The organism is Pedobacter jamesrossensis, from assembly GCF_042650905.1.
Lineage (GTDB): Bacteria > Bacteroidota > Bacteroidia > Sphingobacteriales > Sphingobacteriaceae > Pedobacter > Pedobacter jamesrossensis.
This window is the reverse complement of the sequence record NZ_JBHSBY010000144.1, coordinates 1-57,671: the sequence shown is the minus strand read 5'-3', so window position 1 is coordinate 57,671 and position 57,671 is coordinate 1. Positions and strand designations below refer to the sequence as shown.

Sequence of the window (57,671 nt, the reverse complement as noted above, 5' to 3'; positions counted from 1 at the left end):
CTGAAACAGCTTCGCCAACAACTTCATTTACTTCGGCAGGTTTTCAAACTTCAATTGATAAAAAAGTTCAGGCCACGATGTTTGAAATCCCTTTATCATTAAAAATCAAATCAAATCGTTTAAATAATTTTAGGGCTTATTGGATAGGTGGTGCAAAATATTCGATGGACATCGCATCAAAAAAGAAAACTTTTGATGAAGGGCAAAGTCCGATTGATAAGTTACTAAAAAATAAAAGAAATTATCTTTCTTATGAAACCGGAATCGGTTTCGATTTATATTTCGAATACTTCAAAATGTCGCCAGAGATTAAAGTTTCTTATTCTATGAATGATATTTTGCAACACGATAATACTGTATTTGCAAATCCTTTAGATAAAACTAAGCTTCGTCATTTTACATTCAGCTTGTTTTTCGAGTAGCCTAACAAACCAAAAAAACTTACCTTTGTCTCCGTTGAGGAGCTTGTTTAAAGCAGGCTGCACCTTAAAATATTTATCAAATGTCTAAAATAGCTTTAATTACAGGCGCAACTTCGGGTATTGGAGAGGCGTGTGCACATATATTTGCACAAAATGGTTATAATTTAGTTTTAGTTGCCAGAAGAGCAGATCGTTTAGAAAAAACAGCGCATCATTTGGAAGCTAAATATGGAATTACTATAAAGCAGGTTTTGGCAGATGTACGCGATAAAGAGCGTTTATCAGCTGCTCTTGAAGCTTTACCGGAAGATTGGAAAAAAGTGAATGTTTTAGTTAATAATGCTGGTTTAAGCCAAGGTTTGGAGCCAATTAACGAAGGTAACACAGACGATTGGGATGCAATGATTGATACAAATGTTAAAGGTTTACTTTATGTAACTAAAATTGTTTCAAACTGGATGATTCCTAATAAATCGGGCCATATCGTTAATATTGGTTCTATCGCCGGAAAAGAGGTTTATCCAAACGGAAATGTATATTGTGCCAGTAAGCATGCGGTAGATGCGCTAAACAAATCAATGCGAATTGACCTTTTAAAGCATGAAATTAAGGTTACAGCCATTAATCCAGGTATGGTTGAAACCGAATTTTCAATCGTTCGTTTTAAAGGCGACGAAGAAAGAGCCAAAAAAGTATACGAAGGTTTTGAACCATTAATTGCAGATGATATTGCAGATGCAATTTGGTACGCAGTAAGCAGACCAAAACATGTAAATATAAACGATATGCTGATTATGCCAACCGTGCAGGCAACAGCAACGTTAATCAATAAAACCCTCTAACCCCCTTAAGGGAAATTAGAACTGGGTGATATATAACTATAATTTTAACTTTAGAAAGGAGGCCCCTTTAGGGGTTTTGAGTATATGATATCGAACACAATAGATCAGGAAATTAAAAAAGCCATGTTGGCTAAAAATAGTGCTCAACTAAGAGGTTTAAGAGCAATAAAAGCAGCTCTTCTTTTAGCTAAAACTGAAAAAGACGCATCTGAAGAAATTACAGAAGATACAGAGCTTAAAATTCTTCAGAAGTTAATAAAACAACGCAGAGAATCTGCTGATATTTATAAGCAACAAAATCGCGAAGATTTATATAAGGTAGAAGAAGAAGAAATTGAAGTAATCAATCAGTTTTTGCCAAAGCAATTAGATAGGGAAGAGATTGAAACAATTATTGCCGATGTTATCAAACAATCAGGCGCTACATCAGTTAAAGATATGGGCAAGGTTATGGGCATGGCTAATAAGGCACTTGTTGGTAAAGCAGATGGAAAACTGATTGCCGAAATTGTTAAAGAGAAATTGGCCTAACTCGTAAAGCTTAAAGATCAAAATGAATTTTGTATCTTGATAGCTGATTATAGGAAGCTTTATATTTGTTTCTCGATACTTAAATGTAAGTTTTTAGACCGTTTTCTGTTTTATTTCATAAAAAAGGCATATAAATGCCAAAATTTAATTTTACTCTACTAACTTAGTAACACAATACCACCTATTAATATATGGCATACCACGTAATAGAAGAAGACGGATTTAAATACATCGAAGCCGGAGAAGGCGAAACGCTGGTATTATTACATGGCCTAATGGGCGCTCTTAGTAACTGGGAGCCGGTTTTAGATCAATTTAAAGATAGATACCGAGTTATAGTTCCAATATTACCAATATATGAATTGCCTATTTTAACATTAGGCGTTAAAGCTTTATCAAGATACCTTCATCGATTTCTGAAATTTAAAAACCTTAATCAGGTTGTCCTTATCGGAAATTCTTTAGGCGGGCATGTTGGTTTAGTTTTTACGGTAGCACATCAAGAATTTGTTAAAGCTTTAGTTTTAACAGGTAGTTCTGGTCTTTACGAAAACGCATTTGGTGGCTCTTTCCCTCGTAGAGAAAGCTACGATTATATTAAAGAAAAGGTAGAATTTACATTTTACGACCCGGCAACGGCAACACCAGAGCTTGTAGAAGATGTATTTAAAACGGTTAATGATAGATCTAGGGTAATTCGAATTTTAACTATGGCTAAGTCTGCAATACGACATAACATGAGTAAAGAATTATCAAAAATTACCATCCCTGTTTCATTAATTTGGGGTAGAAATGATAAAGTTACGCCGCCAGAAGTTGCAGAAGAATTTCATCAATTACTACCAAATTCAGAGTTAAACTGGGTCGAAAAATGTGGCCATGCGCCAATGATGGAGCACCCGGAGGTGTTTAATAGTTATTTAGAGAAATTTTTAGATAGAATATTATTAAAATAAATGTTTGCCGAAGAAATCATATCGAACGCAATACCGCCAATTAAAACGGACGACACGGTGCAAAAAGCTTTAGATCGTATGAACGAATTTAAGCTTAAGCATATGCCTGTGGTTAATAATGCCCAATTTTTAGGTTTACTTGCTGAGGATGATTTGCTTGAAATTCGCGACCATGATGTTTTAGTAAAAGATGTTTCAGCCAATCTTTTGAATGCCTTTGTTTTTACAAATGCACATACTTACGATGTTATAAGGCTTTTGAGTACATTAAAGTTAACAGCCGTTCCGGTTTTAGATCAACAGAAGAATTATGCCGGCCTTATTTCTATTAATAACATTATAGATTCTGTTGCAGAGCTTTATGCTGTTAATGAACCTGGTGGGATTATTGTACTGGAAATTAGCAACCGCGATAATTCCTTGGCGCACATAGCACAAATTGTAGAAGCAGATAATGCTCAAATACTTTCATCTTATGTTAATTCTTTCGAGGATTCTACCCGACTAGAAGTAACACTGAAAATAAATAAAACTGAAATTACTTCCCTTGTTGCATCTTTAGAACGATACGATTATCAGGTTAAAGAAGTTTATAACAATACCCAAATCGACGATGGTTCTCAAGAACGTTATGATTCTTTTATGAACTATTTAAACGTTTAAATTTATTATGAGGATTGCGATTTATGGAAGAGACTTTAATGATACGGTCTTACCTTACGTTCAGGAAGTTTTTGATCATTTAAAGAGCCACAACGTTCAGCCTGTTCTTCATCATAAATTTAAGAACTCTTTACACGGAAAAATTAAAATCCCGGCAAATACCGTTATATTTCATAATCATAAAGAATTAAAAGAACATGCTGATGTTTTATTAAGCTTAGGCGGAGATGGAACATTATTAGATACACTTTCATTAATCAGAGATTCTGGTATCCCGGTTATTGGTATTAATTTTGGTCGTTTAGGTTTTTTAGCCAGTATAAATAAAGGCGAAATAGAATCTGCGTTAAAAGCACTAATTTATGGCGAATATACATTGGATGAGCGTTCACTTTTAAGCTTAGAGTCTGATAATCATCTTTTTGGAGAAGAAAATTTTGCCTTAAATGATATCACTATTCACCGTCGTGATAATTCTGCAATGATGATTATTCATGCATCTATGAATGGTGAATTTATAAATTCGTACTGGGCAGATGGTTTAATTATTGCCACACCAACGGGCTCTACTGCTTATTCATTAAGCTGTGGCGGACCAATTATATACCCCGATTCTGAAACTGTAGTAATTACGCCAATTGCGCCTCATAACTTAAATGTACGTCCGGTTATTATTCCGGATGATAATAGTTTGTCTTTTGAAGTAGAAGCCAGAGAGTCCAAATTTCTTGTATCCTGCGATAGCAGAACGGTTACTGTAGAGCGTTCGGTAAAAATTACCATTAAAAAAGCCGACTTTTGCATAAATCTTATTCGTCTCAACAATGAAACTTATTTAAACACGTTAAGGAATAAATTATTATGGGGCATCGATACCCGTAACTATTAAGTATGACGCTAAGCAAACGTATCTTTTTCATCCTCTTCTTATTACCCTTTTCGCAGCTAGGCAAAGCACAGTCTTTTCTTGGGGCCTGGGAAATTGGTGTTTCTGCTGGTGGAGCAGGTTACGTTGGCGATTTAAATCAGTACAATCTGGTTCAGGTAAGTGGCTTAAATGCAGGCGCTTTTGTGAAACGTAACTTTAATTCATACATCGGTGTTCGCTTAAATTATAATTACGGACAAATTAAGGCCGATGATGCAAATTCTAGTAATGAACAATTCAGGGAACGTAATTTACGTTTCAAAACTTCATTAAATGAAGGAAGTGCAATATTGGATTTTAACTTTTTTGATTATTCTATTAACGATGGAACCAGGAGATTTACACCTTATTTGTTTGCAGGTGTAGGTTTTATCAATTTTAAACCTACAGTAAAATACGAAGGTGAGACTTATAGATTAGATTACCTACGCACCGAAGGGCAAGAAAATGAATATAATAATACGGCATTAACAATTCCATTTGGAGGTGGCCTTCGATATAATTATAAAGATAACTGGAGTATATTTACAGAACTAGGCTATAGAACGGCTTTTACTGATTATTTAGATGATGTAAGTGGGGTTTATCCAGTAAAACCGGTATATGGTAACAATCCATCACTAAATTTATCCGATCCATCATTAAATAAACCAAACGGAATTGGTGTACCCGGAACGCAAAGAGGAGATTTTAGAAAAAGAGACACTTATCTATTTGTTAGTGTTGGCATATCTTTTACCTTTGTATCCTCAAAATGCTATTCCTTTTAAGCTGATTTTGAAATAATTAATGGGATTTAAAGAACAAATAGACTATAGCCGCCTACCAAAGCACATTGCCGTTATAATGGATGGTAATGGACGATGGGCTAAAGGCCAGGGCAAAATGCGAGTTTTTGGTCATGAACAAGGTGTACTTTCAGTAAAAGACATTGTAGAAGGTTGCGTAGAAGTTGGTATAGAGTACTTAACACTTTACGCTTTTTCTACAGAAAACTGGAACCGCCCGAAAGCAGAAGTAGATGCTTTAATGCAAATACTAATCTCGACCATAAATAAAGAAACCGAAACACTTAACAAAAACAATGTTAAGCTTAATGCCATAGGCAATATCGAATCTTTACCACAAGAATGTATAGATGATTTGAAAGAAGCAATGGATAAAACAGCGCATAATGTAAAATGTACATTAACGCTTGCTTTAAGCTACAGTGCCAAGTGGGAAATTGTAAATGCAGCAAAGAAAATTGCTGTTGCAGTAAAAGACAATACAATTGATATTAATGATATAGATGAAGAGTTGTTTTCGTCGAAATTAACTACTGTAAATATTCCTGATCCTGAATTGATGATCCGCACCAGTGGCGAACACCGTATTAGTAATTATTTGCTTTGGCAAATGGCTTATACAGAGTTTTATTTTACTGATGTTTTATGGCCAGATTTTAGAAGAGAAAATCTTTTTGAAGCCATTGTAGATTATCAAAAACGCGAACGCCGTTTTGGTAAAATTAGCGAACAATTAAACTAATTTTACTTTTAACACTTTTTAACAAGCGTTTAAATTAACTTAGCAGCACTTTTATACGATAAATGTAACCACTACACAGGTATGGAAAATAAAGCAATTTTGCTTTGTAAAACATTGTTACCTTCGTGGCCATTACTGAACAAATTATTTTAATGAAAAGAATATTTCAAGTTTTAATCCTATTAGTTTTAGCCGCTCCGGCCTTTGCTCAAATACGTCCACAAGGCCAGGCTCCGGCAACCCCCTCGTTAAAGGTTGGTGGCTTAGATCTCGATTATTTTAGTCCAAAAGAATACATCATAGGTGGAACCAAAATTACTGGTACAGAATACTTGGATAAAGAAGTATTGGTTACTTTATCAAAATTAGCAAAAGGTGATAAAGTTGTTTTACCAGGCGAAGCAACAGCTGAGGCTATTAAGACGCTATGGGCACAAGGATTGTTTGATGATGTTAAATTAAATATTGAAAAATTTGTTCAGGATACTGTTTATTTCGAAATTGAAGTAGTCGAGCGTCCTCGTTTAAGTTCTATCGATCTAAAAGGTGTTCGTAAATCAGAAAAAACAGCAATTCAAGAAAAACTTAATGATAAAACCGGTAAAATTGTTAATGATAATTTATACAATACAACTTCTGCCATTGTAAAAAAGTATTTATTAGATAAAGGTTATTTCTTTACAAAAATTAATTACACAACCCGTAAAGATCCAAACTCAGAAAACAGCGTTGTATTAGAAGCTAATATCGATAAAGGACATCGTGTTAAAGTTCAGCATATCGATTTTACAGGTAATAAAGATTTTAAAGCGGCCAAATTAAGAAAATACTTAAAAAATCCGAAGCAATTTGCATGGTGGCGTTTTTGGGGTTCTGGTAAATTTAGTAAAGAAAAATATGAAGAGAACAAAATTAAAATGATCTCTAAATTGCACGAAAAGGGATATCGTGATGCAGAACTTTTAAAAGATAGTATCTATCAATTTAACCGTAAAAAGGTTAACATTAAAATGGATCTTTATGAAGGTAAAAAATATTACTTCGGTAAAATTACCTGGGCTGGAAATGCAATTTACACTACCGAAATCTTAAATAAGGTACTAAGTATCGAAAAAGGTGATATTTTTAGTGAAGATAAGCTCGATAAAAAAATTAATGGTGGTGGTGAAAATGGTGGCGATATCAATAGCTTATATACTGATAACGGTTATTTAACTTTTAATATAGACCCAGTTCAAACTAAAATTTATAATGATACCGTTGATGTTGAGATGCGTATTTACGAAGGCCCGCAATACACCAATAATCGTATTACATTAAAAGGTAACACCATTACAAATGATAAGGTTGTATTGCGTGAGATTCGTACAAAACCAGGACAGAAATTTAATAAAAGTGATTTAATTCGTACGGTACGTGAAATTGGTGCATTGGGTAACTTTGATGAGTCGAAGACAGTTCCGACTCCTCGTCCTAACCCTTCGGATGGGACAGTAGATATTGAGTATGCTGTAGAAGAGAAACCCTCAGATCAAATTGAGCTATCTGGTGGTTTCGGTGGTGGCCGTATTATTGGTACATTAGGCTTAACCTTTAATAATTTCTCGTTAAGAAATTTATTTAATCTTAAAGCTTACAAGCCATTACCAAAAGGCGATGGACAGAAATTAAGCTTACGTGGACAAACGAATGGTAAATACTATCAATCTTATAGTTTCTCTTTCTCTCAACCTTGGTTTGGTGGTGAGAAACCGGTAAGTTTTGGTGTTAGTGCATTTACTTCATTGCAATCTAGCGGTATTGGCGATTCTAGTAATCCTAACTATTACAAAATACGTTTAAATGGGGTAACTGTTAGTTTAGGTAGAAGATTAAACTGGCCAGACAACTATTTTCAGTTAAGTCACGCGTTAAGTTTCCAACAGTATATTCTGCAGAATTATCCTGGTTTCAAATTCTCAACAGGTACATCTTATAACTTTAATTTATCACAAGAGATTAGTCGTGATTCGAGAGATTCGCCGATTTATCCGACTTCAGGTTCATTCTTACGTTTTACAGTTCAGGCAACACCTCCATATTCACTGTTTAATAAGGTTAATTATGCTACAGCATCTGATAAAACTAAATACAGATTTACAGAATACCATAAATGGAAATTTGATTCGCAATGGTATCAGCGTGTAGGTGGTCAGTTTGTAATTAAAGCACAGGCACAGTTTGGTTTCTTAGGTTCATACAATAGTGGTGTTGGTCAATCTCCATTCGAAAGATTTAAATTAGGTGGTGATGGTATGCAAGGATTTGATTTCTTGCAAGGCTCTGAGTTAATTGCGATGCGTGGTTACGCTAACAATACTGTAATTCCTGTTGGAGCTAATGCTTCTCAGGCACAAACATCAGGTAGTCCAATTTACACTAAATACGTTTTGGAAGCTCGTTATCCAGTAATTAAAAGCCAGCAAGCAACTGCATTTATTTTAGCATTTGCTGAAGGCGGTAACACATGGGATAGATTTAATGATTTTAATCCTTTCAATATTAGAAGATCTGTTGGTGTTGGTGCACGTATATTCTTACCTATATTTGGTTTATTGGGTATTGATTATGGTTACGGTTTCGATGCAATACCAGGTTTACCTGATGCTAACAAAGGTCAGTTCCATTTTAGTATCGCACAACAATTAGGAGGATTTTAATTGTTTATGATTAAAAAAATAATTAATTATGCAATAAAACAAACCAACTTGAGTTAATACAAAGCTTAGGTTGAACTAATCATTAAATGCACACACACAAATGAAACCATCAGGATTTTTTCATACTAAAAATGAGAAGTGTAAAAATTTCTGGTCGCTTCATCAATTAAAAAACAATTATTAACTGATGAAAAAGTACCTTTTTATAGCATTTTTACTTTGCACAACTTTCGGCGCTTTTGCCCAAAAGTTTGCTTATGTAGATACAGAATATATTCTGAAGCATATGCCTGAGTATAAGTCTGCTTTAAGTCAACTGGAAGTAGCCTCTAAACAATGGCAGCAGCAGGTTGATACAAACTTCGGTGAAATCGACAGGATGTACAAAGCTTATCAAGCCGATCAGGTTTTATTAACGGATGATATGCGTAAACGTCGTGAAAATGAAATTATCGAAAAAGAAAAAGCCGCTAAAGAATTTCAGCGTCAAAAATTTGGACCAGATGGCGATCTTTTTCAAAGTAGAATTAAGCTTATCAAGCCTATTCAAGAAAAAGTTGCAGATGTAATTAAGCAAATTGCAAAGGCAAAGTTTCTTGATTTTATCTTTGATAAAAGTAGTGAAGCCACAATGATGATTTATGCAAGCAGCAGTTACGATGTTAGTAATGATGTAATTGTAAAGTTAGGTTACAAACCGGGGACTGTAAATAATTAGTATATTCGCCCCTTTGAATTAGGAAAAACAATTAAAAAAATAAAAAGTAAAATAAAACATGAGAAAGTTAATTAACGTATTCTTTGTAGCAGCAGGTTTATTGTTTACAGCGAATATGGCAAATGCACAGCAAAAGATTGGTCACGTAAATTCAGAAGAGGTATTTGCAAACTTGCCTGAATCTAAAACAGCACAAACTACTTTAGAAAACTTAAGTAAAACTAAGCAGGCTGAAATAGATGTGATGATTAAAGAATATCAATCAAAATTAACAGCTGCTCAAGCTAAAGAGAAAACTCGTAGCGAAGCAAATAAAGAAACTGTTGATAAAGAATTACAAACAGCAGCTACAGAATTGCAAGATTTACAAAAACGTATTGGAGATGCACAAACTAAAGCTCAACAAGATTTAGGTACTAAACAAGGTGAGTTATTTCAGCCAATCCAAGGTAAAGTTGCAACAGCTATCTCTGCAATTGCAAAAGAAAAAGGTTTAGCATATGTTTTTGATGTCGCTAACGGACAAGGTGGTAATAACTTAGTTTTCTGGGAAGGTGGCGATGACATCACTGGTGCCGTAAAAACTAAATTAGGGATTACTGCAACTGCAACAAAAGCACCAGCACCTAAGAAATAATTTAAACTTTATAAAATCTGTTTCAAGAATAGATACTGCGGAATTAAGGTCAACTTAATTCCGCTTTTTTGTTCAAAAGATTTATCCTTGAAAATAAATTGCTAAATTGTTTGATTGCTACAATGCAGAAATAAATAATTTAGCAATTAAACGATGCAATATGCAACAATCATCTCCAATAGGTATTTTCGATTCTGGTTACGGAGGTTTAACGGTATTCCGTTCAATTGCCGAAAAGCTACCTCAATACGATTATATTTATCTTGGTGATAATGCACGATCCCCATATGGAGATCATTCTTTTGAAACCATTTATCGATATACTTTAGAATGTGTAGAATGGCTTTTTAGTAAAGGCTGTAAATTGGTTATTCTGGCTTGTAACACAGCATCGGCTAAAGCTTTGCGAACCATCCAGCAAAAGAATTTGCCTACTAAATATCCCGATAGGCGAGTACTGGGTGTAATCAGGCCTACTGCAGAAGTTATTGGTAGTTACACTACAAGTAAACAGGTAGGGGTAATGGGAACCAGAGGCACCGTTAATTCTAAATCTTACTTGTTGGAAATTAACAAGTTTTTTCCTGATATTAAAGTTCATCAACAAGCTTGCCCAATGTGGGTTCCATTAATCGAAAATAATGAACATCTTCAATCTGGTGCAGATTTTTTCGTTAATGAATATTGTAATGCATTGTTGGCACAGGCGGATGATATTGACTGTGTTTTATTGGCTTGTACTCATTACCCACTATTATTGCCCAAACTAAAGGCAAGTTTGCCCGATTATATAAATATTTTAACGCAGGGAGAAATTGTGGCTGCTAGTTTAGTCGATTATTTAGATAGGCATCCTGGAATTGATAGTCAGCTAGCCAAAACAGGTTTTAAATCATTTTATACCAGTGGCGATACGAATGCATTTGATGAGCATGCTTCTATATTTTTTGGCGAGAATTTAAAATCTGCTAAAATGTAATATTCTATGTATGCATAATATATGCCTTAACATGCACGTATCATGCCTTAGGTATGCCTTATGTATGCAATAGGCATGCGCTTCATCTAGCTTGCTTTATTTAACACATATACATTTCTATTTTTACATTGAGTTGCCAGATAATATGCTGTCTTGCCATAGTAATTACATTTTTGTTTGGTTTTTTTAAGGTTTTCATTATCGAGATGCTATTGTAATTTGCTATTGATTATTAACTGTTTTAACAATTTCTTCCATTTTAGTTTATTTCAAATTAACTCCATTGTGACAAAAGAAAACACTTTTGTTTAGGTAGCTATGGTTTAAAAGGATAACTTTGCGGCTTCAAACCCACACAATGAGTGATCAGATAAAACACGAATGCGGAATCGCTTTTATTCGCCTGTTAAAACCACTATCTTACTACCAGCAGAAATACGGTACTGCACTTTACGGCCTTAATAAATTATACCTTTTAATGGAAAAACAGCATAACCGGGGCCAGGATGGCGCAGGTATTGCAACCATTAAGCTGGATATGAAACCTGGCAGTAGGTACATTAGCCGATATCGGAGTATGGCTTCGAATGCGGTAGCAGATATCTTCGAGTATGTTCAAGGCAAATTCGTTGATATACAAGAAAATACGCCTGAATTAATGCAGGATACAGAATGGCTCAAAAACAACGTTAGCTTTATTGGCGAGGTGTTAATGGGTCATTTGCGTTATGGTACACACGGCAAAAACAGTATCGAAAATTGCCATCCATTTTTAAGGCAAAACAACTGGATGACCCGTAACCTGGTTATTGCAGGTAACTTCAATATGACTAATGTTGATGAATTATTAGAGCAGCTATACGAGTTAGGTCAGCATCCAAAAGAGAAAGCCGACACTGTAACTGTTCTTGAGAAAATTGGTCACTTCTTAGATGATGAAAATCAAGACCTTTTCGATCAGTATAAAAAAGAAGGCCATGATAATGTGGCTATAACCCACAAAATCTCTGATAATTTAGATATTGCAAATATTCTGCGTCGCTCGGCTAAAACCTGGGATGGTGGTTATTCTATCTGTGGTATGGTTGGTAATGGCGATTCGTTCATTATGCGTGATCCGGCGGGCATTCGTCCGGCATATTATTATTATGACGATGAAATTGTCGTAGCTGCTTCAGAAAGACCTGCTTTGCAAACTGCTTTTAATATTCAGTTTAAAGATGTAAAAGAAATCGATCCTGGTCATGCATTAATCATTAAGAAAAATGGTGAAGTAAGTATGGAGCAGTTTCGCGAACCTACTGAAAGATTATCTTGTTCTTTTGAGCGTATTTATTTTTCAAAAGGAAGTGATGTAGAAATTTATCGCGAGCGTAAGCAATTAGGTCGTTTATTATGTAACCAGGTGCTTAAAGCTGTTGGTCATGATTTAAAGAATACGGTATTCTCATTTATTCCGAACACAGCAGAAGTTGCTTTCTTTGGAATGGTTGATGGTGTACAACAATATGTTCGTAATCATCAAAAGGACACACTTTTACATAGAAAAGAGCAATTGAGCGATACAGAGCTTGATGAATTACTTTCTATGGCACCAAGGGTAGAGAAACTTGCGGTAAAGGATGTGAAACTTCGTACATTTATTACGCAGGATGCAGATCGTGGTGAAATGGTTGCACACGTTTATGATACGACTTACGGTATTATAAATAACCATCAGGACACTTTGGTAGCACTTGATGATTCGATTGTTCGTGGTACTACGCTAAAACAAAGTATTATTAAGATTGTAGATCGCCTGCATCCTAAGAAAATTATAATTGTTTCTTCTGCTCCTCAAATTCGTTATCCAGATTGTTACGGTATTGATATGAGTAGAATGGGGCAGTTTGTAGCTTTTGATGCAGCAATACAATTACTTACAGAAAGAGGAATGTGGCAAGTTATTGAAGATGTTTATACAAAATGTAAAGCTTCTTTATTGCTTCCAAAAGAGGAAATTGTAAATCATGTAAAAGATATATATAAGCCTTTTAGTCCAGAAGAAATTTCGGCAAAAATTGCTCAAATCATTACACCGAAAGGTACTGTTGCAGAAGTTGAAGTAATTTATCAAAGCTTAGAAAACTTACATATCGCTTGTCCGAAAAACAAAGGCGATTGGTATTTCTCTGGTAATTATCCAACTCCAGGTGGTAACAAGGTTGTAAACAAAGCTTTTGTTAATTGGAAAGAAGGAAATAACCAAAGAGCTTATTAATAAGTTCTAATTCTAAAACAACAAAAAAAGCTCATATTATGTATGAGCTTTTTTTGTTGAATTGATTCTACACTAATTGCAGAATCTTTTTGTATTAACCTTTAATGTTTCAAAAACTTCGTTAGCTAAGTCACTTTCAATTATTTTTGTAATAATTGCATACACTGGATTCACAATAACAGAAACTAAATTTTGGTTCTCAGATTCAATTTGCAAACATTTCTTATCAGAACTTACGTCTGCACTTACATGAAATAATTTGCTGGATAAATTTGCCATTTCTTCAATATAATTCTCATTAGAATTATTAAAAGGGATGTAGATGTATTCGCTTTTCATAGGGAGAATGATTAATTTATCAAAAATACATAAAATTGTATGATTAATAATATTTAATAAACACCCTATTGCTGTAATAGTTTTAAGATTTTTGCCTATATAATTTTGGCGGTTTTCTTATTGTCTCATTAGGCGTAAAACTGAACGTATGTTTTGTACATTAGCCAAATAGCAAAGAAAACAATGATAACGCCTGCTATTTTGTTTAATTTTTTTAACGAATCTTCTTTAATTTTATAACGAAGCTTACTCGAATAAAAGCTTTTTGCGCCATCTATAGAAAGTTGTGTTGCCATTGCAATGAAAAAGCAAACTAATTTTTCAGTTAACATATTGTTGAGTTTAACTGAAATTATTCCACTAACAATAATCCAAAACATTAAAGTAGAAGGCGTTAGGATGCACATCAGAAAGCCTTTTAACACGTAGCCACGCTTACTTACTTTTTTTAATGTAGAACTATCGTAATTAACGGTTATTTTGGAAAGAAGATAGTAGATGCCAACTGCCAGTAAGAATATACCACCAATCAATCCTACATACTTGTCAAAACTAGCTTTGTATTCGAAAAACTGGCTACCAAAAAGGACTAAAGCAATTAGAATAATATCACTAATAATTACACCAACAGCTAAAGAAAAACCAGCTTTGAAGCCCCTTTCGATACTTGTTTTTATCATTGCAAAAAAAACAGGCCCTGTTAAAAACGATGAAATAATCCCTGCCCCTATACCCAATAAAATGGCTTCAAACATGCATTGTGTTATTTATGAATATGCGAATATGCAATTTAAAGCTAAACATACCAAGTTTATTTTTGTTCTGCACTCCGGGTAAAATAGCCATTTATTAATTTTTTTTATTTATGTTTAGCCCCACTAAAACTATAATAATTAAAATGAGTCAAGAACAAGCACAAACCAAATGGGGACAGTTTATTCCCTTAGTGACAGTATTCTTTTTTTGGGGCTTTGTAGCCGCTAGTAACGATATTCTAATTCCAGTATTTAAAAAAGCTTTCGATTTATCACAGTCCGAAAGTCAGTTGGTTTCGCTCGCATTTTACATTGCTTATACTGTAGGTGCATTAATTTATAATGGGATTTCGGTTATCATTAAACAGGATATTGTAAATAAATTAGGTTATAAAAATTCGTTGGCACTTGGGTTGGTTATTTCTGCTCTTGGAACCTTGCTTTTTTATCCGGCAGCAAATCTTCATTCTTTTCCTTTAATGCTTTCAGGCTTATTTATTGTTGCACTGGGTTTTTCTTTACAACAAACCGTAGCAAATCCTTTAGCAATTGCTTTGGGGCCAATTAGAACAGGTTCTCAGCGTTTAACATTAGCTGGTGGTATTAATAATTTTGGAACAACTATCGGCCCGCTGGTTGTTAGTTTTGCAATTTTTGGTTCTGCGGCTAACGCAACTACAGATATTAGTGTTGAAAGTGTTAAAATTCCTTATCTAATTTTAGGCGTTGCTTTCATTGCAGTTGCCATTTTCTTAAAAATGTCTTCTTTGCCTGATAGACCTGCTTTGGTAGAAGCTTCTTTAGAAGATGATAAATCAGTTAAGGGTTCTGCACTAAGATATCCGCAATTGGTGTTAGGTATGATTGCAATTTTTGTTTATGTAGGCGTTGAGGTTTCTACAGCAAGTAACTTGCCTGCTTACATGGAAAAAGACCTTGGTTTTGAACTTAAGGACATCGCTCCATATATTTCACTGTATTGGGCAAGTATGATGATTGGTCGTTGGACTGGTGCTGTAGAAGCATTTACAGATAATGTTAGCACTCAAAAGGTTTTAAGATTTATAGCTCCATATTTAGCATTTGGCATCTTCTTAGCCGTAAATGCCATCGCAAAACATGATTTGGCACCATTTTACGTTTACGGGTTAATTATTCTAGTTTTAATTGCTGCAGATATGGCAAGTAAAGGTAATCCGGCTAAAATGTTATTAATATTTTCGGCAATTGGTATTACAGCATTATTAGTTGGTATGTTTACAACTGGAATGGTAAGCGTATATGCTATCACTAGTGTTGGTTTATTCTGTAGTACTTTATGGCCATGTATTTTTACTTTAGCAGTAAGTGGTTTAGGTAAGCATACCAGTCAGGGTAGTAGCTTCTTAATTATGATGATTATGGGTGGTGGTATTATTAGCTGGTTACAAGGTGTAGTGTCAGAATATACTGGTATCCAATATAGTTATGTTGTTGGTATTATCTGCTTTGCTTACTTAGCGTTTTATGCGTGGAGAGTTAGCGGAATATTAAGGTCTCAAGGGATTAGTTTCGATAAAAAACTTTCTGGCGGACACTAAGAAACTGTTTAAAAATGATTTTGTAAAGGTGCATGGGGACACGCACCTTGGCTATTTCCCTTGAACGTGTCTCCGCGTTCAATGAAGTATTAGAATTGAAATTTAAACAGTTTCTAAAATATAATAAACTAATTTTGCAGCCACAGAAAGATTCTATTTTTCTGTGGCTTTTTTAATTTAATACATGACTGACAAACCAAGTTTCGATTCTATATTTATGAATCTTGCCACCGAACTGGCTACACGTTCGCATTGTGTTCGTGCTCATGTTGGTGCAGTTTTAACCAAAGATACACGCATTATTTCAATCGGTTATAACGGGCCGCCAGCCGGAACGCACAATTGTGATGAAGAATGGCCAGATACCGGTTGTGCCCGCGATAGTAAAGGTAGTTGCTCATTGGCGTTGCATGCAGAAGAAAATGCAATTTTATACGCTTCTAAAAATGGTTCTAAAATAGAAGGTTGCACTTTGTATACAACTTTATCTCCCTGTATTGCTTGTGCAAGATTAATCTTATCATCGGGTATTAAATTGGTTTATTACTCAAAATCATATGCAGCTTACAAAGGTTTGCCAAGCGATGAGGGTGTAGATTTTTTAAGAAAATTTGGTGTTGAAGTTAAGTTGATGGAGTGTTAGATTAATTGTTTGAATGGCTAAATTGTTGAATTATTGAGCTTATCACTGACTACTGATAATGGATAACAGACAATAGGTAACTCACTATAAATTTGGTAATAAATAACCATAAAACAATTTAACAATTCCCTTTCTTTCTCTATCTTTGCGGATGCAAGAAAAAATCATTATCGTCGATTTTGGTTCGCAATTTACACAACTCATTGCCCGTAGAGTTCGCGAACTAAATATTTACTGTGAAATATATCCATTCAACAATCTTCCAGAAATTAATACACCCGATGTAAAAGGCGTTATCTTTTCAGGTAGTCCTTATTCTGTTCGTCAGGATGATGCACCTCAGGTAGATTTAACTAAGTTTCATTTCAAGTTTCCTTTATTGGCTGTTTGTTATGGCGCTCAATACATTGCTCAACAATCTGGCGGAGCTGTTCAGGCTTCATCAACTCGCGAATACGGTCGTGCTAATCTAAGCTTTGTAAATCAGGAAAATAAATTATTTAAAGGTATTAATATCGATTCTCAGGTTTGGATGAGCCATGGCGATACCATTACCGAAACGCCCGCAAATGCAGAATTAATTGCAAGTACCGAAAGTGTTAAAGTTGCAGCTTATCATATTAAAGATTCTGATACCTATGCAATTCAGTTTCATCCAGAGGTTACGCACAGTACAGATGGTAAAATTCTTTTAGAAAATTTCCTTGTAGATATTTGTGGTTGTAGCCAAGACTGGACTTCTGCTGCATTTATTGATACAACAATTGCAGAGTTAAAAGAAACTTTAGGCGATGATAAAGTTGTTTTAGGTTTATCAGGCGGTGTTGATAGTAGTGTTGCTGCAGTTTTATTGCACAAAGCAATTGGTACAAATTTACACTGTATTTTTGTTGATAACGGCCTTTTACGTAAAGATGAATACAATCAGGTGCTTGAGCAATACAAGCATATGGGTTTAAATATTAAAGGCATTGATGCTAAAGACCGTTTTTTAAGCCAGCTTGCAGGATTAAAAGATCCGGAATTAAAGCGCAAGGCTATTGGTCGCGTTTTTATCGAAGTATTTGACGATGCTGCGCATGAAGTAACTGGTGTAAACTGGTTGGGTCAGGGAACAATTTATCCAGATGTTATCGAATCTATTTCAGTTAACGGACCATCAGCTACAATTAAATCTCATCATAATGTTGGTGGTTTGCCAGATTTTATGAAATTGAAGGTTGTTGAACCATTAAAAACTTTATTTAAAGATGAGGTAAGACGTGTTGGTAAAGCTTTGGGTATTGATGATGTAATTTTAGGTCGCCATCCTTTCCCAGGTCCTGGTTTGGCCATTCGTATTTTAGGTGATGTAACTGCAGAGAAAGTTGAGATTTTACAACATGCAGATTCCATTTACATTAATGAATTAAAAGCGGCTGGTTTATACGACCAGGTTTGGCAAGCAGGTGCAATCTTTTTACCTGTACAATCTGTTGGTGTAATGGGCGATGAGCGTACATACGAGAATGTTATCTGTTTACGTGCTGTAGAATCTGTGGATGGTATGACAGCCGATTGGTGTCATTTACCTTACCCTGTTCTTGCTAAAATTTCTAACGAAATCATTAATAAAGTTAAAGGTATTAATAGGGTTGTTTACGATATCAGTTCTAAACCACCTGCAACAATTGAGTGGGAATAAGCGGTTAGGTGTTACCTGATAGGTGTTGCCTGTTTTAACCTCAATATTAACCTCGTTCTCAAACAAAAAATAAAGCCTATGCTAGCAAGGAGGAATAAACTTTGCTAGCATATTTTATTAAAGAATTAAGTATGAAATTGAATAAGAATTATAGTTTTTTGGTTTTAATTGCATTGATTTTAAGCGCTTGTTCGCCTAAGGTATTAACACCAAAAACAGAGACTAAGAAACCTGAAGAGCAAGAAAAAGTAGCCGAAAAGAAGGTTATCAAAAAATTCTCTCAAGCTAGTGTTTCGCTTCTTATTCCCTTCAAACTTAATGAAGTTAATTTAAAATCGATGAGTAAGGCTGATGTTGAAAAATATGCAATGCCAATCGACTTTTACCAGGGTTTTAAAATGGGCGTAGATTCTGTAGCTACATCAGGGTTAAATTTTAAGCTTAATGTTTTCGATACTCAAGATGATAATGCGCACATAGCTTCGCTATATAAGAATGACAATTTTAGAAAAAGTAATTTGATTGTTGGTCCGGTTTTTCCGGATGGAGTAAAATTCATTACCAACTATTCGAAATTAAATAATGTGCCAATTGTATCTCCTTTAGCAGCCTCAAATCCGTCTGATTTTGACAATCCTAATTTGATATCAGTTGTTAATAACATCAGTTTACATTCAAGAAAAATAGCAGCATATATTGCTAAAACTTACAGCCCTTCAAATGCGATTATTGTTATAATAAATCCTAAAAAAACTGAAGATGAGCAATTTGCTTCACCTTTACGTAGTTATTTTCAAGCGCAAACTAATAACAAATTTATTGTGCAAGAATATGCATCTGCCTTTACCTTCGAAACTAAAATGATTAAAGGCAAGCAATATGCTGTGGTAGTAACCTCATCCGACAGGGCTTTTGTATTGCCAACAATAGAAAAACTTTTCAAGTTAAAAAACCTTCCGGCAGGTGGTTATGCTATCAATTTATTTGGTCACCCGCTTTGGTCTAAGCAGAATTATCCAACCGATAAACTTCAGAATTTAAATACAATAATCAGTTCATCTTATAAGGTTGATTACAAAAACTCTAGTGTAGTAAATTTTATAAAAAGATATAGAAGTAAGTACGGCTTTGAGCCTGGCGAGTATGCCTTTAAAGGATTCGACGTTGGATACTATTTTGGTAAAATCATGGCTACTTATGGCGAAGATTATTTAGCGTATTTAACTAAGGAAAAGTATAAAGGCCTACAAAATAATTTTATTTTTATTCACGATGAACAATTTGGATACGTCAATACAAGCTTAATGCTTTTGCGTTATAAGAATTATGCATTAAATATTATTGAGTAAAAATTGTATAAATTGACCAAATGAGAGTTGAGCATCAGATAAGAGCTTTTGAACAGATTTTGCACAGTTACGATGGAAATTTACCATTGCATCGTTTTTTACCCACTTATTTTAAGCAGAATAAACAAATGGGCTCATCAGATAGAAGGTGGGCAACCAGACATTTGTATAGTTTCTTTAGGATGGGAAAAGCATTGCCTCTTTTGAGTAGTGAGGAACGAATGAGCGTTGCCGATTTTCTTTGTCATGCTACATTAAGTCTTATTGTTGAGAAAAACTTAACCGATTTAAAAGATAAAGTATCGGCATCTTTGGATGAAAAACTACAGCTAGTTTTATCAAAATATCCAGATTTTAAACTGGATGAAGTTTATTCTTTAAACAATCATTTATCAGACGATATCAATAAAGAAGAATTTTATAAATCATTTTTCATTCAGCCAGATTTATTTATAAGAGTTTCTACCGAAACCCGTTCTGAAGTTATTACTAAATTAAAAGCGGAGCATATCGCAGTAAAAGAAGTTTCAAATACCGCTTTAGCCTTATCAAACGGAACAAAACTCGAAACTATTTTGAGTGAAGGAAGCTATCAGGTTCAAGATTTGTCTTCTCAGCATACGGGTAGTTATTTTAAACCTAATAAGTGGGATAAATGGTGGGATTGCTGTGCTGCATCTGGGGGTAAATCTTTGCTGTTACATAGCTTAGAGCCTGTTATTGATTTATTGGTAACAGATTTACGTGAAAGTGTGCTGCTAAATCTTGATGAACGTTTTCGCTTGGCAGGTATAAAAAAATACCACAAAAAAGAACTTGATTTACTACAGAATAACGAGCAGATTTTACATCATTATCAGTTCGACGGGATTATTTTAGATGCACCTTGTACAGGTTCTGGCACATGGGGTAGAACACCTGAGATGCTAACTTTTTTCGAGGAAAGAAAAATTAATCAGTTTTCAGTAATTCAGAAAACCATTGTTCAAAATATTATTAAATATCTTAAGCCGGGTAAGCCATTAATTTACATCACTTGCTCTGCTTTTGCCGAAGAAAATGAAGAGGTGATTAAACATATCACAACCAATTTATCCCTTGAGTTAGAATCAATGGAATTAATAAAAGGTTACAAAAAAAACGCAGATACTATGTTTGTAGCCAGGTTAATCAAAACCTAAGAATGCTCAAACCAAGATTTGAAATTTTTTTTACAGTACTTTATTGCTTCAATTAAAACAGCAATAGCACCAATAATTACGGTATATTCTTCAAAGCTTTTCATAATACAGCTTTATTGTTTAGATAAATATAAGCAATTATTGTTACAGCGTTATTGATTTATAATCCGGTATTGTTTCTAAAAAGCTTAATCGCTATAGCTAATAAAATTACTCCGAAAGCCTTACGCAAAATATTTAATCCTGATTTTCCGAACAGTTTTTCAAGTCTGTTGGTGTTTTTTAGAACGAAGTAAACAAATAAAATATTCAGTAATATTCCAACCAATATGTTTTGGGTGTGGTATTCAGTTTTTAAGGATAGCAAGGTTGTCATAGTACCAGCACCTGCAATTAGAGGGAATGCAAGCGGTACAATCGAAACCGTTTCTGGTGCCTCTTCTTTAAATATAGTGAGGCCTAAAACCATTTCCATTGCAATAAAGAAAATTACAAAAGAGCCTGCAATTGCGAAAGATTCTACATCTAAACCAATTACTTTAAGTAGCGATTCGCCTAAGAAGAGAAATAAAATCATTAAGCCAGCTGCAACCAGCGAGGCCTTTCCTGATTCAATATGGCCAGCTTTTCTACGTAACTCAATTACAACCGGAATTGCACCTAAAATATCGATGATTGCAAATAGAACCATCGTTGTGGAAAGAATCTCACTAAGGTTGAATTTCATAAAATCGAGTTTCATAGGCTTACAATTTTATATAAAGGTAGAGCAATTTGTTTTAAAACCTTATATATTATTAGAAATAGAATTGCGTTCTTAAAGTGAATACATTGTCTTTCCTATCTGCAGTATAGTCAGATATTTGAGTGGATTCATTTTTTATAACATCATAATAAACAACTGCTTTAAAATGCGGGTTAAAATGGTGTAAAAAGCCAAATCCAAAAGTATCAAATCTTACATCAGCTGCAGATAAACCCCTTGATGCATTGATTTCTGCCCCTTTAACTTTTGAGTTCGGATCATAATAATCGTACTTTAAGATGATTTGATTATCACTACTATTCAGTGTTTGAACGAAAGTTAAATAAGCACCATTAAAATTTCGAGTATAATAGGGAAGTGGCACAGATTTATTATCAACAGGATAAGATCCAGGTGTAGTAGAGGTGGTTGATGTACCAGTTTGCAAACCTGAAATAATTTCGGCTCTAACTTCAGATTTCCAGCTTTTGGTAGTTGTGGCAAATTGTATATCGGCACCATAATACCTTCTGGGTGCAACCTTATTAATCGTTGTTGCAGATGAATCTTTAACCATTAGGTAGGTTCCATTGATATTATCCATTTTATAACTAACTGGCAAACGATGGTTTAAGCCGCCCTGAAGCGTGCTAATTCCGCCTGCAATAGAAAAACCTAATTTCTTAAATGTATAAGGTTTATGGCTTAGTCTAGCTATCACATCTTTACTGTTGTCAAATTCAGCCGGGCCTGCCAGGCCTTGTCCGTTGTAAGCACCCAGATCCAGCGAAATATTCTTAAGTTTAGCATCTTTCCATCTTGGGTTTAAGGTAAAAGTTGCACCTAAGTCACGTTCTGTTTTCATTAAAATCTGCGACATCCGGCCACGTTCTGGTGCTTCGCGAACAGATGATGATAATTGTAATTCATTTCCAAACGGACGGCCAGAAAGCCCAACTGTTACAGCCAGTATCTTCCATTTGTTTTCGTAATACCTGCCCCAAAAATCTCGTATCGCAACACCTTGTTCTGTACCATCAAATTGCAGAACAAAATAAGTAGATGGCGCACCATCATCAGTCAATAGCATATAATCGGCTCTTAATCTTCCTCTACGCAAGCGAAATCGGTTATTGGTAAATTCTCCAAAATTACCACCCTGGTATTCTGCCTGCGTTCCATTTGATTGTGCTACTTGAAATTGCGGCTGCATATAACCACTGAAAGATAACGAACCATATTTTTTCGAAATAATTAGTAAATGGTTTACCGTTGTAGAATCCATCACATCATTAATTGTTCTTTGCGAATATGCGCTTGCTGAAATAAATAAGACAATAATAATGGTAAAGAACTGCTTTCTTAATAATAATGGGTGGTTCATTCAGTTTTTTCTGCAAAGATATTTATTAACAATAACTTAATATAGAAAAAGCCCCGATTTTGTCGGGGCTTTTTAAAAATATATTTTGTTTAAAATTATAATTCTGGTTTCGGAGGATCAACTGGTTGAACAACTTTTCCTTTGTTTCTTAGAACAGAATTTCCTTTACCATAGAAGAAATAGATTGCTATGCCTAAAGCCATCCAGATGGCCAATCTAATCCATGCCTCAATAGGTAATGATGACATTAAGTAAACGCAAACAATTACACCCATAATTGGTACGAAAGGAACCCATGGAGTTCTGAAAGGACGATGTCTGTCTGGGTCTGTTCTACGTAACAACATTACACCAATACAAACTAAAGAGAATGCAAATAATGTACCTATTGATACCATGTGACCTAGATCTGTAACTGGAACAAATCCTGCAAAGATGCTCACAAAGAACATAAAGAATATGTTTGTTTTGAAAGGGGTTCTAAATTTAGAGTGGATGCTGCTAAAGAATTTTGGCAACAAACCATCTTTAGACATGGTATAAAAAACTCTAGACTGACCCATTAACATTACCAAAATAACAGAGGTATAACCTGCTAAAATTGCTATAATTAAACCCATTTGCAACCAGCCGTAACCTGTCACTTTAAATGCAGTTGCGGCAGGAGATGCATCGCCTTTAAATACGCTGAAAGGTACTAAACCAGTCATTACGTGAGCAAATAAAACGTATAATATGGTACATACAACTAAAGAACCTAATATGCCAATCGGCATGCCTTTTTGAGGGTTTTTAGCTTCCTGAGCTGCAGTTGAAACGGCGTCAAAGCCAATAAATGCAAAAAATACTAATGCTGCACCTGCTGCAATACCAGAAATACCAAACTCTCCTTTTACGCCTGTGTTTTCAGGTATATAAGGGGTGTGGTTAGCAGGATTAATGAATTTCCAGCCAAGGGTAATAAAAATAATAACAACAGCTACCTTAACAATTACTAGAACGTTATTAAGGCTTGCTGATTCTTTGGTTCCGCGTATTAACATTAGCGAAAGCAAGGAAACAATAACTACAGCCGGCAAGTTTATACCTCCACCATCAACTTCAGCAAATGATTTAGTTAAATAGAGCGGCATTTCCATTCCAAATTCGTGCAGTAATTTATTAAAATATCCAGACCAGGAAACACCTACTGTTGCGGCACCTAATGCGTATTCTAATACTAAGTCCCAGCCAATAACCCAAGCCATAAACTCACCCATTGTTGCGTAAGAATAAGTATAGGCACTACCTGCTACAGGAATCATAGATGCAAATTCTGCATAGCACAACCCTGCAAATGCACATCCTACTGCCGCTAAAACAAATGATAATGTTACAGCAGGTCCTGCATGGTCAGCTGCAGCAATACCAGTTAAAGAAAATAAACCTGCTCCAATAATAGCTCCAATACCCAGAGCAACAAGACTCGTACTGCTCAGCGTACGTTTGAGTGTGCCCTCACCACTTTCAGCAGATTCTGCTATCAGCACATCAATAGGCTTTTTAAGATTCATAAGTTGTTTAGTCTTTTATGTTTGTTGATTTTATGATAATAAGCGGTAAACCTAAATAAAAATTACGAAAAAGTAAAAGGGATTTTGCTAAAATCCCTCTTGTAATTCTTTTATATCTATGTTTTTACAACTAATGTTTCAAGGTGTCTGTCGTATTTGTTAAAGTATCGATAAATGTATTGCCTAAACTGTCGGTTTTTTGCTGAATTCTGATTTCTTTGCGAACTTCTAGCTTATGTTCGCCCGCAATAGCCTTAACTGCGATGTATGGAGCAATAACTAGTGAAACTATAGACATTAATTTAATTAAAATATTCATTGATGGGCCAGAAGTGTCTTTAAATGGATCGCCAACAGTATCTCCGGTTACCGACGCTTTGTGGGGTTCTGATTTTTTGTAAAACATTTCACCATTAATCATAACACCTTGCTCGAATGATTTTTTGGCATTATCCCATGCGCCACCTGCGTTACTCTGGAAAATTCCCATCAACACACCTGTAACCGTTACGCCAGCCAATAAACCGCCTAAAACTTCCGGTCCGAAAGTGAAGCCTATTATAATTGGAGTGATTAAGGCAATTGCCCCGGGCATCATCATTTCACGGATAGAAGCTTTAGTAGAAATCGCTACACATTTCTCATATTCTGGTTTTGCTTTGTACTCCATAATACCAGGGATTTCGCGAAACTGGCGTCGAACTTCCTGTACCATATCCATAGCGGCTTTACCCACTGCCTGAATACATAATGCAGAGAATATAAAAGGAATCATCCCGCCAACGAATAAACCAGCTAATACTGGCGCTTTATAAATATCGATTGCGGTTATTCCTGCAATACCAACAAAGGCGGCGAATAAGGCCAAAGAGGTTAAAGCTGCTGAAGCAATGGCAAAACCTTTACCAGTTGCAGCGGTTGTATTACCTACAGCATCTAAATTATCTGTACGTTCACGAACTTCTGGAGGTAACTGGCTCATCTCTGCAATACCACCTGCATTATCTGCAATAGGACCAAAAGCATCAATTGCCAACTGCATTGCCGTTGTTGCCATCATACCTGCAGCTGCGATAGCCACGCCATATAAACCTGCAAAATGGTATGAAGCCATGATTCCGCCAGCTAAGACTAAAATTGGAATAACCGTAGATTTCATGCCAACAGATAAACCAGCTATAATATTAGTTGCATGACCTGTTGAGGATTGTTGTATAATAGAATTAACTGGACCCTTGCCCATTGCAGTGAAATATTCAGTCACAACGCTCATAATGGTGCCTACAACTAAGCCAACTATAATTGCATAGAAAACATTAATGCTCGAAAATTCGTAACCCCGAAGACTTAATGTTTCAGGTAACATCCATTTAACAATAAAGAATGAAGCTATCGCTGTAATTACAATCGAAGACCAATTGCCTAAATTTAGTGCCGTTTGTACGTTAGATTTTTCATCTTTAATGGTTACAAACCAGGTTCCGATGATGGAGAAAATAATTCCCAAACCGCAAATAACCATTGGCAACAAGATAGGAGACATGCCTCCGAATTTATCTACAACTGTAATTTCCTGTCCTAAAACCATTGTTGCTAAAATTGTAGCTACATAAGAGCCAAATAAGTCGGCACCCATACCAGCAACATCGCCAACATTATCACCTACGTTATCGGCAATTGTTGCCGGGTTACGAACATCATCTTCCGGTATTCCTGCTTCCACTTTACCAACCAAATCAGCGCCAACATCTGCTGCCTTAGTGTAAATACCACCGCCAACGCGTGCAAATAAAGCAATAGATTCGGCACCTAAAGAAAAACCTGTCAATACTTCGATTGCAGTTTTCATATTTAAAACATTAACAACTCCGTCGTTTCCAATCACATTAAAATAAGATAGGAAAACAATAAACAAACCGCCTAAGCCTAAAACGGCTAAACCAGCAACGCCTAAACCCATTACCGTTCCGCCGGTAAAGGAAACTTTTAGGGCTTGTTTTAAACTGGTTCTGGCCGCTTGCGTAGTCCTAACATTTGCCTTTGTGGCCGCCTTCATGCCAATGTAGCCCGCTGTTGCAGAAAATACTGCACCAATAATAAAGGATATAGAAATTATCCAGCTCGAATGCATTGGTACACCATTTACTTCTGTTATGGTACCAGAGTAGGCTAAAAGTGCAGCGGTGAAAACAGCGAAAATGCTTAACACTCTCCATTCGGCCTTTAAAAAAGCCATTGCACCATCAGCAATATAGCCGGCAAGTTCTTGCATGTTTGCGTCGCCTGCATCTTGCTTGCTTACCCATGCGCTTTTAAACATCATTACAATAATTCCAATTAGCCCTAAAGCCGGAACAGCATAAATTAAATTGTTTTGTAAAAAATCCATAGTTAATATTTGGTTTTTGATTTCTTGGTTCAATGCCTGCCTGCTCATAATATTATTAAGTGTGGTTAGCACTTAATTTGCAAACACTGAACTGTTTAATTTTGGTTATTAGTTTAGCAATATAATAATTTTATTTTCAGATGATGAAATAATTAAAAGGATAGAATTAGAGATTTAGGGAATGATAGTGTGATTGTAATAATGGATGTTAGAATGATAGAATGTCGATGTTTTTGAAATTATTAAAAACATCGTCTTCCTCGCGTATACGGAGAACTTAATATTATGATTGCAATATGGCGCAAGATTGTCAATCAGGTTGGGAATGACGCTGAACTGCCTTCTCTAATTAAAATAATACATTACGACTCGCCTGCGAATTGGATTTTTTAAATAAATTAGCCCAAACTAACCTAAAAACCAAACAAACTAAAAAATGGAAAAATTTAAAGAAAAGGAACCTGTTAAAAAGAAACTCGGTCTTTTTGATGGCATAATGCTGGTAATGGGTTCCATGATTGGTAGCGGTATCTTTATTGTAAGTGCCGATATTATGAGGAATTTAGGTTCTGGCTATTGGCTAATCGTTGTTTGGTTAATAACCGGAGTAATGACAGTTGCCGCTGCAATCTCTTACGGAGAACTCTCTTCTATGTTTCCTAAAGCGGGTGGACAATACACCTATTTGAAAGAAATTTTTGGTAAAATGATGGGCTTCCTGTATGGTTGGGGCTTATTTACCGTAATACAAACGGGTACAATTGCTGCTGTGGCTGTTGCCTTTGGTAAATTTACGGCTTATTTAATTCCTGCTCTAAATGATGCTGCACCTATATTTCAAAGTGGTGGCTACAAAATAACCTGGATACAGATTATGGCTATTGGTGTTATTCTACTTCTTACCTATATAAATACTAAAGGTGTTGAAAGTGGGAAACTATTGCAGAATGTATTTACGGGTTCTAAAATCATCGCTTTAATCGGCTTAATTATTTTAGGCTTTCTGTTAGTTAAAGGTAGTTTCTGGACAGAGAATATGAGTTTTGGATGGAGTGCCTTTAATAATCTGAAAACAGATTTGAGTGGTAACTTAACAAAATCTGGATGGGAATCTATATCCGGAATGACCATAATGGGCGGAATTGCAGCTGCAATGGTTGGTTCTGTGTTTTCGAGCGTGGCCTGGGAAAATGTAACATTCATTTCCGGAGAAATTGAAAATCCTAAAAAGAATGTGGTACGTTCTATGGTTTTAGGTACTTCGGCAGTAATGATTTTGTATTTATTAGTCAATTTTATTTACCTAAATACCCTGGGAAGAGATAGCATTGCTTTTGCACCGAACGACAGAGTTGCTGTAGTGGCTTCAGAACAAATATTTGGAAACGGAATCGGAACTATTGTGATGGCCATTTTGGTGATGGTTTCTACTTTTGGCTGCGTAAACGGACTTGTAATGGCAGGTGCAAGGGTTTTTCAAACTATGGCTACAGATGGTATGTTTTTTAAAGCAGCCCTTCAAAATAATAAAAATGGTGTTCCAGAAAAATCACTTTGGATGCAAGGCATTTGGGCTTCTGTTTTGTGTTTAAGTGGGCAATACGGTAATCTTTTAGATATGATTTCTTTTGTAATTGTTCTGTTTTATATGATTACCGTTTTTGGTGTTATTTATTTAAGGTTAAAAAAGCCAAGTTTAGAAAGACCATACAAAACATGGCTGTATCCAATTACACCTGTAATTTACTTATTAATTGGCGCTGCATTTTGTATTTTGCTGCTTATGTATAAACAACAATATACCTGGCCTGGGCTTATAATTGTTTTGATAGGCGTTCCTGTTTACTTTTTTATTAATAGGGAAAAGGCTTAAATGTTATGTTTTGTCTCAACCTAATCCAAACCTGTAAGGTTTTTAAAACCTTACAGGTTTAATTAATATCGCAAGCTTATGAGCAAATGGCGGGACTAACACTTAATTAAAAACCACAATTGCTTTTCTAATGATATAAAGCATTTGTAATCTATTTATAAGTCTTTTCGCTGCATGCCCTAATCTTGATAGTATTGTGTATTTTTGCAGCCAATGGGAACACAGGTTGATTTAGGTATAAAAGGATATAAAAATTACGGTACGCATTTGCGTGAAAAATATAACGGGCAACGGGTTTTTAAAACGATTGTTGATGGTGGCTTTACCTGCCCAAATCGCGATGGAAGTAAAGGTTATGGCGGTTGTACTTATTGTAATGTAGATTCTTTTACGCCAGAAATTTCCCGTAAAATGCCAACCATACGCGAGCAGTTGGAGAAAGGTATGGAGCGAGGTAAGAATTTTTATAAGGCCGATAAGTTTATTGTTTATTTTCAGCCTAATACGAATACCTATGCGCCAGTGCATTATTTAAAGATGATGTACGATGAAGCGCTTGCCGTTAATCCTGAAGATGTGGTTGGTTTTTCGGTGGGTACGCGGCCAGATTGTATTGATGCCGAGAAGGTTGCTTTGTTAGAAAGTTATACAGATAGATACGATGTGGATTTGGAAATGGGGATGGAGTCTATTTATGATGAAACCTTAAATCAGATTAACAGAGGTTGCAGTCACGGTGAATTTGTAGAAGCTGTTAAGCTTTTAGAAAATAGCAAGTTAGACTTATGTGTGCATACCATTTTTGGTTTCCCCTGGGAAACTAAGGAAATGATGCTGGGTTATATTCATGAAATTAATCGTTTCCCTCAAATTAAGTTTGTTAAATTTCATCATTTACATATTGTTGAAGGCTCTATAATGGGCGTTAAGTATAAAAAAGAACCATTTAAGCTTTTTACCTTAGAAGAATACACAGATTTGCTTTGCGAATTGATTCCATTGCTGCGTCCTGATATTGTAATTCAAAGACTTTTTGGTATTTCGGATTGGGATTTGTTAATTGCTCCAAACTGGGGGCTTAATAAATCGTCAATTCAAACCTATATTGATAAAGAAATTGAAAAAAGAGGAGTAGTTCAGGGTTCTCAGTATTTTAGTTAAAATCCTAAGTTTTTATAAAATTTTTTAAAAATCTCATGAATTTTCATGAGATTTTTTGTTTTTATGTGTTTTTGGATGGTAATTTGTTGTAAATTATAGGTAAAATACTATAATCATTAAATATAAGTCGGTTTTCGTTTTTGTAAAAAATGGCATAATTAAACCTGTTTTTTTTTGTTAATTTCATTTTTGGGCAATTTTTTCGATTCATTTTATAAAAATTTTATGTTTATGTTAAAATATTGCTACTTATTGGTGTAAAAAGTACAATATGTTGTATTTTAGTAAAAATAATTTTACATAAATCTATTATTTAATCAACCAAACAAAATAAAACTTAAAACTATGGGTAAAATTTTAGTCAAACAGTATGCTCCATTTGTGATTTTAATGATTTTCGCAATTTTGGCTCTATTCGTTCCACTACTTCCAAATTTTGACGAAGGAAAATACAGTGGACCAGACATGGCATTTATTTTAATTGCAGCAGCATTGGTGTTTTTAATGACACCAGGTTTAGCATTTTTCTATGGCGGTATGGTGCATCGTAAAAATGTTCTTTCTACAATGATTAAAAGTGTTGTAGCTGCGGGCGTAATTACAGTTCTTTGGACTGTTGTTGGCTTTAGTTTAGCTTTTGGTGATACCATTGGTGGTTTTATCGGAAACCCTTCTACGTTTTTATTTTTTAAAGGTGTAAATTCAGGTGCACCACATCTTCAAGGTGGTTCGGACTTAACTATTCCGTTATCTTTATTTGCTGTGTTTCAATTAATGTTTGCAATCATTACACCAGGTTTGGTAGTTGGTGCTGTTGCAGAACGTATTCGTTTTACTTCTTATATCTTATTTATTGTTTTATTCGCAATATTCGTTTATTCTCCATTAGCACACTGGACATGGCACCCACAAGGTTTCTTGTTTAAAATGGGCGTTTTAGATTTTGCAGGCGGTACAGTTGTACACATCTCTGCAGGTATGGCTGCTTTAGCTGGTGCTTTAGTTTTAAAACGTAGAAAATCTCACCTGGAACATAAAGAAGTTCCGCCTGCTAATATTCCTTACGTATTAATTGGTACTGGTTTATTATGGTTTGGTTGGTTCGGTTTTAATGCTGGTTCTGCATTGGGCGCAAATAGTTTAGCTGTTTCGGCATTCTTAACTACCAATACTGCTGCAGGTGCTGCAGGTTTATCATGGATGTTTTTTGATGTTGCCAGAGGTAAAAAACCATCTGTATTAGGTTTTTGTATTGGAGCCGTAGTTGGTTTAGTTGCAATTACTCCAGGTGCTGGTTTTGTTAGTATTCCTTCTAGTATATTTATTGGTGCTATTGCCGCTGTAGTTTCTAACCTAGTGGTTTCATGGAAACAAAAAACTAGTCTTGATGATACATTAGACGTTTTTCCTTGCCATGGTGTAGGTGGTATCATTGGTATGTTATTAACAGGTGTTTTCGCAACTAAAACCGTAAATGCTGCCGGTGCAGATGGCTTATTCTATGGCAATCCTGCATTTTTTGTAACCCAATTAAAAGGCGCTGTAATTGTTATCATCTTCAGTTTTGTAGTATCATTTGTGATTTTCAAACTGGTTAACTTAATTAATCCAATCAGAGTTTCTGACGAAGAAGAAGAAATTGGTCTTGATGCTTCGCAACATGACGAAAAATATTCTCAGGGTACCTTGTTGGTTGATGAAAGAGCAGCATATGTTGCATCTAATAGTCCGATACAAGAAGCCCTTTAATAACAATAATTTATATCTAAACCATTTCATAAGCTCAAACATGAAGAAACTTTTAACCGCTATATTTAGTATAGCTAGCACTACGTGTGCCCTGGCGCAAGAGGCGCCAACATCACCACTTGAATTTTCAGGTTCGGTTGATACTTATTACAAATACGATTTTGCCAAAATGTCGAATATCCCAACCTCATTTGCTTCTGACCATAATTCAGTTTCATTAGGGATGCTAGATTTAGTATTAAAGAAAAAAACAGGAAAAGCATCATTTGTTGGTGAGATTTCTTTTGGTCCTCGTGGTCAAACTCAATCTATTCCCGATGCTGCTGATGGTGGTTCATCATTTCATATCCAGAATTTATATGTGAATTATGATTTTTCGGATAAATTTTCGATGACAGCAGGTTACATGGGTACGTTTATCGGTTATGAAGTTATTTCTCCGGTAGGAAACTTTAACTACTCAACCTCTTATTTATTTACAAACGGTCCGTTCCAAAATGCAGGTATTAAAGCAACCTATAAATTCTCTGATAAAGTGAGTTTAATGGCTGGTTTATTTAACGATTGGAATGTTTACAGCGCAACTCGTGGTGTATCTAGTATTGGTGGTCAGTTAATGGTTTCTCCTGTTGAAGGCTGGACAGCTTACTTGAATGTATTATCAGGTGCAGATCCTTCTGGCTACGGTACAATAGAAGATTTAACAACTTCTTATCAAATTACAAAAGCTTTTAAATTGGGTTTAAATGCAGCTAATTATGATATGGCAGATGATGCAGGCGGCTATGCTGGTGTTGCATTATACCCTCAAATTGCTGTAGCTGAAGCCGTGACTTTAGGCTTAAGAGGTGAGTATTTTAAGTATAAAGATGTTGGTGCTACACCAGGTACTTCTTACACTGGTTTAACGCTTACCGCAAACATTAAGTCTGGTGGTTTAACTTTTATTCCAGAGGTTAGATTAGACCATAATGGCGATAAACCATTCTTAAACAAAACAGGTGGTGCTGCTCCAAATGCAGGTCAGTTTTCTTTAGCAGCTGTTTATGCTTTTTAAGAAATAATTCAATTCGAAATTTGGCCTCCGGCTTTTAGCCGGAGGCTTTTTATTACCTTTAAGTTTTGCTTCTGTTCTTTGCCACAGATGCACAGATTAAAAAAAGTATTTTTAAAAATCTATTGCTATTATTGCGCTACTACATTTGAGATTTTGCTTCTTAGGTAGTCTATTAAATATTTACCAGTATGAAATACACATTGATTTTATTATTAGCAATTTCTTCTTTAAAGGTTGCCGCACAGCAAAAGCAATTTTCTTTAGATGATAATGGTAGATACATTTACTATGAAGTTGTAGATGCAAAAACAACTAGCAAAGATAGTTTGATGCTCAGGGCTGCTTCTTTTTTGAGTCTTTACAAGAAATCAATAGTGAAAGAAAGTGCTACTGATACATCAATATTGGCTAAAGGAAAAATGGTTATTGATAAAACAATTCTGGTTGCCGGGCATCCAAGCGGAGAAGTGAATTATACTTTAACATTTGAGGCAAGAGATAAAAAGTACAGATATTGGTTAAGCAATTTTGAATATATTCCTTATGGACGTGACAGATATGGTAATTATGTCGCAACAACCAAAATTGCAACCCCTTTAGAAAAAACACCTGGTAAGCTAAATGCAGGCGAATGGAAAGATATTGTAGAAAGTGCCTATGCAAAAACAGCTAAACTTGCAGAAAACTTTAAGAAAGCATTGTCTACTAATTTAGCTGTAAAGCCAAGTAAAAAGACAGAAACAATTTCTACTAAGAAGTGGTAGTGAAGAATTAAATTTTGCCGAATAGCTCTTCTACTTTCTTGTATCTGAAATTAAAGATTCCATTTATCTTATTGTTTACAACAATGCTATTCGCAATTAAACCAATTGGTCCCCAGCCGATTGCATAGTGTAAAATATCGTGCATTAAAACGCCGCCTTCAATAGCTTCAAAATTGTGATTGTGGTGCCAAAATGCAAACGGACCAAACCGCTGCTCATCAATAAAATATTCTTTATCCTTTACATGCGTGATTTCTGTCATCCAGTTTAACTTTATACCCAACAAAGGCGAAACTTTATAGGTTATAATCATTCCAGGATACATCTTGGTGTCTTTAGAAATTGGTGAAGTCACATCGAAAGTCATGTCTTTAGGTGTAATTTCAGAAAGATTAAGTGGCGATGAAAAGAAATCCCAGGCTGTATCTAAATCAACTGGTATTTTTTGCGAAAATTCTAAGCGGTAAGTTTTCAAGTTATATATTTAAGGCACAACAACCCAAGAACTATTTTGTTGTAGCTGAATTCAGTTTATCATTAATTAATTTAACCAAGGCTTCAAATTCTTTTTCTTCGTAACCCATAGATTGATAAATGATTTTGCCATTTTCATCGATTAAAATATTTCTTGGGATAGATTGCTTTGCAAATTTGTTGAATATGGTTCTATCCAAATCTGGCAATATTGGAAAAGTAAAGCCTCGTTTAGCTTTGTAAGGAATCAGTTTATCCCAGCCTTCTTCTCGGCCGAAAACGAAGAAAGCGAAGTTTTTATCGTCGTTATGTTTTTCCCAAATGTTTTTTTGAACCAAAGGCAATTCTACATTGCAAGGTGGGCACCATGTAGCAAACAGGTTTATCAAAATCAACTTGCCTTTGTAATCGGCAATATTAACTGTTTTTCCTTTTTCTATTTCAAAGCTGAACGATGGCGCTTCATCGCCGATTTTAGTATAAGTATCTTTGTCTTCACTTTGTGCGAAAACTGAAACCGTAATTAATAAGGTAAATAGTGATAGGAATATCTTTTTCATGTAAGTTTTTATACTTTAAAGATACTCCTAAATAAAATTTTATTCAAATCTAATGCACCATTTTATCGGCACAAGTAGAGCTTGCAAAAGCTTCGGGTTTGGCTTTGAAAATAAAACCCATGCTTAAAATATAGCCCATTGCGTCGTTTAAAGCCTTGTTCGATTTAAATGATGGATTGGTGTTAATATCTGCATGTACTTCGAGTGCTACATCGTAAATGTCAAGCAAATCGCAAATTGAATAAGCCGTTTCAATGGATTTTTGAACTTCCATTAACATCCTTTCTTTAATGCTTACCTGTTGGTTTGATTTTTCCTGATGGATATACATAAAGCCTCCATGATGCTCTCTTAGTAATACAATAACTGTTGCAAAATCGGTAATCAAGCCTTTAACCTGCGAATCAGTTCCGATGCAAACTTTAAGTTTATAACCGTTTTCTGTTTCTCTGATGATTGCCTGTTCTACTTCTTCCAGAATAGAAGATTGAATTACTTCGCCACTAAATTTTTTCCATGTCATACACTGTGTTTTTTTGAGGTTAACAAATGGTAATCAGGTTTTTATAAAAATAAGCGCTAAAAATTAAATTCGTGTTAAGTCGATATTGTTTATTTGCTAACAAAAACTTAGTTATCAACAAGTTAAAAGCATTTTGTTAATTGTTTTGATATTTTTACAACAATTTTAGTTTGCTAAACGTTACATTTATCTATTATTTAAACAAATCGTTTTTATTATGAAAGCTGAATTAATCCAGGAACTTCAATTGCTACAACAAAGTCGTGCTAATAAATTTGCAGGTGAACTTGCAGAAACAATTATTTCTTCAGTTGATGCTGTTAATGAGAAAGTTACGAATTCTATGTCGCAAAGAGGCAAGATGTTAATGTTATTAGAGAAAAGATTAAACTTTTCTGTATTAAAAAGATTGAAAAGAAGGTTTTTGAAATTCTAATTAAACCTTGTTTAGAGCGCAACAAGCAGAAATGATTACCTTTGGGGGTAATGATAGAAAATGCGCTTAAAAGATTAAATATTACTGCGCTTAACGATATGCAAAATGCATCAGTTAAGGCAGCAAAAGCTGGTAAAGATGTTGTTTTAATTGCACCTACGGGTTCAGGTAAAACACTTGCGTTTTTACTGCCCTTGTTATCGAGCTTAAAATCTGATATAAAAGGTGTTCAAGCACTTATTTTGGTTCCCTCGCGTGAGCTTGCGCTTCAAATTGAGCAAGTTTTTAAACAGATGGGCACTTCTTTTAAAGTAAATTGCTGTTACGGAGGTCATGCCGTTCGCATCGAAAAAAATAACCTTGCACATCCACCCGCTGTTTTAATTGGTACACCAGGGCGAATTGCCTACCATTTAGAGCATCAAAATTTTGATGAATCTTTCGTTCAAACTTTAATTCTTGATGAGTTTGATAAATCGCTGGAGTTTGGTTTTGAGCAAGACATGTCTTACATCATCGGTTCGTTATTATCTCTTAAGCAAAGAATTCTTACTTCTGCCACAAAAATGGAAGAAATTCCTGCATTCGTTAAATTAACAAATCCTGCGGAAGTCGATTTTTCTAAAGATATCCAAGTAAAACCCGATTTAAAATTACGAAAAGTTGTTGCGCCAACTGCTGCAGATAAGCTTGATGTTTTATTTAAATTGTTAAGCAAAATTGGTAATAAGAATACCCTTGTTTTCTGTAATCACCGGGAAACTGTAGATAGAATTAGCGATTTACTTTTTCAACATGGATTAGAACACGATGTTTTTCATGGAGGCATGGAACAATTTGATAGAGAAAAGGCTTTACTTAAATTTAGAAACGGAAGCCATAAAATTTTAGTAACAACTGATTTGGCCGCCCGTGGTTTAGATATTCCAGAAGTTGAAAACATTGTACACTACCAACTTCCTTACACAGAGGATGCATACATTCACCGTAACGGACGTACCGCCAGAATGAATGCAAAAGGCACTGCTTATGCTGTTTTAACCGATGAAGAACATTATAAATATCTGCCAGAAGATATCGAGGAAGAAAAACTTGGCGATAAATATAAAATGCCGGAAGCGAGCGATTGGGTAACTTTATACATTGCAAACGGTAAAAAAGATAAAATTAATAAGATTGATATTGTTGGTTTATTCTTGCAAAAAGGCGGTTTGGATAAAGAAGATTTAGGCTTGATAGAAGTTAAAGATACAACCAGTTATGTAGCGGTTAAAAGAAACAGAGTTGATAAACTGTTAAAAGCTTTAAGTGGTGAGAAGATAAAAGGTAAAAAACTAAAACTTGAAGTAGCGAGTTAAGGTAGTTCGATTGTTCGATAAATTTGGGTAATCAAGTTAGCCGTATAAATCCTAATTTTAATCATTAAATAATTCTCTCATTCAATAATTTCATAATTATGAGTAACAACGATATATTAAAAAAGCTAAGAGTAGCGCTTTCATTAAAAACAGAAGATATAATTACCATTTGCAATTTGGTAGGTTTTAAGGTTACCAAAGCAGAATTGGGCGATATATTCAGAAATGATGACCATGAAAACTTTAAACCTTGTGGCGACCAGATTCTTCGTAATTTCTTAAACGGCTTAGTAATTTATAAAAGAGGGCCGAGAGAAGAGAAAAAATAATTTAACAATAAGTTTTTTTTTAACCATTCGTCATACCCAATTCAATTGGGTATCCTAAAGCAAAGTATAGTTTAATGTTTTAAGATTCCCACCTGCGTGGGAAAGACGGTAATGTTATTATTATCAAATGAAACCATCATGATTTTGCCAACCACAAACACCAATGAATAAAATCATGATAGCTTCATAACCATTGAAAATGATTTTATACATATGAAAATAAGATTATCCCTTTTTGTTTTTCTGATAAGTACTTACAGTTTATACGGGCAAGCTGTAAAAGAAGATTTTTCTGATGATTGGGCAAGGTTGAGTAAATATCAAAAAGAAAATGATTCTATTGGTCTTCCCAGAAAAGGAGAGAAGCGGGTTGTTTTTTTAGGAAGCTCCATTTTCGAATTCTGGAAACAAAAAGACCCGGATTATTTTAGCAACAATGCATATATAGACAGGGGAATAAGCGGACAAATTTCGCCGCAGTTATTAATTCGTTTCAGGCAAGATGTTATTAATTTGAAGCCTAAAGCAGTTATCATTTTAGCAGGAAGCAACGACTTGGCAGGGAATAAAGGGCATGTCTCAAATGAAACAATCCTTAATAATATTAAATCGATGGCTGAGTTGGCGAAAAAGAACCATATAAAGGTTATTCTTTGTAAGTATTTGCCTATTTATGAATATCCGTGGAATAAAGCGCTTAAAGGTACTGCTGAGCAAATTATTTCCCTTAATGCAGCAATTGTTACTTATGCTGAATCCAAAAACTTTGCAGTTTTAGATTATTTTACGCCTCTGGTGGATGAAAGAAACGGACAAAAAGCAGAATATACAACCGATGGCGTACATCCAAACCTAGCCGGATATAAAGTAATGGAAGTAGTTACCGATGCTGCGATAAAAAAAGTAATAGGTAAATAATAGCAATAAAAAACTCCCGATTTCCATCGGGAGTTTTTTATTAATCAAGCTTTTTATATCTGATTCGTTTTGGCGTTACATCACCTAAACGTTTCTTTCTGTTTTCCTCGTAATCAGAGTAATTTCCTTCGAAGAAATAAACTTCTGAGTTTCCTTCGAAAGCCAAAATATGTGTACAAATTCTATCTAAGAACCATCTATCGTGACTAATTACTACCGCACAACCGCCAAAGTTTTCTAATGCTTCCTCTAAGGCACGTAAAGTATTTACGTCAATATCATTGGTTGGCTCATCGAGTAAAAGTACGTTTGCGCCTTTCTTTAAAGTAATTGCCAAGTGAACACGATTACGTTCTCCGCCAGATAAAATACCAACTTTTTTCTGCTGGTCGCCGCCATTAAAGTTAAATTTAGAAACATAAGCACGACCGTTAACTGCTTTAGTGCCTAATTGAATGTTATCTAAACCATCAGTAATGTTTTCGTAAACCGTTTTATCCGCATCTAAATCATTGTGCATTTGGTCAACATAACCCAATTCTACAGTTTCACCTACACGGAAAGTTCCATTGTCTGCCTCTTCCTGACCCGTAATTAAACGGAACAAAGTGGTTTTACCAGCACCATTTGGCCCGATAATCCCTACAATGCCTGCTGGTGGAAGTGAAAAGTTAAGGTTATCGAATAAAACCTTATCACCATAAGATTTGGTAACATTCGTTGCTTCGATAACTACATTACCCAAACGTGGTCCGGCAGGAATGAAAAGCTCCAGTTTGTCTTCTCTTTCTTTGCCATCTTCTGATGCTAATTTATCGTAATTTGCTAAACGAGCCTTGGATTTTGCATGGCGGGCTTTTGGTGCCATACGTACCCATTCAAGCTCGCGTTCTAAAGTTTTCTGGCGCTTACTTTCTGTTTTTTCTTCCTGAGATAAACGTTTGGCTTTTTGATCTAACCAGCTGCTGTAATTTCCTTTCCAAGGAATACCCTCACCTCGATCTAATTCTAAAATCCATCCGGCAACATTATCTAAGAAATATCTATCGTGAGTTACGGCGATAACTGTACCTTCATAATTTTTCAAGAACTGTTCTAACCAATCAATACTCTCCGCATCCAAGTGATTGGTAGGCTCATCTAATAGTAAAACATCAGGATGTTGTAAAAGCAAACGACACATTGCAACACGGCGGCGTTCACCACCCGATAATACACCAATTTTAGTTTCCGGGTCTGGACAACGCAAAGCATCCATTGCTCTCTCTAGTTTCGAGTCAATTTCCCATGCGCCTAAAGCATCAATTTTATCTTGAAGCTCACCTTGTCTGGCCATTAATTTGTCCATTGCATCCGGGTCAGAATAATTTTCTTCTAAACCGAAAGCCTCGTTAACTTCTTCGTACTCTTTTAAAATTGCAGTTACTTCGGTAACGCCTTCTTCTACAACTTCGCGTACCGTTTTTTCAGGATCCAAAATAGGTTCCTGAGCTAGGTAACCTACCGAATAACCTGGCGAGAAAACAACTTCACCCTGGTAAGATTTATCTAAACCTGCAATAATTTTAAGTAAAGAAGATTTACCAGAGCCATTTAGACCGATAACTCCGATTTTAGCACCGTAAAAAAATGATAAGTAAATATTTTTTAAAACCTGTTTTTGTGGTGGGTAAATCTTATTTACACCAGCCATTGAAAAGATTATTTTTTCGTCAGACATTATGAAATTTTATTTGTGCAAAGATGCTTAATTTCAAATGAAATGGAAACTTGTTTTCGAGAAAGATACACAGATTGAGTTGCAAAGCTAAAGATGAAGATTTATGAAGACAACGTAAACAAAAATCTTAAAGTACTATTTATCGATACATTACTTTCAGGTTTCTAACTTAAAAGAAACCTTTGCAATCTTTAATGTGTTGGCAGAGATTGCAATTATTGTGTTGTCGGTGTTATCGAAAATGTCGAAAGGCTTAGTGGCATTAATGTGACAACAAAAACGAAATCAATATTGCTTCAAGGTTTTGAGGCAATCGGAGTGAAAACGCTATAAAAAATGATAACGAAGAAAAATAATTGATATAAAATTTACTAATTGAAATTAATATTGTTTTTATTAGTTTTAGGGCAGATTTTTAAATCGTTACCCCATTTAATTTTTTTTATAATACGATGTATTTAACGCCCGAAAGAATAATATTAGTGAGAAGTAGTGTAATTGTTATAGGCGAGGTTAAGGATGCTGATTCTATTTTCAGGATTACAGTTGATGGGGTATTTAGGGGTTATATTCAACTTTTAAATGGCGAGTATCAGATGATGGCTGGCTGCAAGATGAGTAGACATAAATTTAATAATATTGTTGAAGCTATGAAAATGGGAATTGATAAGTGGAATAGTTTGCACGACTATATCTATGATTGACCCTCATCTTTTTTTTGTGCTTGCATTTCTTGAAGAAACTTCAATTCTTAACCCACGTTAAGGTATATCAACAGCCTTTAAATTGGTTGATACCCTTGAACAAAAACTTAAAGAAGAAATGTTATCTTATCAACTCACCTCCTTTAACAAATTAACCTAGGTTTTATAGTAAGGACGATACTAAACTCATCACGGGTAATCCTGTTACGGAGTCTGTCGAATTGTCTTATGTCGTCTATTTTCAAAAGAGAAACCTTAGAGCTCCCTTTTGGTAAAATGTGCTTTATAGGTTTTCTAGAGGCTTTTTTGTTTTTATAATCCACATTTTTTATAGATTTAGAAACAAATTTTACACTTAATTTATTTGTAAATCTCTAAAATTGCTTGTGTTGAATCTCCCAAAGATTTAGCGATTACTAACCAATATAAACTTATTTATCATTAATGAAAGAAAGCCGATCAATCTTGCTAAAAGACCGTCCTTTTAAAGGTCTGTTCAAACAAAAATCAACTAACCAAAACCAAATGTAAACATTATGAAAAAAGGAAATTTACTCAAATTATTTCATGTACATCAGGTCAGTAACATCAAATGGATTTTTGCACTACCGCTAGTAATGGCTGCAATGATTACTCCAGGTTACGGCTCAATATCTAAAATGAATGCTTCAGTAATTACACTAAACAAATTGGATATTCAAATTACAGGAACTGTTAAATCGGCATCTGGAGAAACACTACCCGGGGTTTCTGTAAGTATAAAAGGTGGAGGGAAAGTGGTGATGACTGACACTAATGGAAATTATAGCATCTCAGTACCAGAAAATGCAACTTTGGTTTTTAACTATGTCGGCTTTAATTCAAAAGAGGTTGTTGTTGGTTCAAACCCGGTTCTCAATATTATTTTAGAATCATCAGACACAGCATTAGATGATGTTGTGGTTATTGGTTATCAAACCATAAGAAGAAAGGATTTAACTGGTGCAACCGGATCTGTTAATACAGGTAATACCGAAAGACTGGTTTCGCGTTCGCTACCAGAGGCGCTTCAAGGACAAACACCAGGAGTTTCAGTTAGAAACGGAGGTGCCCCAGGACAAGAGGCTGTGGTAAACATCCGTGGTTTAGCTACATTTGGAAATGCGAGCCCTCTTTATGTAATTGATGGTATGATTGCCGATCCAAACACGACGGTTAGTCCGAACGATATTGAGGATATTCAGATTTTAAAAGATGCTTCTGCCGCTGCAATTTATGGTTCGAGAGCCGGTAACGGTGTAATCTTAGTTACAACCAAAAAAGGTAAAGAAGGACCAGCAAAAATTAATATTACTTCCAGGTATAGCATATCTCAAGTTCCAAAAACTTACGATATGATGGATGCAGCAGAATATGCAGCTACCAACTCCCGGGCTTATCAGGCTTCTGGAATTGCCATTCAGCCGGGTATTGCTAACTATAATGGTCGTGTAAATACCGATTGGGTAGATGAAACGTTGAGAACTGGTTCGGTACAAGATTACAATGCTAGTGTTTCTGGTGGTGGTAATGGATCCAAATACCTCATTTCAGGTGGTTATTTCAAAGATAAAGGCGTATTAATTGCAAGAGAATTTGAGCGTGCATCATTCAGGGTAAATACCGAAACCACTAAAGGAAGATTCAAATTCGGAGAGAACATTGCCATTTCTTCTTCTACCTCAAAATCACCATTTCAGGGAGGGGCATTTGCCGGAAATCCCTGGTATGATATGTTTAGCAGTGTACCACTAATTCCAGTTCAGGATAACGCTTTAATCAGTACGAATAATCCTGGAGGTTGGGGTTACGGCTCAAATGCGAGCATCAATACTTTTTCGCGTAACCAGGTAGCCATTGCGAACATCACTTCAGTTAAATCAAATTTTGCAAAAATTTTGGGTAACGCTTACGTAGATTTTAAAATTATCGAGGGCTTAAACTATAAGTTTAACGCAGGTATCGAAACGAGTTTCGATAAAAGTAAATCGATTAGAAAAGATGGTTCCTGGTATCAAAACCAATCGCCAGATTTTAGCCAGTTAAGCGATAACCGCTCTCAATTTTTAAGTTATTTGTTAGAGCATACTTTAAATTACAACTATGTTTTAGGTAAACACAGCATTAATGGTGTTGTGGGTTATACCGAACAAACTACACAAACAGATAATACTTTTGGTAGCGGCATTAAACTTGCACAATTTGGAGGCGATTACTTTGGTACTTTAACTTCTACTGCGGGCGAAGGTCGTACCTCATCAGGAACTTTGTTTAAAAGTTTGTTAAATTCATATTTAGGCCGATTAAATTATACTTACAACGATAAGTATCTGGTAACTTTTACATTCCGGGCAGATAAAGATTCACGTTTCTCTCCTCAGTTTAGAACGGGTTATTTCCCTTCTGGAGCTTTAGGCTGGAGAATTTCAAAAGAAGATTTCTTTAAAGTAGATTGGGTTTCAGATTTAAAACTAAGGGCATCGTATGGTGCATTGGGTGTAAATACCTTAAGTCCTTACCAATACATTGGTTTCTTAAACCAGGCGCCAGATGTGATTTTGGGCAGTGGGCAGGTAACCAATCCGGGTGCTATTCAGGCTAAATTAGCTTCGGGCGATTTAAGATGGGAAAAGAAAAAAACAACCAATTTAGGTTTTGATGCATCATTATTCAAAGACCAGTTAACTGTTAATTTTGATGTATTTAAATCGGTTTCGGAAGATGTTTTATTAAGTCAGCCATTGCCAGGATACTTAGGTAATTTACAGGGAGATCCGATTGTTAATATTGGTTCAATCCAAAATAAAGGTGTTGAATTAAATTTAGGCTATCGCCCGAGTTCAATAGGCGAATTTAAATGGGATATCGCTGCCAACATTAGCGTGGTTAGAAATAAAGTATTAGAATTGGGTAATTTAGGTATTGATTTAGATACCGGATTACCAAAAAATTATATTCAATCAGGTAATACCAGAACACAAGTGGGCCGTTCAATTGGCGAATATTATGTATTGAAAACGGATGGTATTTTCCAGAATCAGGCAGGAATTAATGCTCATAAAGCCCAGAGTGCTTATGCCAAACCAGGCGACATTCGTTATGTAAACACATTTGATGGGGGTACAAATGATGATATTAATGATAAGGACCGTGTATTTGCGGGTTCTGCATTTCCAAAATTCACCTCTGGTTTACAATTTAATTCGAGGTATAAAGATTTCAGCCTATCTATCCAATTATATGGCGCTTTCGGGCAAAAATTATATAACGATGTACTAAGAGAGTTGGATAGTTACGGAGACGCCAACTACAGGAGAGCTATTAACCCTTGGACACCTACCAATACCGATACCACTTTCCCTAGATTAGGATATCAATTCGCCGCAAATGATAGAGGTATTAACGAAAATGCAAGAGGAAATACCGACCGTTGGATTGAAGATGGCTCGTTTTTAAGATTGCGTAATGTAGAACTTGGTTACAGCTTACCTGCAAAACTAATCTCTAAAGCGAATGTTAGCAGTGCAAGATTATATTTTAGCGGCCAAAACTTATTTACCATTACTAAATACAGCGGACTTGATCCTGACGTAGTTGGCGCAAATCCAAATCTTGAGCCGGGAGTAGATAATGGAAACTACCCATCATCAAGAATAATTTCATTTGGTTTAAGCGTAGGATTCTAATTTTAATATAAAAAATCATGAAAAAATATATCATCATATTAGCAGCGTCGTTTATTGTCATATCTGGTTGTAAAAGAGATTTCGATGCGGTTAACCCTAATGCCCCAACCATATCTAGTTTTTGGAAAACAGAACAAGATGCAACTAAAGGCATTAATGCAGTTTATAGTACCTTTTATCGCACAGCCAGTTTATATTCCCGCTGGATGTTTTATCACGGAATTTTAAAATCTGACGAAGGTTTTGGATCTGGTGGAGATGGCGGATTGAATAACTTGATGCGCTTTAATCAAACCAATTATAATGACGGATTAACTGCTCAAACCTGGCAAACGTTATACGTTGGCGTTTTCAGAGCCAACCAGGTTATTGCAAATGTACCTGCTATAAGCATGAACGAAACAAATAAGAAAAGAATTATTGCAGAGGCAAAGTTTTTAAGGGCTTTATTTTATTTCAATCTTACGCTTTATTATGGTCGCCCGCCGTTAATGTTAACACCTTCTCAGCCTAAAGATGTTCCGGCAAATGCAACAACCGAACAAGCCTATGCTCAGGTGGCTAAAGATTTAACCGAAGCCATAGCTGATTTGCCAGTAAGTTATGCTGCGGCTGATTTAGGCAGGGCAACAAAAGGGGCAGCTTATGCGCTTTTAGGTAAAACTTATCTTCAGCAAAAAATGTATCAACAAGCTGGAGATGCTTTTGCCTATTTGGTAACCGGAGCAGGAAGTAATACTTATACTTTAACTGCCGATTATCGCGATAATTTCATCATTACCGAAGAAAATAACAGCGAATCAATTTTCGAAATTCAGTTTAGCGAAAATCAATCGGAAAGTACTGATGATGATGTGGATGAATCAAGAATAAACAATACAGGTACATCAATTTCTCAGTTCTTTGCTCCGCCGGGAGTAGGGTTCTCTGATGGTGGTGCACGTAGATGGGTTGTTGACGAGTTTTTACAAGAAAAAACAGTTTCAAACGCTCAAGACCCACGTTTAGCTGCATCGTTTATTTTTAACAATGCAGATCCTGCTGGTCCAACAGCGACAATGGTATATGGCCAAACTTTCCAAAGTCGTTATGGCAATGGGCCAGATGCAAATAAGGTATGGTTCCGTAAATTATTAAATGATCACTGGAAAAATCAGGAGGGATTTCGCTCTCCAAATAATTATCGTTTAATTCGTTATGCAGATGTTCTTTTAATGTATGCAGAATGTTTAAACGGTTTAAACAGAACAGCAGAGGCTTATCCTTATGTAGACAGGGTTAGGCAAAGAGCTGGCTTGGCAACATTAAGTGCCGCTAAACCAGGTTTAAGCCAAGCACCGTTTTTAACTCAATTAAAACATGAGCGATTAACTGAACTTGCAGGTGAAGGATGGCGCTGGGCCGATTTAGTTCGTTGGGGAGATTTAAGCCCAGCTTTGGCAACTAGAGATGCTGATTTTGCAGGATTTATCGTTGGTAAACATGAAGTGTATCCAATCCCACAAAGTGATATCGACTTAAATTCAAATTTAACGCAAAATCCAAAATATTAATTCATAGAAGGCTCTCAAAATAATTTAAAAGATTTTTTAACAGAATAAATATTTCGACAGTTCGTCCTTCCCTTGAAAAGGGAATCTTAAAGCGATAGAAAGGGTTCAAATAAGTTCCTACTAAAGCATTATGATGCCCAGTCGATGGTAGCATGACGATAGTGCCAAATTTAATTCTTTTAAAATTGCTGAATGTTTTATTCTGAGAGCCTTTTTAAATACGTCCTATTATGAAAAATCGAAAACCAAATGGATTAAAGTTGCACATGATTACGCGGGTGATTTTGGTCTCTTTAGCCATTTCTTGCGGAAAATCGAGTAGCCCTACTCCAAGCCCTGAGCTACCCGTTACCACAGTTAGCACTTTTGCAAATCCGTTAATGAACGGGGCTGATCCATCAGTATTTCAAAAAAATGGGGTTTATTATTATTTACAAACCAATGGAAGCTCAATTAACTTGTGGAGCACAACAGCTATGTCTAAATTAAGCTCAGCAATTCCTAAAACTGTTTTTACGCCAGTTGCAGGGGCGCCTAATTCAAGAAATGTTTGGGCACCAGAATTATTCTTTTTTGATGGTAAATGGTACATTTATTATACCGCGGGTAATGGTACTGATATTAGCCAGAGAACCTGGGTGTTAGAAAACAGTAGCGCCGATCCAACAACCGGAACATGGGTTGATAAAGGTAAAATTTTTAGTCCAAGTGCAGATTTATGGGCAATAGATGGTTCGGTTTTGGAAGTAAATGGAAGCAGATATTTTATTTGGTGTGGTAGGCCAGATGTAACCAATGTGAATTTGACACAAAATATCTATATCGCTAAAATGACTAATCCATATACATTGGAAGGAACAGCTACAAAATTAACGGAGCCTGAACTTTCATGGGAAAAAAATGGGTTTGGTGTAAATGAAGGACCGCAAGCCTTAATATCGCCCGATAATAAAGTTTTTTTAATTTATTCTGCAAGTTATTGCGGAACGGATGATTATGCTTTGGGCCAGTTAAGTTTAAAAGCTGGTGGCAATCCATTGGTAAAAGAAGACTGGACAAAATCTACCCAGCCTGTTTTTACTAAACAACCTCAAAGTAATGCTTTTGGTCCTGGGCACAATTCATTTTTTAAATCGCCAGATGGTAAAGAGAACTGGATCATTTATCATGCAAACTCTGCTACCAACCAAGGCTGTGCCGATAAAAGAAATGTTCGCATGCAAAAATTCACTTTTAAAGCAGATGGTTCTCCTGATTTTGGGGTACCTGTAGCAACTGGTTTACAAGTTAATATACCTTCAGGAGAAAAGTAATATGACTACAAAAAATTATCAATTACGGATAGCGTTTATCTGCATAATGATGTTTATTACTCACATAAGTTGGGCACAAACATTCACTAATCCGTTGCTGCCATCGGGTGCAGATCCTTGGAGTATTTATAAAGATGGCTATTACTACTATACCAACACAACGCAGAATAAAATAGTTATCTGGAAAACCAAAAACCTTGCAGAACTTAAAACAGCAGAAAAGAAAACCATTTTTGTTCCGCCTGCAAATACAGCTTATTCCAAAGAGCTCTGGGCACCAGAAATACATTTCATTAATGGTAAATGGTATGTTTATTTTGCTGCAGATGATGGTAATAATAACAACCATCGCATGTATGTGTTAGAAAACTCATCAAAAGATCCATTAAAAGGCAACTGGGTTTTTAAAGGTAAAGTGGGCGATGAAACTAATAAATGGGCTATTGATGGTTCGGTTTTTACCTATCAAAAACAGCTTTATATGGTTTGGGCAGGTTGGGAGGGAGACATCAACCAAAAGCAAGAAATTTATATTGCAAAAATGAAAAACCCTTGGACCATTGAAGGAGAAAGACATAAAATCTCTACACCACAATTTGAATGGGAAAAACACGGTGATTTAAACGATCCAAATAATCCACCACATGTTGATGTAAACGAAGGGCCACAAATTTTAATGAACAATGGAAAAGTTTTCTTGATATACTCAGCCAGTGGTTGCTGGACAGATTTTTACGCGTTGGGCATGTTAACGCTTAAAGGCAAAAATATTTTAGATGCGGCGTCATGGGAGAAAAGTAAGCAACCTGTATTTAAACAATCACCAGAAAATGGGGTATATGCTCCAGGCCACAATTCGTTTTTTAAATCTCCTGATGGAAAAGAAGATTGGATTTTGTACCATGCAAATTCTGGCCCAGGCCAGGGTTGCGGAGGGCAGCGTTCACCAAGAGCTCAGAAATTTACCTGGAATTCAGATGGTTCTCCAAATTTCGGTATTCCGGTTAAAACCAGTCAGGAGTTGAAAATTCCTTCTCAAAAAAATAAATATTAGTCGGCAAGTGCCGAAGATTAAAATCAATTATGAAAAGATACTTTAATTATTTACTCCTTGCGCTGTTGAGCATTTCAGCAGTCGCAAATGCTCAGGAACCTACACCAATCGTTGGAAAAGTATGGTCTATAGAAAAAGCCAATGCATGGTATAAACAATACAAATGGATAAACGGTGCAGATTTTCTTCCGAGTACAGCCATTAATCAATTGGAAATGTGGCAAGCTGACAGCTTCGATCCTGCAACCATTGATAAAGAATTAGGATGGGCTGAAAGTATTGGCTTCAATACAATGAGAGTTTATTTGCACAGTTTGGCATGGAAACAAGATCAGGCGGGTTTTAAAAAGAGAATGAATCAATACTTAACCATCGCCGATAAACATAAAATTAAAACCATTTTTGTGTTTTTTGATGATTGCTGGAACAAGCAAGCTAAAATTGGAAAACAGCCTGCTCCAAAACCAGGTATTCACAATTCTGGGTGGGTTCAGGACCCCGGTGATCCAGATTCAAAGCAAGAAGAAAATTTTCCGGCACTTGAAAAATATGTGAAAGATGTAATGACTCATTTTAAAACCGATAAGCGCATTTTGTTGTGGGATTTATACAACGAACCTGGCAACTCAGGTAAATTAACCACTTCTTATCCGCTATTAAAAAGTGTATTTACGTGGGCGAGAGCTGTTAATCCTGATCAACCCATTAGTGCAGGTCTTTGGGCATGGGATTACAAAGAATTAAATGCGTTTCAGGCCTTAAATTCTGATGTGATTACTTACCATGATTACGAGGAGCCACAATGGCACCAAAGGGTAATTGATATGTTAAGATCTCACGGCAGACCAATGATCTGTACTGAATACATGGCTCGTACAAGAGGCAGTCGCTTTGAAAATGTAATGCCTATTTTGAAAAAAGAAAACATTGGTGCGATAAACTGGGGATTAGTTGATGGCAAATCTAACACCAAATATGCGTGGGATACACCCCTTCCAAATGGAGATGAACCTAAAGAATGGTTTCACGAAGTTTTTAGAAAAGATGGAAGCCCTTACAAAAAAGAAGAGGTTGAGTTGATTAAAAAACTAAATGATATCAAATAGTAATTCAAAAAGGTAAGATTGTTATATTGGCTATCCTATCTAACATTTATGAAAGACAAAAAATTAAGCAGGACATTAGTCCTGCTACTTTTTTTTAGTGTTTTTATAGCACAAGTTACACAAGCACAAAAAATATTTTTTAAGCACTACACGGTGTCTGATGGTTTGTGCGCCAACACCATTTGGGATATAGAGCAGGATGAACAAGGTTATATGTGGTTTGGCACCAAATATGGACTAAGCAGGTTTGATGGTTACGATTTTAAATCTTTTCAACATCAAAAAGGTGTTTCAGGAAGTTTGGGTAATAACTTTATCAGAAAAATATTCAAATTCGATTTAAAAACTTTTTGGATAGGAACCGATGAAGGTATTTATATTTTTAATCTGGAAACCGAAAAATTCACACTTTTTAAACCATTACAACATTTTTTTATCAATGATATCATCAAAGCAAAAGATGGCAACATCTGGATAGCTACTAAAGAGAAGGGCGTGTTTTGCTACTCACCCCAAACTCAAAAAATAAAGCATTTTTCAACTTCCTCAACACCCCGAATATCATCAAACGAGGTACCTAAGCTACTGCAAGATAATGCCGGAGAGATTTGGATGGGAACCTACGGAAAAGGAATTGATGTATTAAATCCTACTACGAATCAAATCCGCCGATATACTTCTTCTTCATCAAAGGGCAGTCTTTCAAGCAATGTTATTCTTGATTTATATAGAGATTCTGGTGGAGACATCTGGATTGGTACAATGGCCGGAGGTCTGAATTTTTGGAATAAACGCTCGAATACTTTTACTGTATACCAAAAATCGGCAGGCAATTCCATCAGCGATAATATTGTACGGACAGTTTACGAGCCAAAGCCAGGATATATTTGCCTAGGAACGGAAAAAGGATTAAATATTTTCGATAGAAAGAATAACCGTTTTACAGTTTATCAAAATAAAAACAACGATCCATTTAGTATTAATGACGATGCGGTTTATAATGTTTTTAAGGATAAAGAAGGCGGAATTTGGGTAGGAACTTACTTTGGAGGATTAAATTATTACCACGAAGGAAGTTCTGGGTTTGAATTTTATTACCCTTCGGGCGTTAAAAACGCTCTTTCTGGAAATGCAGTTAGCGCTTTTTTAGAAACCAAACCAGGACATATTTGGATTGGGACAGAAGATGGTGGCTTAAATTACTTTAACGCTGCTGATAAAACATTCAAAAAATTTCCTTTCTCGAGCAGTCAAGACAGCTTGTCGTACCACAATATTCATGCATTGTATAAAGATAAATCAGGAAATATCTGGATTGGAATGTACACTGGAGGGCTTAACGTGCTTAATCCATCCACAGGGAAAATTAAAAGATATAAAAGTGATCCCGCAAATGCGAGCACACTAAGCGATAATAGTGTTTATTCTATTGAAGAAGATAGGCAGGGTAGAATTTGGGTTTCTACTATTTCCGGACTGAATCTTTACGATCAGCAAAATGATCGATTCATTAGAATAAAAGGAAAAAATCTAGATAAGAGCTGTATATATCAGGTTTATCAGGATACCGATAATGTCATTTGGATTGCTACCTATGATAATGGACTGATTAAAATGGATCAGAATAATCATTTAACTCAATATGCTTATTCAAATAAAAATGGCTCAATTAGCTCTAACAAAGTCATCTGCATGTTCGATGATGGTTTAGGCAACTTATGGCTCGGAACGGATGGAAGCGGACTAAATGTACTGAATAAGAAAACGGGTAAATTCACTGTTTACGATGATGAAAACTGGATTAAAAGTGCTGTAATTTACGGGATTATTAAAGATAATGCTGGTAAAATGTGGTTCTCTACTAATAATGGCGTATTCGAATTCGATCCTAAAACCAAAACCAAAAGAAGTTTTGGAAAATGGGATAATTTGCAAAGTCAGCAATATAATTATAAAGCTTATTACAAAGATTCATCGGGTAAATTATACTTCGGGGGTATAAATGGATTCAATGCTTTTTATCCCGATCAGATAAAAAAAACAGTGTCAACCCCAAAAGTTTCTTTTACAAATTTTCAGCTTTTTAATAAAGACCTTGATTTTAATGACAAAAACAGTCCGCTTAAGCGTTCTATAAATTATACAGATGAAATTGTACTCCGTTCAAATCAGTCTGTTTTGAGTATTGAATATGCCTCTTTAAGTTTTATTGCGCCTAATAAATTGCAATATGCTTTCAAAATGGAAGGATTTGATAAAAGTTGGAACAATGTTGGCAGTCAAAGAAAGGCAACTTATACCAATCTTCCGGCTGGCGATTACCAGTTTCAGGTAAAAGTAATAGATGATTTGGGAGGAGATATTGGTCAGGTTTCGAGTATTAAAATCAAAATACTTCCTCCGTTTTATAAAACAGTAACCGCTTATATCATTTACCTGATTGCCTTTATTGTTGGTGCATTCTGGTTGCGTAGGTACGTTTATCAAAAGCAACGTAAGCGTAATGAAATTAAATTAGAACGTTTAAAAAACAAAAATGAGCAGGATTTCTACAAGCAGAAAATAGAGTTTTTCACCGCGATGGCACATGAAATTCGGACACCGCTTTCGTTAATTATTGCACCGTTGGAAAAACTTTTATCTAAAAAACATAGAGATGCCGAAAGTTTGGATCAACTGCAAGTCATGGATGAGAACTCCGATCGTTTGCTTACCCTGGTTAATCAATTGTTGGATTTTAGGCGCATTGAGAGTGATATTTTTGAGATACACCCTGAACCTATTGAGTTAATTTATTTGGTGAACACCATACGCGATCGTTTCTCGCCCATCGCAGAAAAAAAAGGACTCGAATTTTCGGTAGTGAGTCATTTCAAAAAGTTGGATGTAAACGCCGACCCTGAAGCACTGATGAAGATTTTAAGTAATTTGCTAATAAATGCTTTCAAGTTCGCGAGGGAGAAATTAGCGATTAAAGTAAATGAAATACATATCGCAGATAATGGAGAGGAAATGATTTCCATTAGTGTAGAAGATGACGGTATTGGAATTCCAAATGCGCAGTTGGACTCGATTTTTAAAAAGTTTTTTAAAGTTTCTACTGAAGAACATCAATACACCAATTTAGGTGGAACAGGTATTGGATTAGCGCTTGCCAAATCACTTAGTGAAAAACATGGCGGAAAACTCGATGTAAAAAGCGAAGAAGGTGTAAAAACCATATTCACTGTACTCATTCCATTTAAGCAAAACGATCTTGATGTTCATATTGATTTTGAGGAGGTGAATGAGGAACGGGAAGGGCAACAAACGGTTTTGGTTGTAGAAGATGATCCAGCCTTACTGGATTTTCTCTCTAAAAGCTTTACTGCTGAAGGTTATTTTACTTTAAGAGCAAAAAATGGAAAAGAAGGATTAAAACAATTGGATAATCATCAGGTTGATTTGGTTATATCTGATGTGATGATGCCCGTTATGGATGGTATTGAGCTTTGCAAAATAATTAAAAATGATATTGCCTATAGTCATTTACCTGTAGTACTGCTAACCGCTAAAACCAATACCGATGCCGAAATACAAGGTTTAGAAAGCGGTGCCGATGCCTACATCGCCAAACCATTTAAATGGAAACAACTTTCGTTAACTGTTAAAAATTTGTTAGAGTTGCAATCTAACTTAAAGCAAAGATTTTCGCAAAGTCCTTTAGAAGGAACGGAGATTTTGACTGGTGGAAATAGGGACAAAAAGTTTTTGGAAAAGATTACAGAAATTATCGAGGCCAGGATTTCCGATCCTCAACTATCTGTAGAAGATTTGGGTAGAGAAGTGGGTTTGAGCCGATCGAGTTTATACAAAAAAATTAAGGCAAAAACAGGGCATGTTCCTAATGAATTCGTTAGGTTGATTAGATTGAAAACTGCCGCTAAATTATTAGTTGAGCAAGAATATACTATTGCTGAAATCGGATATATGGTGGGTTTTAATTCACCCTCTTATTTTAGTAAATGTTTCTATACACAATTCGAGTTAACACCCACAGAGTTTGCAGAAAAGCACAAAAAGGAATCGATTTAATGAGCGAGAAATATAAAAGAGTTATGTTGCTAAGGATAGCAACTTTAAACAGATATGGCTATAATAACCAGCCAAATTACACTGAAAAAAGACCCTACATAAACCATTTGCATATTTTGCTTAATGTTTTTCTTTACGACAGAAGCATAAATTAACCAACCAATAAAGGCAATAAAATATAATGGAGCCGCAAATAATAACATAAGAAATGATTTAGACTCAAATATAAAGTAAATTTTTAAGCATTAAAACTTTGCCACTCGTATTTACTGTTAACTTTTTAAATAAAAAAAATAGACTTATTAGAAAAGGTTACTTTTGCAGAAAATTTCCCTACTGAATGTTTGCAAATAAGAAGACCCTTACAATTCCCCCCGTTCCAGCAGTCTTGGTATCTATTGTAAGTGTGCAAGGCGGAGCAGCAATTGCTAAAGGCATATTTCCTGTTTTGGGCGCTGCGGCAACTTCATCGCTTAGAATTGTTTTATCTGCGGTAATTCTTACAATTTTTAATAAACCTAATTTAAAAGAAGTAACCGTGGCACAATGGAAAGCCGTATCGTTGTACGGTTTAATGTTAGGTGCAATGAATATCATTTTCTATTTAGCGATAGAACGAATACCGTTGGGCTTAGGTGTAACACTCGAATTTATTGGGCCACTAACACTTGCACTAACAGGATCTAAACGGGTTTTAGATTTTCTTTGGGTGGTTTTGGCTGCATTAGGTATTGTATTAATTGCACCTTGGAGTAGCGACGGCGTAGATTTAGTCGGAGTTTTACTCGCATTACTAGCTGGTGCTTTTTGGGCAGGTTATATTGTTATGGGTGGCCGAATTTCTAAAATAATGGATGGCGGAACTGCTGTTACAATTGGTATGTTGTTCGCTTCTGCTTTGGTTCTGCCTATAGCAATTTGGGATGGACTTTTAACTAATTTGAGACCTGGTTTTCTGCTTTCAGGCTTAGCTTTAGCTTTACTATCGAGTGCCATTCCTTTTACTTTGGAGATGAATGCATTGCGTAAAATGCCAGCAAAAACGTTTAGCATTTTGATGAGCTTAGAGCCAGCAGCTGCAGCATTATCAGGGATGATTTTTTTGCACGAATACCTTTCTCTTTACGAATGGCTTGCGGTTGCTTTGGTGGTTATTGCTAGTGCAGGTGCTACATTAACAAGAAAGAAACAAGAACATGTTGTGCCAGAATGTTAAGTTTAGCTTCTTGTATAGTTTTTTTTAGCTCCATATTCGTGAAAATTCTTTTGTTCACAATCTTTAAATTAAGCATAAGCTTAACGAAAGATTGTAATATTAGCAAGACTTACTCTTCAACAACAATGCCTTTTTTTTTCTAAAGAAAAGCAACTTTTTATGCTTTATTTCGTAAGCATATAATATGAGCAACCATTTTTTAAGGCAATATTAATTTTTATTACTTCATTTATTTTAAATCATGTCAGGTTGTTTTTATTTTTCTGTCAAATTTTGTAAATTGCATGGTCAGGAGGCAACAATTTGTCAGTTAAATTGCCTTAAAAAATCCTTACAATAAGCCGACAAAAGGGCGTATTTAGAAGCTATTTAGATTTCAGCTTTTTTTAAAACCCATAAAAGAGTTATTACGTACGTATATTTTAGCGAATAATAGTTTGTTAGTATGATGTTTGCAATGTAATTTTTAGGTAGTTAGATATCCGAAAGCCTGTTTATCCACCTATATGGCGCAATTGTTGATAAAATAAACAAAACAGTAGAGTCGCTTTTTATAATTAATTTTATAGTTTAGAGGCGAGCTGTTTAAGAAAGGTATTATGGAAGCAAAATTTTCACCACAGGTTAAAGATGTAATCTCTTTTAGTAGGGAGGAAGCTCTCCGTTTAGGGCATGATTACATCGGAACCGAACATTTATTATTAGGCCTCATCCGCGAAGGCGATGGAATGGCTATAAAAATCTTACGATCGTTAGGGGTTGATACCGGTAAATTGCGCCGCTCAATTGAAGATGCCGTTCGCGGTACTTCGAGTGTTACAGTTAATTTAGGAAACATACCATTAACCAAACAGGCAGAAAAAGTTTTAAAAATCACTTACTTAGAAGCTAAAATATTTAAAAGCGATTTAATTGGTACCGAGCACTTATTATTGTCGGTTTTGAGAGATGATGATAATATCGCCTCGCAAATCTTGTTACAATACGGCGTTACTTATGATGTTTTTAAACAAGAAGTAGAAGTAAATAAGAACGGCTTCAGAGATGATATTTCAAACAGCGCATCAACAGGTGGCGATGATGATTATCGCGAAGAAGAAAGCTTTAGTTCACCTAAAAAGGTTTCTGATATAAAATCTAAAACTCCAGTATTAGATAACTTTGGTCGCGATTTAACCAAGGCCGCAGAAGAAGGTCGTTTAGATCCAATTGTTGGCCGTGAGAAAGAAATAGAGCGTGTTTCGCAAATTTTATCTCGTAGAAAAAAGAATAACCCGATTTTAATCGGTGAGCCAGGTGTTGGTAAATCAGCAATTGCAGAAGGTTTAGCCTTACGCATTGTACAACGTAAAGTTTCTCGTGTACTTTTTGGGAAACGTGTAGTTACATTAGATTTAGCATCATTGGTTGCCGGTACAAAATATCGTGGTCAGTTCGAAGAGCGTATGAAAGCCGTGATGAACGAGCTTGAAAAATCTACTGATGTAATTTTATTTATTGATGAGATTCATACGATTGTTGGCGCAGGCGGCGCATCGGGTTCGCTTGATGCATCGAACATGTTCAAACCAGCATTAGCAAGAGGAGAAATTCAATGTATTGGTGCAACAACTTTAGATGAGTATCGCCAATATATCGAAAAAGATGGTGCATTAGACCGCCGTTTCCAAAAGGTAATGGTTGAGCCAGCTACACCAGATGAAACTGTTGAGATTTTAACCAGAATTAAAGATAAGTATGAAGAACATCACGGTGTAACTTATACTGATGAAGCGATTTTGGCTTGTGTTACTTTAACATCTCGATATATTTCTGACCGTTTCTTGCCAGATAAAGCGATTGATGCTTTAGATGAAGCTGGTTCGAGAGTTCACTTAACGAACATTCACGTTCCTCAAAACATTATTGATATCGAAGCGAAAATCGAAGATATTAAGTTAGAGAAAAACAAAGTTGTTCGTAGCCAGAAATATGAAGAAGCTGCAAAACTTCGCGATACGGAGAAAAATTTAATCGAAGAATTAGACAAAGCTAAAGCGGAGTGGGAAGCCGAAACTAAAACTAAACGTTACGAAGTATCAGAAGATAACGTGGCTGAGGTTGTAGCGATGATGACTGGTATTCCGGTACAACGCGTTGGCCAAACCGACAGTGTTAAGTTATTAAACATGTACGATAAAGTGGCCGAGAAAATTATTGGTCAGGATGATGCGATTAAGAAATTAACCAAAGCCATTCAACGTACAAGAGCTGGATTAAAAGATCCTAAAAAACCAATTGGTTCGTTTATTTTCTTAGGTCCAACTGGTGTTGGTAAAACAGAGTTAGCAAAAGAATTAGCTCGTTTCATGTTTGATAGTGATGATTCACTAATTCAGATTGATATGAGTGAGTACATGGAGAAATTCGCAGTTTCACGTTTAGTGGGAGCGCCTCCAGGCTACGTAGGTTACGAAGAAGGTGGACAATTAACTGAAAAAGTTAGAAGAAAACCTTATGCTGTAATTTTATTAGATGAGATTGAAAAAGCTCACCCAGATGTATTCAATATTTTATTGCAGGTTTTAGACGAAGGACAATTAACTGATAGTTTGGGCCGTAAGGTAGATTTTAGAAACACAATCATTATCATGACCTCGAACATTGGTGCACGTCAATTAAAAGATTTCGGGCAAGGTGTTGGTTTCTCTACAACAGCAAAAACAAATCAGGCAGATTCTCACAGTCGTGGTGTAATAGAAAGTGCTTTGAAACGTGCTTTTGCGCCAGAGTTTTTAAACCGCGTAGATGATGTAGTTGTGTTCAATAGCTTAGGTAAGGATGAAATTTTCAAAATTATCGATATTGAATTAAAAGCTTTATTTGGTCGCGTTCATACATTAGGTTATGATATCTTGTTAACTGAAAATGCTAAAGATTACATTGCTGATAAAGGTTTTGACAGTAATTTTGGTGCTCGTCCGTTAAAGAGAGCAATTCAGAAATATTTAGAAGACCCAATTGCCGAAGAAATTTTGAAAGGTGAATTAGCCGAAGGGGATGTTTTAGAGATTGATTACGATAAAACAACTGAGTTAATTAGTATCGTTCATAAAAAAGGCGAAAAGAAAAAAGAAGAGCCTAAAAAGGAAGATTCTTCAAACTAATAAAATTAAAGGGGCCGTATCATAATTTAATTTTATGATACGGCCCCCTTTTTTTTTGCTTTGTATTTTACGTCTTTGTCCCTTGGCTATTTCGGTTTCAGCAATCGATATT

46 protein-coding genes (1 of these 46 running past the window's edge) are annotated in these 57,671 nt (G+C 35.5%); 36 read left to right on the top strand and 10 right to left on the bottom strand.

Going from position 1 to position 57,671, the window contains the following annotated elements; all coding sequences use genetic code 11:
• The 13 genes from porT to ACFOUY_RS19415 form a co-directional block, all read left to right on the top strand.
• Positions 1 to 422 carry the 3' portion of a type IX secretion/gliding motility protein PorT/SprT gene (porT, locus tag ACFOUY_RS19475; protein WP_378962944.1) on the top strand. Its footprint begins 382 nt before the window's first position, so 422 of the gene's 804 nt are visible here — the last part of the coding sequence; its start codon lies beyond the left edge, outside the window; it ends in the stop codon at positions 420 to 422.
• Between the two features lie 80 nt (positions 423 to 502).
• Positions 503 to 1,264, top strand: coding sequence for an SDR family NAD(P)-dependent oxidoreductase (locus tag ACFOUY_RS19470; RefSeq protein ID WP_378962943.1), 762 nt, complete (start codon positions 503 to 505; stop codon positions 1,262 to 1,264).
• 84 nt (positions 1,265 to 1,348) lie between these two features.
• Positions 1,349 to 1,795 (top strand): GatB/YqeY domain-containing protein, encoded by a 447-nt coding sequence (locus tag ACFOUY_RS19465; RefSeq protein WP_378962942.1) that lies wholly within the window; start codon positions 1,349 to 1,351, stop codon positions 1,793 to 1,795.
• 191 nt (positions 1,796 to 1,986) lie between these two features.
• On the top strand, positions 1,987 to 2,751 hold the full coding sequence (locus ACFOUY_RS19460; RefSeq protein WP_378962941.1) for an alpha/beta fold hydrolase: 765 nt from the start codon (positions 1,987 to 1,989) through the stop codon (positions 2,749 to 2,751).
• Positions 2,752 to 3,414: a CBS domain-containing protein gene (locus ACFOUY_RS19455; RefSeq protein WP_378962940.1), complete on the top strand. Its 663-nt coding sequence runs from the start codon at positions 2,752 to 2,754 to the stop codon at positions 3,412 to 3,414.
• Between the two features lie 7 nt (positions 3,415 to 3,421).
• Positions 3,422 to 4,303 carry an NAD kinase gene (locus tag ACFOUY_RS19450; RefSeq protein ID WP_378962938.1) on the top strand — a complete coding sequence of 294 codons (882 nt, stop codon included), beginning with the start codon at positions 3,422 to 3,424 and terminating at the stop codon, positions 4,301 to 4,303.
• A 2-nt stretch (positions 4,304 to 4,305) separates the two neighbouring features.
• The gene (gene porG, locus ACFOUY_RS19445) at positions 4,306 to 5,112 is read left to right on the top strand and encodes a type IX secretion system protein PorG (protein ID WP_378962937.1); all 807 of its coding nucleotides are present in this window, start codon (positions 4,306 to 4,308) and stop codon (positions 5,110 to 5,112) included.
• Between the two features lie 19 nt (positions 5,113 to 5,131).
• Positions 5,132 to 5,872, top strand: a complete 741-nt coding sequence (locus tag ACFOUY_RS19440; RefSeq protein WP_378962936.1) for an isoprenyl transferase — start codon at positions 5,132 to 5,134, stop codon at positions 5,870 to 5,872.
• 152 nt (positions 5,873 to 6,024) lie between these two features.
• A complete protein-coding gene (gene bamA, locus ACFOUY_RS19435) occupies positions 6,025 to 8,571 on the top strand; it encodes an outer membrane protein assembly factor BamA (protein WP_378962935.1) in 2,547 nt (848 codons plus the stop codon).
• 187 nt (positions 8,572 to 8,758) lie between these two features.
• Positions 8,759 to 9,289 carry an OmpH family outer membrane protein gene (locus tag ACFOUY_RS19430; RefSeq protein ID WP_378962934.1) on the top strand — a complete coding sequence of 177 codons (531 nt, stop codon included), beginning with the start codon at positions 8,759 to 8,761 and terminating at the stop codon, positions 9,287 to 9,289.
• A 58-nt stretch (positions 9,290 to 9,347) separates the two neighbouring features.
• The gene (locus ACFOUY_RS19425; RefSeq protein WP_378962933.1) at positions 9,348 to 9,926 is read left to right on the top strand and encodes an OmpH family outer membrane protein; all 579 of its coding nucleotides are present in this window, start codon (positions 9,348 to 9,350) and stop codon (positions 9,924 to 9,926) included.
• Positions 9,927 to 10,086: 160 nt separating this feature from the next.
• The gene (murI, locus tag ACFOUY_RS19420; protein WP_378962932.1) at positions 10,087 to 10,905 is read left to right on the top strand and encodes a glutamate racemase; all 819 of its coding nucleotides are present in this window, start codon (positions 10,087 to 10,089) and stop codon (positions 10,903 to 10,905) included.
• Between the two features lie 358 nt (positions 10,906 to 11,263).
• The gene (locus ACFOUY_RS19415) at positions 11,264 to 13,165 is read left to right on the top strand and encodes an amidophosphoribosyltransferase (protein WP_378962931.1); all 1,902 of its coding nucleotides are present in this window, start codon (positions 11,264 to 11,266) and stop codon (positions 13,163 to 13,165) included.
• Between the two features lie 72 nt (positions 13,166 to 13,237).
• On the opposite strand, the gene ACFOUY_RS19410 is transcribed toward ACFOUY_RS19415, so the two are convergent.
• Both ACFOUY_RS19410 and ACFOUY_RS19405 read right to left on the bottom strand, forming a co-directional pair.
• Positions 13,238 to 13,504 carry a hypothetical protein gene (locus ACFOUY_RS19410; RefSeq protein ID WP_378962930.1) on the bottom strand — a complete coding sequence of 89 codons (267 nt, stop codon included), beginning with the start codon at positions 13,502 to 13,504 and terminating at the stop codon, positions 13,238 to 13,240.
• 128 nt (positions 13,505 to 13,632) lie between these two features.
• Entirely contained in the window at positions 13,633 to 14,259 is a 627-nt protein-coding gene (locus ACFOUY_RS19405; protein WP_378962929.1) for a LysE family translocator, read from the bottom strand.
• A gap of 143 nt (positions 14,260 to 14,402) precedes the next feature.
• On the opposite strand from ACFOUY_RS19405, the gene ACFOUY_RS19400 reads away from it, so the two are divergent.
• The 5 genes from ACFOUY_RS19400 to ACFOUY_RS19380 all read left to right on the top strand — a co-directional run bounded on the left by ACFOUY_RS19400 (position 14,403) and on the right by ACFOUY_RS19380 (position 20,696).
• Positions 14,403 to 15,839 carry an MFS transporter gene (locus ACFOUY_RS19400; RefSeq protein WP_378962928.1) on the top strand — a complete coding sequence of 479 codons (1,437 nt, stop codon included), beginning with the start codon at positions 14,403 to 14,405 and terminating at the stop codon, positions 15,837 to 15,839.
• A 184-nt stretch (positions 15,840 to 16,023) separates the two neighbouring features.
• Positions 16,024 to 16,482: a deoxycytidylate deaminase gene (locus tag ACFOUY_RS19395; RefSeq protein ID WP_378962927.1), complete on the top strand. Its 459-nt coding sequence runs from the start codon at positions 16,024 to 16,026 to the stop codon at positions 16,480 to 16,482.
• Positions 16,483 to 16,633: 151 nt separating this feature from the next.
• A complete protein-coding gene (guaA, locus tag ACFOUY_RS19390; RefSeq protein WP_378962926.1) occupies positions 16,634 to 18,166 on the top strand; it encodes a glutamine-hydrolyzing GMP synthase in 1,533 nt (510 codons plus the stop codon).
• Positions 18,167 to 18,297: 131 nt separating this feature from the next.
• Complete coding sequence (locus ACFOUY_RS19385) at positions 18,298 to 19,515, top strand: ABC transporter substrate-binding protein (RefSeq protein ID WP_378962925.1); 1,218 nt, start codon at positions 18,298 to 18,300, stop codon at positions 19,513 to 19,515.
• Between the two features lie 20 nt (positions 19,516 to 19,535).
• Complete coding sequence (locus ACFOUY_RS19380; protein WP_378962924.1) at positions 19,536 to 20,696, top strand: RsmB/NOP family class I SAM-dependent RNA methyltransferase; 1,161 nt, start codon at positions 19,536 to 19,538, stop codon at positions 20,694 to 20,696.
• 160 nt (positions 20,697 to 20,856) lie between these two features.
• Here the strand turns inward: ACFOUY_RS19380 and ACFOUY_RS19375 are convergent, their stop codons facing one another.
• From ACFOUY_RS19375 to ACFOUY_RS19360, 4 genes are all read right to left on the bottom strand, one after another.
• A complete protein-coding gene (locus tag ACFOUY_RS19375) occupies positions 20,857 to 21,423 on the bottom strand; it encodes a MarC family protein (protein WP_123206942.1) in 567 nt (188 codons plus the stop codon).
• A 70-nt stretch (positions 21,424 to 21,493) separates the two neighbouring features.
• Positions 21,494 to 22,825 carry a porin gene (locus ACFOUY_RS19370; RefSeq protein ID WP_378962923.1) on the bottom strand — a complete coding sequence of 444 codons (1,332 nt, stop codon included), beginning with the start codon at positions 22,823 to 22,825 and terminating at the stop codon, positions 21,494 to 21,496.
• Between the two features lie 95 nt (positions 22,826 to 22,920).
• Positions 22,921 to 24,378, bottom strand: a complete 1,458-nt coding sequence (locus ACFOUY_RS19365; protein ID WP_378962922.1) for an amino acid permease — start codon at positions 24,376 to 24,378, stop codon at positions 22,921 to 22,923.
• A gap of 130 nt (positions 24,379 to 24,508) precedes the next feature.
• Entirely contained in the window at positions 24,509 to 26,767 is a 2,259-nt protein-coding gene (locus ACFOUY_RS19360; RefSeq protein WP_378962921.1) for a sodium-translocating pyrophosphatase, read from the bottom strand.
• A gap of 436 nt (positions 26,768 to 27,203) precedes the next feature.
• On the opposite strand from ACFOUY_RS19360, the gene ACFOUY_RS19355 reads away from it, so the two are divergent.
• From ACFOUY_RS19355 to ACFOUY_RS19335, 5 genes are all read left to right on the top strand, one after another.
• Positions 27,204 to 28,640: an APC family permease gene (locus tag ACFOUY_RS19355; protein WP_378962920.1), complete on the top strand. Its 1,437-nt coding sequence runs from the start codon at positions 27,204 to 27,206 to the stop codon at positions 28,638 to 28,640.
• A gap of 213 nt (positions 28,641 to 28,853) precedes the next feature.
• Positions 28,854 to 29,801, top strand: a complete 948-nt coding sequence (locus ACFOUY_RS19350; RefSeq protein WP_378962919.1) for a TIGR01212 family radical SAM protein — start codon at positions 28,854 to 28,856, stop codon at positions 29,799 to 29,801.
• A 345-nt stretch (positions 29,802 to 30,146) separates the two neighbouring features.
• Positions 30,147 to 31,550: an ammonium transporter gene (locus tag ACFOUY_RS19345; protein ID WP_378962918.1), complete on the top strand. Its 1,404-nt coding sequence runs from the start codon at positions 30,147 to 30,149 to the stop codon at positions 31,548 to 31,550.
• Positions 31,551 to 31,590: 40 nt separating this feature from the next.
• On the top strand, positions 31,591 to 32,607 hold the full coding sequence (locus tag ACFOUY_RS19340) for a porin (RefSeq protein ID WP_378962917.1): 1,017 nt from the start codon (positions 31,591 to 31,593) through the stop codon (positions 32,605 to 32,607).
• Between the two features lie 188 nt (positions 32,608 to 32,795).
• The gene (locus ACFOUY_RS19335; protein ID WP_378962916.1) at positions 32,796 to 33,371 is read left to right on the top strand and encodes a DUF4468 domain-containing protein; all 576 of its coding nucleotides are present in this window, start codon (positions 32,796 to 32,798) and stop codon (positions 33,369 to 33,371) included.
• A 7-nt stretch (positions 33,372 to 33,378) separates the two neighbouring features.
• Here ACFOUY_RS19335 and ACFOUY_RS19330 read toward each other — a convergent pair whose 3' ends face one another.
• Genes ACFOUY_RS19330 through ACFOUY_RS19320 form a run of 3 tightly spaced genes read right to left on the bottom strand, consistent with a single transcriptional unit; the run spans position 33,379 to position 34,928 of the window.
• Complete coding sequence (locus ACFOUY_RS19330) at positions 33,379 to 33,846, bottom strand: SRPBCC family protein (protein WP_378962915.1); 468 nt, start codon at positions 33,844 to 33,846, stop codon at positions 33,379 to 33,381.
• 31 nt (positions 33,847 to 33,877) lie between these two features.
• Entirely contained in the window at positions 33,878 to 34,405 is a 528-nt protein-coding gene (locus ACFOUY_RS19325) for a TlpA family protein disulfide reductase (protein ID WP_378962914.1), read from the bottom strand.
• A 49-nt stretch (positions 34,406 to 34,454) separates the two neighbouring features.
• Positions 34,455 to 34,928, bottom strand: a complete 474-nt coding sequence (locus ACFOUY_RS19320) for a ribonuclease H-like YkuK family protein (protein WP_378962913.1) — start codon at positions 34,926 to 34,928, stop codon at positions 34,455 to 34,457.
• Positions 34,929 to 35,145: 217 nt separating this feature from the next.
• On the opposite strand from ACFOUY_RS19320, the gene ACFOUY_RS19315 reads away from it, so the two are divergent.
• The 4 genes from ACFOUY_RS19315 to ACFOUY_RS19300 all read left to right on the top strand — a co-directional run bounded on the left by ACFOUY_RS19315 (position 35,146) and on the right by ACFOUY_RS19300 (position 37,969).
• Positions 35,146 to 35,364 (top strand): hypothetical protein, encoded by a 219-nt coding sequence (locus tag ACFOUY_RS19315; protein ID WP_378962912.1) that lies wholly within the window; start codon positions 35,146 to 35,148, stop codon positions 35,362 to 35,364.
• Positions 35,365 to 35,414: 50 nt separating this feature from the next.
• On the top strand, positions 35,415 to 36,722 hold the full coding sequence (locus ACFOUY_RS19310) for a DEAD/DEAH box helicase (RefSeq protein WP_378962911.1): 1,308 nt from the start codon (positions 35,415 to 35,417) through the stop codon (positions 36,720 to 36,722).
• 98 nt (positions 36,723 to 36,820) lie between these two features.
• Positions 36,821 to 37,051 carry a DUF1456 family protein gene (locus ACFOUY_RS19305; protein WP_378962910.1) on the top strand — a complete coding sequence of 77 codons (231 nt, stop codon included), beginning with the start codon at positions 36,821 to 36,823 and terminating at the stop codon, positions 37,049 to 37,051.
• Between the two features lie 213 nt (positions 37,052 to 37,264).
• On the top strand, positions 37,265 to 37,969 hold the full coding sequence (locus ACFOUY_RS19300) for an SGNH/GDSL hydrolase family protein (RefSeq protein WP_378962909.1): 705 nt from the start codon (positions 37,265 to 37,267) through the stop codon (positions 37,967 to 37,969).
• Positions 37,970 to 38,009: 40 nt separating this feature from the next.
• Here the strand turns inward: ACFOUY_RS19300 and ettA are convergent, their stop codons facing one another.
• Entirely contained in the window at positions 38,010 to 39,689 is a 1,680-nt protein-coding gene (gene ettA / locus ACFOUY_RS19295; RefSeq protein ID WP_378962908.1) for an energy-dependent translational throttle protein EttA, read from the bottom strand.
• A 452-nt stretch (positions 39,690 to 40,141) separates the two neighbouring features.
• On the opposite strand from ettA, the gene ACFOUY_RS19290 reads away from it, so the two are divergent.
• The 9 genes from ACFOUY_RS19290 (at position 40,142) to ACFOUY_RS19250 (ending at position 57,559) form a co-directional block, all read left to right on the top strand.
• A complete protein-coding gene (locus tag ACFOUY_RS19290; protein ID WP_378962907.1) occupies positions 40,142 to 40,393 on the top strand; it encodes a hypothetical protein in 252 nt (83 codons plus the stop codon).
• A 536-nt stretch (positions 40,394 to 40,929) separates the two neighbouring features.
• Positions 40,930 to 44,097: a SusC/RagA family TonB-linked outer membrane protein gene (locus tag ACFOUY_RS19285; RefSeq protein ID WP_378962906.1), complete on the top strand. Its 3,168-nt coding sequence runs from the start codon at positions 40,930 to 40,932 to the stop codon at positions 44,095 to 44,097.
• A 17-nt stretch (positions 44,098 to 44,114) separates the two neighbouring features.
• On the top strand, positions 44,115 to 45,650 hold the full coding sequence (locus ACFOUY_RS19280) for a RagB/SusD family nutrient uptake outer membrane protein (protein WP_378962905.1): 1,536 nt from the start codon (positions 44,115 to 44,117) through the stop codon (positions 45,648 to 45,650).
• Between the two features lie 230 nt (positions 45,651 to 45,880).
• Positions 45,881 to 46,963: a glycoside hydrolase family 43 protein gene (locus ACFOUY_RS19275; RefSeq protein WP_378962904.1), complete on the top strand. Its 1,083-nt coding sequence runs from the start codon at positions 45,881 to 45,883 to the stop codon at positions 46,961 to 46,963.
• Between the two features lie 46 nt (positions 46,964 to 47,009).
• A complete protein-coding gene (locus ACFOUY_RS19270; protein ID WP_378962903.1) occupies positions 47,010 to 48,017 on the top strand; it encodes a glycoside hydrolase family 43 protein in 1,008 nt (335 codons plus the stop codon).
• Between the two features lie 29 nt (positions 48,018 to 48,046).
• On the top strand, positions 48,047 to 49,123 hold the full coding sequence (locus tag ACFOUY_RS19265) for a glycoside hydrolase 5 family protein (RefSeq protein ID WP_378962902.1): 1,077 nt from the start codon (positions 48,047 to 48,049) through the stop codon (positions 49,121 to 49,123).
• Positions 49,124 to 49,171: 48 nt separating this feature from the next.
• Positions 49,172 to 53,197: a two-component regulator propeller domain-containing protein gene (locus ACFOUY_RS19260; RefSeq protein WP_378962901.1), complete on the top strand. Its 4,026-nt coding sequence runs from the start codon at positions 49,172 to 49,174 to the stop codon at positions 53,195 to 53,197.
• 340 nt (positions 53,198 to 53,537) lie between these two features.
• A complete protein-coding gene (locus tag ACFOUY_RS19255) occupies positions 53,538 to 54,413 on the top strand; it encodes an EamA family transporter (RefSeq protein ID WP_378962900.1) in 876 nt (291 codons plus the stop codon).
• A gap of 599 nt (positions 54,414 to 55,012) precedes the next feature.
• On the top strand, positions 55,013 to 57,559 hold the full coding sequence (locus ACFOUY_RS19250) for an ATP-dependent Clp protease ATP-binding subunit (protein ID WP_378962899.1): 2,547 nt from the start codon (positions 55,013 to 55,015) through the stop codon (positions 57,557 to 57,559).
• Positions 57,560 to 57,671: the final 112 nt, after the last annotated feature.

Coding starts and splice junctions, on each gene's coding strand:
- ACFOUY_RS19255 (WP_378962900.1), top strand. CDS start 53,538: ATGTTTGCAAATAAGAAGACCCTTACAATTCCCCCCGTTCCAGCAGTC.
- ACFOUY_RS19310 (WP_378962911.1), top strand. CDS start 35,415: ATGATAGAAAATGCGCTTAAAAGATTAAATATTACTGCGCTTAACGAT.
- murI (WP_378962932.1), top strand. CDS start 10,087: ATGCAACAATCATCTCCAATAGGTATTTTCGATTCTGGTTACGGAGGT.
- ACFOUY_RS19340 (WP_378962917.1), top strand. CDS start 31,591: ATGAAGAAACTTTTAACCGCTATATTTAGTATAGCTAGCACTACGTGT.
- ACFOUY_RS19465 (WP_378962942.1), top strand. CDS start 1,349: ATGATATCGAACACAATAGATCAGGAAATTAAAAAAGCCATGTTGGCT.
- ettA (WP_378962908.1), bottom strand. CDS start 39,689: ATGTCTGACGAAAAAATAATCTTTTCAATGGCTGGTGTAAATAAGATT.
- ACFOUY_RS19315 (WP_378962912.1), top strand. CDS start 35,146: ATGAAAGCTGAATTAATCCAGGAACTTCAATTGCTACAACAAAGTCGT.
- ACFOUY_RS19300 (WP_378962909.1), top strand. CDS start 37,265: ATGAAAATAAGATTATCCCTTTTTGTTTTTCTGATAAGTACTTACAGT.
- ACFOUY_RS19405 (WP_378962929.1), bottom strand. CDS start 14,259: ATGTTTGAAGCCATTTTATTGGGTATAGGGGCAGGGATTATTTCATCG.
- ACFOUY_RS19460 (WP_378962941.1), top strand. CDS start 1,987: ATGGCATACCACGTAATAGAAGAAGACGGATTTAAATACATCGAAGCC.
- ACFOUY_RS19250 (WP_378962899.1), top strand. CDS start 55,013: ATGGAAGCAAAATTTTCACCACAGGTTAAAGATGTAATCTCTTTTAGT.
- ACFOUY_RS19285 (WP_378962906.1), top strand. CDS start 40,930: ATGAAAAAAGGAAATTTACTCAAATTATTTCATGTACATCAGGTCAGT.
- ACFOUY_RS19425 (WP_378962933.1), top strand. CDS start 9,348: ATGAGAAAGTTAATTAACGTATTCTTTGTAGCAGCAGGTTTATTGTTT.
- ACFOUY_RS19380 (WP_378962924.1), top strand. CDS start 19,536: ATGAGAGTTGAGCATCAGATAAGAGCTTTTGAACAGATTTTGCACAGT.
- ACFOUY_RS19345 (WP_378962918.1), top strand. CDS start 30,147: ATGGGTAAAATTTTAGTCAAACAGTATGCTCCATTTGTGATTTTAATG.
- ACFOUY_RS19450 (WP_378962938.1), top strand. CDS start 3,422: ATGAGGATTGCGATTTATGGAAGAGACTTTAATGATACGGTCTTACCT.
- ACFOUY_RS19335 (WP_378962916.1), top strand. CDS start 32,796: ATGAAATACACATTGATTTTATTATTAGCAATTTCTTCTTTAAAGGTT.
- guaA (WP_378962926.1), top strand. CDS start 16,634: ATGCAAGAAAAAATCATTATCGTCGATTTTGGTTCGCAATTTACACAA.
- ACFOUY_RS19440 (WP_378962936.1), top strand. CDS start 5,132: ATGGGATTTAAAGAACAAATAGACTATAGCCGCCTACCAAAGCACATT.
- ACFOUY_RS19365 (WP_378962922.1), bottom strand. CDS start 24,378: ATGAATCTTAAAAAGCCTATTGATGTGCTGATAGCAGAATCTGCTGAA.
- ACFOUY_RS19350 (WP_378962919.1), top strand. CDS start 28,854: ATGGGAACACAGGTTGATTTAGGTATAAAAGGATATAAAAATTACGGT.
- ACFOUY_RS19375 (WP_123206942.1), bottom strand. CDS start 21,423: ATGAAATTCAACCTTAGTGAGATTCTTTCCACAACGATGGTTCTATTT.
- ACFOUY_RS19320 (WP_378962913.1), bottom strand. CDS start 34,928: ATGACATGGAAAAAATTTAGTGGCGAAGTAATTCAATCTTCTATTCTG.
- ACFOUY_RS19430 (WP_378962934.1), top strand. CDS start 8,759: ATGAAAAAGTACCTTTTTATAGCATTTTTACTTTGCACAACTTTCGGC.
- ACFOUY_RS19270 (WP_378962903.1), top strand. CDS start 47,010: ATGATGTTTATTACTCACATAAGTTGGGCACAAACATTCACTAATCCG.
- ACFOUY_RS19325 (WP_378962914.1), bottom strand. CDS start 34,405: ATGAAAAAGATATTCCTATCACTATTTACCTTATTAATTACGGTTTCA.
- ACFOUY_RS19355 (WP_378962920.1), top strand. CDS start 27,204: ATGGAAAAATTTAAAGAAAAGGAACCTGTTAAAAAGAAACTCGGTCTT.
- ACFOUY_RS19290 (WP_378962907.1), top strand. CDS start 40,142: ATGTATTTAACGCCCGAAAGAATAATATTAGTGAGAAGTAGTGTAATT.
- ACFOUY_RS19265 (WP_378962902.1), top strand. CDS start 48,047: ATGAAAAGATACTTTAATTATTTACTCCTTGCGCTGTTGAGCATTTCA.
- ACFOUY_RS19260 (WP_378962901.1), top strand. CDS start 49,172: ATGAAAGACAAAAAATTAAGCAGGACATTAGTCCTGCTACTTTTTTTT.
- ACFOUY_RS19305 (WP_378962910.1), top strand. CDS start 36,821: ATGAGTAACAACGATATATTAAAAAAGCTAAGAGTAGCGCTTTCATTA.
- ACFOUY_RS19410 (WP_378962930.1), bottom strand. CDS start 13,504: ATGAAAAGCGAATACATCTACATCCCTTTTAATAATTCTAATGAGAAT.
- ACFOUY_RS19400 (WP_378962928.1), top strand. CDS start 14,403: ATGAGTCAAGAACAAGCACAAACCAAATGGGGACAGTTTATTCCCTTA.
- porG (WP_378962937.1), top strand. CDS start 4,306: ATGACGCTAAGCAAACGTATCTTTTTCATCCTCTTCTTATTACCCTTT.
- ACFOUY_RS19360 (WP_378962921.1), bottom strand. CDS start 26,767: ATGGATTTTTTACAAAACAATTTAATTTATGCTGTTCCGGCTTTAGGG.
- ACFOUY_RS19385 (WP_378962925.1), top strand. CDS start 18,298: ATGAAATTGAATAAGAATTATAGTTTTTTGGTTTTAATTGCATTGATT.
- ACFOUY_RS19370 (WP_378962923.1), bottom strand. CDS start 22,825: ATGAACCACCCATTATTATTAAGAAAGCAGTTCTTTACCATTATTATT.
- ACFOUY_RS19395 (WP_378962927.1), top strand. CDS start 16,024: ATGACTGACAAACCAAGTTTCGATTCTATATTTATGAATCTTGCCACC.
- ACFOUY_RS19280 (WP_378962905.1), top strand. CDS start 44,115: ATGAAAAAATATATCATCATATTAGCAGCGTCGTTTATTGTCATATCT.
- ACFOUY_RS19415 (WP_378962931.1), top strand. CDS start 11,264: ATGAGTGATCAGATAAAACACGAATGCGGAATCGCTTTTATTCGCCTG.
- bamA (WP_378962935.1), top strand. CDS start 6,025: ATGAAAAGAATATTTCAAGTTTTAATCCTATTAGTTTTAGCCGCTCCG.
- ACFOUY_RS19455 (WP_378962940.1), top strand. CDS start 2,752: ATGTTTGCCGAAGAAATCATATCGAACGCAATACCGCCAATTAAAACG.
- ACFOUY_RS19275 (WP_378962904.1), top strand. CDS start 45,881: ATGAAAAATCGAAAACCAAATGGATTAAAGTTGCACATGATTACGCGG.
- ACFOUY_RS19470 (WP_378962943.1), top strand. CDS start 503: ATGTCTAAAATAGCTTTAATTACAGGCGCAACTTCGGGTATTGGAGAG.